Source organism: Pedobacter gandavensis, from assembly GCF_032677645.1.
Classification (GTDB): domain Bacteria; phylum Bacteroidota; class Bacteroidia; order Sphingobacteriales; family Sphingobacteriaceae; genus Pedobacter; species Pedobacter gandavensis_A.
Map to the genome: position 1 here is coordinate 1 of NZ_JAVTSB010000003.1, position 57,524 is coordinate 57,524.

Genomic DNA, 57,524 nt, shown 5'->3' on the forward strand with positions numbered 1-57,524 from the left:
GGGTCCTTGAGGTAAAGTAGTTTTCTTTGGGTCACGGAGCATATTATAGTTCAATGTAACTATATCAGGGCTATCAGTTCCCATGTTCATTCCTGCCATGCTTTTATCATTTGGCATCTGCATACCGGACATTGCATTTTTTTGGTTTTTGTTTTTGGATTTTCCTCACCCGTTACTTCCGGGTACATGACGCTATTCATATCCATAACCTGGTTCTGCATTTTCATGCCTTCCATTTCCACCATGTTACCGTTCATATCCATCATATCATTCATCATCTTCATTCCAGCAAAGTACTTCAACTTTGGCAGCTTCTGAGCAGGGACTTTATCTCCCTTACCCAACCAAAGTGACGCAGAATTAGTACGGTCTTCAGGTGTAACTAAAAACTCATAACTTTTATTTTCTGGAATGGTTACCACCACATCATAAGTTTCAGATACAGCTATAATTAATCTGTCCACTTCTACTGGTTCTACATCGTTTCCATCGGTAGCGACGACGGTGATTTTACCTCCTGCGTAAGTCAACCAGAAATAATCAGATGCCCCACCGTTAGCAATACGAAGTCTTACTTTATCACCTGCTTTAAATTGGGGCTGTTCATTTTGGTTTTTGCCGTTTATCAGAAATCTATCATAGTAGACATCGCTTACATCCATGGCATTCATACGCTTCCATTCATTGGTCAATTTAGTTTTGAAATGACCCGATCTAATCGCCTCTATATAACTTTGGGTCGTCCCTTTTTTAATTGCAAACCAATCGTTGGCGTTTTTCAGGCTTCGGTGTACCTCTTCAGGTTTCATATCCGTCCATTCACTCAATACCACCGGAATAGTTGGGATATCCCATTCTTTCCTTTTGTTCATAATGAATGCGCCATACATACCAATCTGTTCCTGGAGTTCACTATGGCTATGATACCAGTGTGTACCATGCTGAACGATGGGAAATTTATAGATATAGGTAGAATGTGGCTTGATAGGCATTTGGGTTAGGAAAGGAACTCCATCCATCTGATTTGGTAAAAACAAGCCATGCCAGTGCAGAGATGTCTCCTCATTCAGCTTGTTATGTACATAGATCAATGCCGTATCACCCTCAGTAAATGTTAAAGTTGGCATTGGTATCTTTCCATTTACAGCAATTGCTCGTTTTGTTTTCTTTCCGTAGGTTACTGTTGTATCAGCAATGTAAAGATCATAGCGAACAGTACGAGGTGGGACATTACTTGCGATAGTTTTAATTGGCCCTAGATTTACCTTTGCCTTTTTAATGTTTTCTAATGTGGTACTGTTATCCCCCATGTCCATATCACCCATGTCTTCCTCTTTGCCATTCTTTTTGGGAGTATCTTTCATCGGCATTTCCATTTGGTCATGCTTAGGTGTAGTAGTCTTAATTTTTTCTGACACCAGTTTCATCCCACACTTAGGGCAATTACCGGGCTTGGAAGCACGTATTTCGGGGTGCATCGGACAAGTATAAGATACCACTTTTGATGGTTCGTTACTTCCTTGCTTTTGAATTGGCATCTTCATATCACCCATATCTGATGCCTTTGCAGGTTTTTGCTTCTTAGCTGGGGCAGACGCTTTTGGTTTAGCAGCTTTTGTTTTTTGAACCACGAGTTTCATACCACATTTCGGACAGTTTCCAGGCTTATTAGACTGAATTTCCGGGTGCATAGGACAGGTATAAATAGTCTGTACCTGTTTATCAGTTCCATTGTTAGGCATTTTCATTTTCTTGGCATCCTGAGCAGAAGCTATAGAATAAAAGATCAATAAAAAGGCCATTAATATGTTTTTCATTTCCTTGGTGATTAAGGGTTAGTTAAAGATTTTTTTTACTTAAACTATCCTTTGAGTTTTGAACCCAATTGATAATTAGCGATTTCTCCGCTTCGCTCAAAATCGCATTTCTATGGATCAGGGTGTAAGAAGACAAGGGCATACTGCCATCTTTTAAACTGTTCTCTATGGAACGTAATTTACTCTGCTGTCTTCTTGGCGTGTAAGTGCCGAATTCATTAAAATTTAATTCTTCCTTACCAGATAGTATATGATAATTCATCAACCAGTGGAAGGGCTGTACATAAGTATACCAGGGATAATCCGTATTGTTACTATGGCAGTCATAACAGGCTTTCTTCAAGATTCCCTGTACATCACCTGGCATGGCAACCAGTTGGGAAATATCATTTGGCATACCCTGCCCACTTTTGTTGCGAGCAGGGTGTATAAACTGGATAATTATAAGGATTACAAATAACCCAAGAATAATTTTCTTTATGCCGTTCATGGTTGCTATTATTGTAATTCCTCTTTAACAGTACCACATGTTGGCATAGACTGTCCCAAATAAGGATTGCTGATCTCTTTAGACTCACTAATCCAATTTGCGCCTTTGTTCTCATTGTACATTGGACAATGATCAACATATAGCTTCTGCCCTGCCCCAATTCCTTTAACAAGATCATAAATGTCCTGACTTAGGGTTTCAAAATGTTCACGCTGATGCTTAATGTTGCCGACATTTGCGCCAATATGCTCTGCATGTTCCTTGGCATCACCAGCTATCTCATCATATATTTTAACTTTCTCTGCGGTAAGGGAAGATTTATCAAAGCCTGCCAACGCAGTTTCCAACGCCTTACCAGACGATGCCGCATCTTTGTCGTTATCTTTAGCCAGTGCATTCTTTAACTGTAAGTAAGCACTAAGAATGTTGTGGATTGGTGACTCCTGTTTTGTTTTTGAAGTAGTGTCTACAGCGGTTACTGATGTACTGTCAGTACTGGAAGTAGCCTCGTTTTTCTTTGTTTCATTGTTGCAGGCAGCTAAAAAAAGGATGGACGCAGCCATAATCAATATGATATTTTTCATGATGTTTTTTATTAAAATACGAAGTAAAGCCCCAAACAAAAAGCTTGAGGCTAATTATAAAAAGATTACTTAATGGTTTCTACTAATTTGCCACATGTCAGCATGGAACTGCCGTAATACGGATTTTTAATTGCTTTCTCACTGCTTAGCCAGTTTGCCTTTTTCATTGGGCAATATTGCTGGTAAATAGGTTCGGCAGATAACTTCGTAGATTTAGCTAGTGCAATCATTCCGTTAGAAAGACCTGCAAAATGTTCACGTTGACTTTTTAGGTCTTTGCTTTCAGCAATCATACCTGCATGTTCCAACAGAGAAACTTTCATCTCCTTACTGACAGTTTTATCTTCAGTACTATTTAATGCCTTAACCAATTCTGCCGATTTTGAGGCCACAAGATTAGCATTTCCTGCTACAAGTGCGTCCTTGGTTTTATAGTAAAGATTTAGCAGGTCGCCAGCTTGAGTGTGACCAGAGTGGTCTTGCGCATAACTATTATGTACAAGGGATGTTGCTAAAAATGCAACTAAAAGAAATATTCTTTTCATGATGATTTGATTTCAATGATTTATAGAAAATTATAGGCATGGAAGCTCCACTTCCATGCAAAAACTATGAAATCATTTAATCAAATTTGAAAACTTTGAATGCTTATCCGTATATCCCATATGGGAGGATGATAGCTTCTTACAAAATATTTTGTATTGGGTTGATATACAGAGAATGCCAAAGCATCTAACTGACAATAAGTGGGAAGTAAAGTAAAAAAAGTAGCTGGTTGTATGCTGAATGTTATTTTAGAAGGCGATACTTTGTCTTCCTTTAGCAGTTTTGTGACTTCATCCTTACAGCATTCATCTTTATCCTTTTTAGTTTTATGATGATCCGTTAAATCGTGATGAGCTTCCGCTGATCTAGAATGGTCATGATTAGCGTGATCATGATCAGTATGTTGATATGATTCTATAGCATGGTGCTCCTGGTGAGGAGTCGCATTCTGCATAGTGACAGCGCAGGCAAAACCAACCACTGTGTTTAATAAAAACACAACCAGTAAAAACACTGCTTTTAATGGTACGGATAGTTTTCCTTTCATCAATATCAAAATTACGTGATATTTCTCCACTTAGATTTATATTATTTTGTTATAATTTTATATAATTCTGGCAAGCATCATTAATTTGTAGAACAGTTCAATAAAGATATTGTTTAGAATATTATAGTATTACAGAACCTTTGATAAACTCTTTTCGTACCATCCGGTGATGCAAAAACTATTTCAACTTGCAATGAAGCAAACTGAAATAGTTTTGTTAGATTAAAGTGTAAACCTATATAGCCGAGCTATAGCTTGTTGTTGCTGTAAGCCATATTCAAGATAAGCATCACGTGTTTTGTAAAGTGATAAAATTTCATTGTAATACTGGATTACCGAAATCTCACCAAACTGCAAAGCCTTTTCTAATAAAGGTTCAGATTTGAGCTGGTCCAGCAAGCTCTTGTATTCTCCAAGTAAGTAGGTTGCTTCCTCATATTGCTGATAATAAACCTTATTTTCCTGCATGTGTTCCAAACGATGATCGGTCATGCGGTTTTCAGCAACCAATTGTTCCAGTTTTTTTTGCTTAACCGTATTTTTCTTTTCCCATAGTGGTATGCTCAACCCCACATGGATGCCCTGGTATTTCTGACCAAGGATAGATTGGCTGTGATACCCCGCTTCAAAACCCGGCAAGGTCAATGCTTTATATAATGCCGTTTCTTTAGCTACTATCGCCTGCTGTGCCTCATAGATCTTGAGCAATGGGTCACTAGCTTCGATCAAGCTATCCAATATTTCAAAAGACGGAACTGAGGGGATTGAAGGGTATAATTTTGTATTGACCGCTACCACACTTCCTCCTGTATAAGCCACGAATTTTTGTTTCAACTGCTCCCGCTGCTGCTCATTACGTTTTAACTGTGTTTTGGTTTCAAGGAGCAGCAACTTGATTTTATTGAAATCAAGGATATTCCCATCACCCGCACCCATTTTTTTCTGATAAGCAGCGTGTAGTTTCTCAACCGACTTTACACGTTCGTCATAAGTAGAATTAAGCCGATTGAGGTAAACCCATTGCAACCAATCCAGTTTCACATTTAACAGCAATTCCTGTCCTTTTGCTTTGGCGATAAAGTCGGCTTGTTTTACCTTCTCATTTGAAGCTTGTTTACGATAGGTATAACTGCTGGGGAACTCAAAACGTTGGGTAATAGCAAAATCCTGCTGATTACCTGCAGTTGCAGGTGTACCAAAAAGTATTTCATATTCTGCCGTTGGATTTTCAGGATTTAAGCCAGTCCGGAATGCCATTTTGCTTGCTTCGGTTTCAGTCTGATGTACTTTCAGTGTTCTATTCTTCGCTCTTGTAAGATTTAATACAGAGTCCAGGTTTTGCGCTTCTGCATAGTTAAACCCTAAGATCAAAAGCAGTGTATATGTTAAAGTTCTCATCTTATGCTTGATTAAGGTTTGTGGATTTTCTTTTTTTCATCAAGCTATTATAGACGATGGGTACTATAAACAGATTCAATAATGTAGAGCTTAACAGACCACCTAATATGACATTTGCCATCGGACTTTGAATTTCATTACCGGGCTGATCGCTCGCCATTGCCAGTGGAATTAGCGCTAAACCTGCGGTAAGCGCAGTCATCAGGATAGGACTTAAACGGTCTACTGATCCTTTAATCACTATATCCAGATCATAAAAACCATTCTCCTGCTGTAGATGCCTGTAATGAGAAACCAGTAAGATCCCATTTCTAGTAGCGATACCAAACAGCGTGATGAAGCCAATGATCACCGGAATGCTAATGATGCTTCCTGTGAGCCATACACTGATTATACCACCAATGAGCGCCAATGGTAGATTGATCAGAATAATCATAGACAGCGCGGAATCTTTAAACTCATGGTATAGGACAAGAAAAATCGCCAATAAAGCAAATACAGAGGTCAAAACTAAAGTCCTTGAAGCGTCTGCTTCCGCTTCAAACTGCCCGCCATATTCAACCCGGTAGTTTTGCGGTAGCTTTATGGTTTTCATTTTAGCTTGTATCTCTTCAACAGCAGATAATTGATCCCTTCCTGCAACATTCGCTGAAACCACCAATTTACGTTGAGCGTTCTCCCTGTTAATGGTGTTCGGACCTTTTGTTGACACAATTTCTGCGACACTTCCCAAAGCTATTTTAGAACCATCGCCAGCATCAATCAATAGATTTTTCAAGTCCTCTATTCTGCTTCTTGCAGACTCCTCGTACCGCAAAACTAAATCAAAGCGTTTTCCTGCTTCGTAAACATCACCCACTTTTTCACCACCAATGGAAACTTCTACAAAGCGGCTAAAATCTTCCAGGCTGATGCCTTTTGCCGCAAGCAGGTCTCTTTTGGGTTTGATCTGGATTTGGGGAATCTGGATTTGTTGTTCAACGGATATGTCAACCAGTCCGGGAATATTCTCAATTGCCTTTTTGGTTTCATTACCTAACCTGTACAGTTCCGCCAAATCCTGCCCGAATATTTTAATCGCAATATTCGCTCTCGTACCAGACAGCATGTGGTCAATCCGGTGACCGATAGGCTGGCCTGTAGTAATATTTGCACCAGTAATGCCGGCTAATTTCTGCCTTACATCAGCCATAAATTCAGACCGGGATCGTTCTTCCAGAAAGAAGGGTACATCAATTTCAGAAGCGTTAACACCTTGTGCGTGTTCATCCAGTTCAGCACGTCCGGTTCTGCGGGTAGTGCTTTTAACTTCAGGAATACTAAGCATGGCACGTTCAACCTGCTGACCTATCTTGTTGCTTTCTTCCAGTGATATACCGGGCATCGTGACTGCGCTGATTACCAGTGAACCTTCATTAAATTCTGGCAGGAAACTCCGGCCAAAACTACTGAACAGAAATAATGCACCTATGAACAAGCCTACAACTCCGGCAATAAGCCATTTACGGTAAATGATTGCTTTTTGCAAAGCACCAAGATAACCACGGTTCAAATGCCTCACCAGCCAACTTTCCTTTTCCTGCTTTAGCAGCGTTTTATCAGAAGTTAACAAGTAACTGCAAAGTACAGGTGTTAAGGTAATGGCAACAATCAGCGAAGCAAACAAGGCCACCACAAAAGCAATACCCAGTGGTACGAGTAAACGTCCTTCCATTCCTGTTAAAAAGAATAACGGTGTAAAAGCTATGATGATGATGAAAGTAGCATGGATGATAGAAGAACGGATCTCTGTTGAGGCGTTGTAAATCACTGTAAATTTGTTTTCCCGTTGTTCTGCCGGAAGATGTGCATTTTCCTTTAAGCGTTTTAGTACGTTCTCTACGTCAATGATGGCATCATCTACCAAATCACCAATAGCAATAGCCATACCGCCAAGGCTCATGGTATTTATCGTTAAACCCATTAATTTGAGTACCACAATAGCTACCAGTAAGGAAATTGGAATTGCAATGAGGGAAATGGCCGTTGCCCGCCAGTTCATCAGGAAGATGGAAAGAATAATGACCACGAAAATAGAACCTTCAATCAGTGTTTTTTCAATATTACCTATAGAGGCTTCAATAAAGCTGGCCTGACGGAATATTCTCGTATTTACCACCACATCCTTTGGTAAACTGCCCTTTAATTCTTCGATGGTATGATCAATCTTTTCGGTTAGCTCCAGCGTGTTGGTATTGGGCTGTTTCATCACCGTCATGATAACTGAAGGCCTGGCATTTAACGAACCGTCACCCAATTTAACCGCAGAACCGATAGTAACCGTTGCCACATCTGAAATTTTAACTGCTTTACCGTTTATCGTTTTAATTAGCGTATTGCCAATGTCTTCAGGCTTATTGCTACGCAAAATCCCTTTAACCAGGTATTCATTGCCATATTGGTTGATCAGTCCCCCTGACACATTCTGCCCGATCACATTTGTAGCCTTAAAAAGCTCGTTCATCGTGATTCCATAGGCTTTCAGCAGTGCTGGTTTAGCCAAAATCTGGTATTGTTTATAATCACCACCAATCACTACAACCTGCGAGACACCTCCGGTAGCCAGCAGAACTGGACGGATATTCCAGTCAGCAATGCTTCTTAATTCCATGAGGTTAGTTTGTTTGGCTGTAATGCTAATGAGCATGATCTCGCCCATGATGGAAGTATTGGGCGCAAGTACAGGAAGGCTAACGCCCTGTGGGAATTTTCCCGATAAGGTAGCCAGTTTCTCGGCTACGATCTGCCTTGCACGATAAATATCAGTACCCCAGTCAAATTCTACCCAGACAATAGAAATGCCTGCTGAGGCAGAAGATCTAACCCTGCGCACATCTGTTGAGCCATTGACCGTGGATTCAATTGGAAAGCTGACCAGCTGTTCCACTTCTTCTGGTGCCAGTCCATGTGCTTCTGTAATGATCGCTACGGTGGGTGCGGTAAGGTCTGGAAATACATCTACTTCCATTTTTACTGCGGTATAGCTACCCCCGATCAGGAGCATCACCGATGCAAGGAGAACCACAAGGCGGTTACCCAATGCAAATTTTATAATATGATTTAGCATGATCTTCGGGTTAATGTTCGTGACCATGTGCCGGAGCAGAACCCTGACCCGCAGCAAGTTTTAAATAATAGGCACCTTTGGTAACCAGGATATCACCATCCTGCACCCCTTGGGTGACTTGTACCATTTTGCCATTGCTTTGTCCAAGTTGTATGCCCCGTCTTTCAAAATGCTCACCATCCTTTTGTACATAGACAAAGTAATTGCCCTGATCCTCCATAATAGCGGCTTCAGGTATCTGTAATACACTACTGCCTGAACTGGTTAAAAGGTAGGCTTCAACCGGGACACCCGGTAGAAATTCAGGGCGGTTGTCCAAAGAAAAGATAACCAGGATCAGTCCCGATGCGGATACCGAACGCCCATAAGAAAGGAGTTTTCCGTTCAGATTTTCCAATTCATAAAGCTTGTCGTTGATCCTGAAATTGGCAGACTTCACCTGGCTTAATTGTCCTGCATAAGCAGCGGGAACATCGGCGGTAAGCTGAATCTTTTTACTGGCCGATACTATGGCCAACTGTTGACCTGCCTGCACATAATCTCCCTCTTTAACCAGCAGATCAGTTAAAAAACCTGATGTCTGAGATTTAAGGGAAACCCCGTTTCCTGAAAAATTACGGGACAGCTTTTGATAATTCAACTGTTGCTGCTGGTAATTGTTGAACGCATTCTGGTAATCCTTTTCAGAAATGATCTGATCAGGGCGCAAGGTCTTTGCACGCTCGTAATCGGCTTTCGCTTTAGCAAGGTTCAGCTTTGCTTCCTGCACTTCGGTATTCAGGTTATCACCTGTTAAACTTGCCCCGGAGATAGAGAACAAAGTTTGTCCTGAACTCACCTTACTTCCGGTAGTTAGCGGGGCACGAAATTTTAGTACTCCCGCAGCCGTAGCCACGATACTTTCCTGATCACCTACTGCGGCTGTTATCGTCGCAGGCGCTTTAATTACACCAGCGAAACTACCTGTTCCAATTTTGGTTACCCCAAAATCCAGTTTCCAGCTCTGTTCTTTTAAAAAAGTGATCTCATTTGCCGAAGCAGCCGGAGATTGATGTTGTTTTTTAAATTCATCATAACTGGCAAAGACCGTAGCGGAAACTTTAAACTGATGTTTATTTCCGTTGAGATTGATGTCAAATATTAGCTCTCCTTTACCTTGTATTTTGGGGTTAAGGACAATTTTATAAATACCTGGTACAGTAGCGGAATCCAATACTTTCCTGATCCCGGTACTCCCTATGACAAGGCTGGTGGTCACCTTCGCACGTTTAATAGGCTTATAATCTTCAAGAGTGGTTAGGTGAATGGCAAATTTGGAAGCGGAATCCTTAATGAATGGATCGTACTCTGCAAAAATCTCAACCTGACCGTTCAGATCAGTTAAACTAAGCTTAATATTTTCTGCTTCATGAGCGGCATGTTCAGCCTTTTGCTGACAGGCTGTAAACAGTACCGTAGTTATTAATAATAAATATATTCTTTTCATTTTATGGCCTTTTTTGATTTAACAGTTACAGACTATTTGCCTGTAACTGTTAGGGTGTTAATGGGTGTGCGGTTTACTTTCGTCATGCACATGGGTAGTATCAGTTTTTCCCGAGTCTACCTTGAATTCTTCCTGCTTAGTGGTATCTACAGCAGTACTGTCATGTGCCTCATGCACTGATCCATCTTCGTGTTGGTGTGTGCCATCAGCTTTTTTCTCGTTGTTGCATGATACGGCTAATAATCCAATGGCAACAGCCATTGCAAGCATGGTTTTCTTCATGATTGTAAATTGTGATTAAATAAAAAAATAGATATAATTAGGCCATTGCAGGCGGGCCGCGCCTGCTTTTGAAAAGAATGACGTGTTTTGTTGGCTGTTCCTCTGGCGGGGAATAAACCGGGAGTATAAGGTTATACTCCAATAATGAAAAATCTTGTATGCCACTAAATCCTGGAAGGATAATAGATATAGTTTTGCAGAAATCAGCCTTTAATTGATTACCCGATTGTACAGGATTATCCGTTTTACTGTGGTTGATAAAGGAAAGGATTTCATCCAGCCAATCGTTTTGTTTATCCTGCTTAGAAGAACCGGAAGTATTGTGGTGATGGTGATGTTTGCTTCCAGGCTCATGTGAATGCGTTGCAACAACGTCTTCTTCATGATGATGGTGCGGAAACAACTGATGCGCCAGGTGCAAAGAAAATGCACCAATCAGTAAGAACAACAGCAATTGTTTTTTCAACATCATGCTGCAATATTACTAATTAATAACATAATAAAAATGTTTGTTCATTTAATTATAACAAGCACTATACCTCCTTAACAACCTAGCACTCCCTCATGAAGTTGATTATTCGACGCCAATAAAGTTTAAGATAACCAACCTAAGGACTACAGTAATTGCAAATAAAGTATTTTATTTATGTTTATTCGTAAACATTGATATAAAAAACTCCAAGACCCTGTATACAGGGTTCTTGGAGTTTACAGATATTATCTTGCAAGTTTCATAATTGAGAACGCTCCTCTAACAACAATAGCAAAAACCAATGTTCCCACAATTAGATTAGGCAATCTTGATGAAGTTAAATAAACAAGTAGACCCGCAATCATAACCCCAATATTAATTATGACATCATTTGAGGTAAATATCTGGCTTGCTTTAATATGGAGCAGCAGCATTGGGGCCACCAGGACCTAGCTACGGTGGACCTGTATGGTAGCCTGATCACATTTTATCGGAAAAGTTAGCTATGCTTCCAGAAAGTCATCAGTAACCAGTATCGGGCAATTTTCTTCAGGGCTTGCGGGATTACAACAATCCACACATTTTTTAACACCATTGATCAGTTGATTGCGCATGGCAAGCATGTCCATAATCTTAGCATCCAATAGTTGCACCTTTTTATCAATAATGTCACTCACATTATTACAGGTAGCTTCTTTTACTTCGATCATCTCCAGTACCTCTGCGGATTCATTCAGGGTAAAGCCAAAATTCTTTAAACGCTTAATGGTTTGAAGTCTTTCCAGCACTTCATCAGAATACTCTTTATAGTTGTTGTCCCGGCGCTGTTTTCTACCCACAGCAATCAATCCCTGCCTCTCATAAAAGCGGATAGTGTCCCTGGAAAGACCTGTTTTTGCCAACAATTCTCCTATTAACATAAAATGATTCAGTTTTTTCTTGACAGTGGACTGTACTCCACTGTTTATATTTGCTAAGGTAAAATTTATTTATATGATATGACAATAGTAAAATCAATATTGATCTTCCTGCTCGCAGGAATTTGCGAAATCGGCGGCGGCTACCTCGTATGGCTCTGGCTGAAAGAAGATAAACCTTTTTGGTATGGGATTTTAGGCGCTGTGATCCTTACCTTCTATGGTGCGGTGGCCACCTGGCAAACCAATAGCTTTGGGCGCGTTTATGCCGCCTATGGCGGAATCTTCATTGCACTCTCCCTGCTATGGGCCTGGAAGTTTGATGGCTTCAAGCCTGACCGTTATGACATCATCGGGGCGCTAATCGCGCTAATAGGTGTCTGCATCATATTTTACGCACCCCGTTCAATCCAACAATAACATGAAATACATCTTTATCATTCCATTACTGGCCCTTTCGCTGACCGGATGTTGCCAGAGTAAGCAAACAAAGCATAACGACATGAAAAAGAAAACAGCAGCAGCCAATTGCACAGAAAGCTGTACTGACAGTTGCGGTGCGGGAGCTGAAAGAGCCCTTAGCTGCAAACTGACCAGCCCTGAAATGCAGCTACGTAAAACCACCGTGATAGCCAGCCTTAAAAAGCAGGTGATCGAAAAAAAGGAGCTTACAAATGGTTATTCGTATAAATTCAAAGGCACTGACAGCGTAATAAATGAACTGGCAGACTTTGTAAAAACGGAACGCCTTTGCTGTGATTTCTTTGACTTTGAGCTCAAGATCGCTGGTGACGCATCATCCGCCTGGCTAACGGTCACCGGGCCAAAAGGAGTGAAGAACTTTATAGTGACTGAACTGGAGTTCTAACCAGTTCAGTCGTATTATTTGGCCTGCCGTAACATATCTGCAAATTCAATTGGCAAGGGGCTATCTTCAATAGCTTTCGCTGCTTTTTCTATGTTATAGTCAAAACGAATGAATTCTACTGCAACAATATCTTCGCTACCCTGGGACACACTCGGTTCTATCGTCAATAAAACATAACAACCCTTCGGATTCCCGTCCTTAGGCTTGCCCACTGAACCTGTATTGATGATGTGCTTCTTGTTACCCTTTCCATCAATGATCACTCGGTGGTAAGGTTTATGGGAATGGCCGACACATAGTACATCTGCGTTTGCTTCCTCCATTAATTCTAACACATAGGCTTCATTAGTATCGATGAGTACATATTCGTCAATACTCCTGGTGCTGCCGTGAGCAAGCATAATGTTCAGACGTTGCCCATCAATTTTATATTCAAGTTTGATGTGCGCTGGTAAGGTGGACAGGTATTTACGGCCTGGTTCGTCAATTAAATGGTACGCGTATTTCTTGCCAGGTTCTTTCAGACTTGTGGCTGTGGTAATCAAACCATTTACCTTTACATCATGGTTTCCGGCAATACAGGGAACCTTGCGCCGTTGCATTTCAGAAATGATCTCGTTCGGCCAGACATTATAACCAACAAGATCACCTAAGCAATATACGGCATCGATCGGGCGGCTGTCCAGATCTGCCAGCATTTCTTCAAACGCCTGAAGATTTGCATGTATGTCAGAGAATAAAGCAATCTTCATAGGTTAAGCATTTCGTAACATATCAGCATATTCATTAGGAAGCGGACTGTCTTCAACGGCTTTGGCCGCTTTCTCGATGTCATATTCAAACCGGATAAACTCTACTGTGATACTGTCTTTAACAGTCACCGTGCTGTCCGGATTTATGGTTAGGATCACATAACCACCTCTGGGGTCCTTATCCTTTGGTTTTCCTACGGAGCCAATATTGATGGCATGCCTGAAATGATCGTTCCCCTCTGTTCCGGAGTTCAAAATGCAGTGATAAGGCTGGTGAGTATGGCCAAAGCACATGATGTCGGCATCGGCTTGTTCCATGATCCTGATCATACTTTTCTCATCCCGGTCTTCAAACAAGTATTCATTTACTTTGCGGGGGCTTCCATGCACAAACAGAATATTGCGCTTGTCATGGTTTAACTGATATTCTAGGCGGATGTGTGCTGGCAGTGTTCTCAGGTAAGCACGCTGTTCGTCCCTAACTATCTGATTGGTGTAGGAAATGGACACCTTTCCCATTGCTTTTTCATCGTCAGTCTTATAAGCACACCCGCAATCATCACTGCTTCTGCCAATGCCCCAATCGTAATTACCCGCAATGGTTGGTATTCCGCGTCTGCGGATTTCATCGATGACCTCATTGGGCCAAATGTTATAGCCCACCAGGTCACCCAGGCAGCAGATGGCATCTGTGTTGCGTGTTTCCACGTCTTTAAAAAAGGCTTCCAGTGCCGGGAGGTTGGCGTGGATATCGGAAAAAAGGGCAATTTTCATCTTATATTTTACTTAGTGGAACAGGATAATATTTATTTCTCAGCCAGAAGGCAAGATTTACCAATGCAATCAAGGCCGGAACTTCTACCAGTGGGCCAATAACTCCAACAAACGCCTGGCCTGAATTGATGCCAAAAACGCCGATAGCAACGGCTATAGCCAATTCAAAATTGTTACCGGCAGCTGTAAAAGCAATGGAAGCACTTTGCGAATAATCAGCCCCCATCTTCTTACCTGCAAAAAAGCTGACCAGGAACATAATAGCAAAATAGATCACCAACGGAATTGCAATCCGTACCACATCCATCGGGATCTGCACAATCAGTTCACCTTTCAAACTAAACATCACTACGATGGTAAAGAGCAATGCTATCAGGGTGATCGGCGATATAAAGGAAATGTATTTGTTTTGGAACCATTCTTCACCCTTTAGGCGGATCAGCACATAACGGCTGATTATACCGGCTGCAAATGGTAACCCTAAATAAATACCGACACTTTTAGCAATTTCAGCAATAGTGATGTTTACTTCCAGCCCTTTAATTCCAAAAAGAGGGGGCAGCACAGTAATGAACAGGTAGGCATACACGCTGTAAAGTAAGACCTGAAAAATGCTGTTGAGGGCGATCAGCCCAGCGGCATACTCCCGGTTACCATCGGCAAGTTCGTTCCATACCACAACCATTGCAATACAGCGGGCCAGTCCGATCAGGATCAGCCCGATCATGTATTCAGGATAGCCGTGTAAAAAGGTTATGGCAAGTACAAACATCAATATCGGGCCAATGACCCAGTTCAGGAAAAGGGATGTCCCCAGAACTTTTATATTCTTGAATACCTCGCCCATCTTTTCATACTTCACTTTTGCAAGGGGCGGATACATCATCAGGATCAGCCCGATTGCCAGCGGAACGTTTGTCGTTCCGCTGGAAAAGGAGTTGATAAAACCTGATGATGATGGAATAAAAAAACCGATGGATACTCCAATAGCCATAGCAAGGAAAATCCATAAGGTGAGGTAACGGTCTAAAAAGCTTAATTTTTTTCTTTCACTTGCGGGTGCGCAATTATTTGCTGACATATCTAATGACGGTTATGAGGTGATAACCTCGCTTTTTAAGATTTCCTGTATAAAATCAAAGCAATAAGATTTGATCATTTCACTGACCATTCTAAATTTCTCCATAATTTCTTCTTCAGTGCCGGTTGCTTTTGCCGGATCAGGAAAGTTATAATGGAATTTTTTAGCTTTAGTTGGAAAGTATGGACAGCTTTCTTTAGCGTTGTCGCAAACGGTAATTACAAAATCGAAATCAATATTCATGTACTCGTTGATGTTGTTCGATGTATGGGCTGAGATGTCAATCCCATTTTCACGCATTACCTTAATAGCTCGTGGATTAACTCCATGTGTTTCAATTCCTGCGCTGTAAATTTGCGCACTACCATCTGCGAAGTGTCTCAAATACCCTTCTGCAATTTGACTTCGGCAACTATTGCCAGTGCATAGCACCAATACTTTTTTCATTTATAGCTTGTAATTTAATCTTGCCCTGTTATTTTACTTCTGCGTTCTAACAATACCGTATCTCTCCAAACTCCATCCATTTTCCCTATTTTTTCTCTGTAGCCAACTTGCCGGAATCCCAATTTTTCATGTAAGGCTATACTTGACAGATTTTCTGGAAAAATTCCTGCTTGAAGTGTCCAAATATTTTCTTTTTCTGTTTCAATTATTAGCTTTTGGAGTAGTGATTTGCCTACGCCCTGACCCCAAAAATTCTCATGGATATATACGCTGACTTCTGTTACCCCGGCATAAACGCACCTGCCGGAAACTGGGGTTAACGCTGCCCACCCTGCGACGATGTTCTTGATCAGTGCCACATATCTAAAACCGGGAAGATGGGATTTATCCCATTCTTCCCATAATGGTGCATCTGTTTGAAAAGTAGCTTGTTTAGTCGCTATTCCTTGCAGATAGATTAACTTAACATCTTCCCAGTGAGCTGGCATCATTTCAATGATCTCCATATAAACGGTATTAGCAACAGCCTCCACCCGGAGTGCATGAGGAACCAGATGCAAGATTTACCAATTCAATTTTTTGTTTTTCAGCAGGAACACCACATTTGTCCATCGCAAGGCAGGCGGTCGTTTTGGATATCAAAAGGAAGCTCCCCCCGTCATAACCTAAATCATACTTTCCAATGGTTTCTGCCTGATATTCAACTTCGATCTCTAAATCTTCCATCCCTAATACCTTTTCTGAAAGTGAAATAATATTTAGCAGTTTGCATGCTTTAAGGCGATGTTCATAATCATTGGCATCCCACAATTGAAAGTTAGCCACTTTTTCATGGCGAACGGTATCACCACAATCTATAAAATCTTTTGTGATGATTCCTACCTCTGTTACATGGAAATGCTCTGGTACAGAGTTACCATTTTCCAGTTTAAAATTTACGCCTTCAGCCGTAGCAAGGATTTCTTTTATTTCTGATAGTTTCATAATTTATATATTTAAAGTATTATTGCAATTTAACGATTGATTTATGTAAAAAAAGGTTAACAGCAAGCTGTTTCGCCTTTGTATTCAGCAAGGAAGGAACCTATTTGTGCTTCCAGTAATTTCCATGTTTTTGGATTGATACAATAGCAAATGCTGACACCCTCTATTGTTCCCTGTATAATCCCTGCATTCTTCAGCTCTTTTAAGTGCTGCGAAATGGTAGCCTGAGCCAAGCCAAGTTCACCAACCAAATCGCCACAAATGCAGGTGTTAGAGATCAGTATCCTTTGCAGGATAGCGATACGTGCAGGATGAGCCATAGCTTTTAACAAGGTCGCAAGCTGGTTCTGCTCATCGGTAAATATTTCGGTTTTTGTAAGTCCCATAATTTTATATTGTAATATTACGATACATATCAATGCAATCCAAATCTTTTAATAATTTTTTGACAAAAAGATAACTATATTAAATTGTTAAGACATGAACCGAACTTAACACTTCAAACCACGTCCGGAGAAGTTAAAATCTTTATTAAATATCATAACCTACCGTTATTAAATAACAAAAGCCAGGACAAACCCTGGCTTTGTTCTCTTCAGCTGATCACTCCATTCTTCTTATTTGAAATGTAGATTTTCGCATTATCAAAATTTAAGTTTTAATCCTCCGTTAACGACAAAGCCATCAACCGGAGCATAAATATCTCTGAAAATAGGACTGGTAATGCTTCCCGTGTAGATGCTATCAAATTTAGTCTGACGAGTATTTGTGAAATTCTCGAAGTTTACAAAAATCGAGAAACGTTCCCATATCTTTTCAGCCATCAAACCTGCCGTCCAGTAGCTTCTACCTGTAGCACCGTCATTAAGCTTCTGCTTGCTAAAGTAATAAGCCTCGGCACCAATCTTCCATTTATCTTCTATTTCGTACATCAAAACATTATTCAAGCGATGTTTCGAAACTAAGGGATAAGTGCTACTGGTGCTACCTGTATGTTGATTTACATCAGCCAGGGTATAACCAATGAATAATTTAAAATCACCATAAGTAATTTTGGCATTGGTTTCCATCCCTTTAGTGTCCAGATTTCCACTTGGCTGTACATAGGCTAAGTTACCGCCTGTAGTAGCCGCCAACAAAATTGGGTTATTGATGCGGGTATAGAAAAACATCTGGTTAATACTAAAGTCAACATTTCCATCAAACAAAGAAGTACGATAGTTCACGTCATAGTTGACACCGTAAGAGCGTTCTGCTTTGGTATTGGCGACATCAAGCGGTAATACATTTCTGAATTGGATTCGCTCGGCGTCTTCCGTAAATACGGTAGGTGCTTTATAGCCTAACCCTCCACCTAAACGGGTAGAAAAGTGTTCATTGATTTTCCACAATCCGGAGATTTTTGGCAAAAAGAAGAATCCGTATTCATTATGGTAATCACCACGAATGCCCGATTCAATAGTGAACTTTTCCGATAAGTTCCATGTGTTCTGTGCAAATGCACCAATGGTGTTGTAGTTGTAACTTCTAAGCGCATTGTTGCCATTATTGTCTTCCTTAAAATTATCAGTGAGAAAGTTTAACCCCAATACCCAATCTGCTTTTTCGCCTTTACGGCTGTAATTAGCCTCACTATAAGTAGACACCTGCACACCAGAGAAAAGATAATTTGGCAAACCAATACTGCGGTCGTAATAGCTTACCGAGTTACGGAACACTAGTTTATCGGTTTCGCTTAGTTTATGGTCAAGCTCTATCTGCGAACTGTATCGTCCGGTCTTATTCTCTTCAAAATAAGAATGTGCAGCACTTCCGTTGCCTTTAACATATTCCAGATCACCACCGATCCGCTTTTCGGTCGTAGCATTAATTCCCGCAGAAAGCGTGGTTGCTTTATTAAAGTAAAAGAAAAGTTTAGGGTTCAAGGTAAAGCGGTCAAACTTAGGGATCGCAGTCAAGCCAATGTCTGAAGGATCGTAGGCAGTTCCTTTATTATAGGCACCATAAACAGTAATTCCAATCTTATCAAATTTCTGTGCATAAAAACCACTTGCATCCAGCCCGAGTGCTGAGGTTCCGTTCAATATAAAATTAAGCTGTCTTTCTTCTGCAGGTTTTTTAGAAACTAAGTTTACCAAGCCAGCAATTGCACCGCCACCGTATAATGTGGATGATGATCCCTTGATCACTTCCACTTGTTGTAAATCAAGTGGTGCGACCTGAAGTAATCCCAATCCACCCGAAAAACCGGAATATAAGGGAAAACCATCACGGATGATTTGGGTGTATTTTCCATCCAGCCCCTGGATGCGGATGGAGGAGTTTCCACTGGTAGCAGAAGTTTGTTGGGTTTGTATGCCAGTACTTTCTGCTAGCAGCATACGAATGTCACCAGGTTTCATGTTTCCTTTTTCGTCCAGTTCTTCCCCTGCGATGACTTCTACACGGGTAGGAATATTGTCGATTGTACGACTGCTGCGAGTTGCCGATATGGTCACTTCTTCCAGTTCCTCGTCTTCTTCACCCGCTTCTTTAAGTAAAATCTCTTTCGGACTATTCTGCTGTAACGGGAAAATTAAGGTATCAGCGTAGGACTGAAAACCAACGTAGCTATATTGAATGATCTGTTTTCCAGAAGGAATATTGTTTAAAGTGACTAATCCCTTCTGATCAGATACTGCGCCTATATCCGTGTTTAAAACTTTAACTATTGCACCTGACAATGGTTTGTTCTTTTCGGAGTCTTTAACAACGGCCTTAAATGTATTTTGTGCATAGACTGTAATTGTACAGCAAATCATGGCAAATGCCACAATGAATTTCTTCATTTCAGATAAAATAAATTGTAATAGTAATTGAGTTAATAAATGGTCTTGACAGACTAGAATCTTTAGATTAAACTAATTTTGGTGGCTGCCAAATATTAGAAGAAAAACTAGCAAGATAGCTATCGGAATAGAAAAAATTTAACTCAGACATTGCAGGTGAAACCTGAAAAGATGCTATAAAATCTGTCGCTGGAATCACTCCAAAACAAACACTACAAGCAAAAAACGGTGAGCACGGGCAATTTTCTTGATTTTTCTGACCTTCTGGTTTTTTATGATTGTTTCTCTCAATGCAGATCTCATCAGGACAACAATTATCCTCCAGGTTGCAGGGAACACCAGTTAAAAAGAGTACATACAATGAAAAAAGGCAAACGAACCATTTCATGGTTTCAAATATATCAAAATTTTAATTCCATTGTATGCTTTTTTGCCTCAAACGAATTACCCAACCGAAGTCTTTAATCACATTTACTTTAAGTTCTGCACCAATAGTTTTTCACAAGCAATTTCACTTAGAACTTCTGCTGTTCTTTCGTTATAGCTAAGCTCCCTCGTTCCATCAAATGCTTCTATTAATTGAACAGTAAGTATGGTTCCTAGTTTTAAATTTTTACTGTTTAAAAACTTCAAAAAAGCATCAGAAGAGTGAATAACACCAGATAATTGAATAGTTTCTCCAACTTTGCACTCACTTAACTTTCTTTGATCAGGAAAATCTATTTTTCCATTTTTATCAGGGATAGGCGCACCATGAGGGTCAAATTTTGGGAAATCAAGGGCTTCATCCATTTTATCAAATAAGGCATTTGACTTTACATGCTCAACCTGTTCTGCTATCTCATGCACTTCATCCCAGCCAAACCCCATTTTTTCTACAAGATACATTTCAGTAAGACGGTGTTTTCGGATAATTGATGCAGCTTCTTTCTTTCCTGTCACCGTAAGGGTTACTGGCTTATAGGTTATATACCGAACTAGATTTTTATCTGCTAGACTCTTCATCATACTAGTCACAGTCGGCATCTTTATTCCTAAAAACTTACTCAATTCATTTACACCAGTCTCTCCGTTTTCATTAGCCAAAATGAAAAGCGCTTTTAGATAGTTTTCTTCTGTTTGGGAAATCATATAACAAAGTTAAACATAAAATCTTTCTGAATCATCTAGTAAAACAGGATAGTCGAATTAATTTTGTTAGTAATGTCTAACTTTATATATTTGTATGTATAAATATTAAAATTAGACCAATGAAAAAACCTTTACTTGTTACATGTATTCTGATTGGGTTTGTCGCAATTATACAATCCTGTTCTAAGCTGGAACCAACTCCTCCTAAAAATGAGGATTTATTAGATGGGCCTGTTGAAGGATTAAGTTATGAGGAAAGCCGAAGATTTCTATCAGGAGATGTAGCATTTAATGATGAAATTTTTACTCCTGAAAAAGGCTTGGGGACAGTTTTTGTAGCAACAAGTTGTGGAAGTTGCCATGCTGGGGATGGTAAGGGACATCCATTTACCACCCTTACCCGCTTCGGACAAATTGACGAAACAGGAAATAAGTTTCTAAATCAGGGTGGCCCTCAACTACAAAACAGGGCAATACTCGGCTATATTCCAGAACAAATACCCTTCGGAGCTACCTTTTCTAAATTTACACCACCTGCTAACACTGGATTAGGTTTTTTAGAACTTGTTTCTGATGCAGATATCCTGGCAATGGCAGATCCCGATGACAAGGATAAAGATGGAATTTCCGGAATTCCAAATTATGGCAACTTACCACAGTATATAATTCCGTTTGTTAATGCAATTCAAAAAGATGGAAAATATATTCATCGATTTGGCAAAAAGGCTGCTGCTTATAGTCTGTTACATCAAACTGTAAATGCATATAACCAAGATATAGGAATTACTTCAAGTTACGATCCGGTAGATGTTTATACTCATCTTACCATTGATCCAGAGATTTCGACCCAAACCGTAAATGATGTTGTGTTTTATTTGCAAACGCTTAAAGCCCCCATTCAACGTCAACAAAATGACTTAGAGGTAGAAAATGGCCGGGTATTATTTGACAGAATAAATTGTTCAGGTTGTCATAGACCTACTTTGATAACAGGTATATCCAATACAAAAGCGATGTCCAACAAAATTTTTCATCCTTATACTGATCTATTATTGCATGACATGGGGGCAGGACTTGATGACGGCTATACTGAAGGAACCGCAAAAACTTATGAGTGGAGAACACCACCACTTTGGGGCTTAGGTCTTTCTCCAAACTCTCAAGGCGGACAATATCACTTATTACATGACGGGAGGGCAAAAAGTATTGAAGAGGCTATAACGTTACATGGTGGCGAGGCTGCTAACGCCAGAAATAAATATATCCAGCTTTCAGTAGCTGATAAAAATGCACTCATCAAATTTTTAAAGTCACTATAACCATGAAAAGAAAAGATTTTATAAAAAACTGTGGTTTTGCTTGTTTGGGGGGGCTGGGAATCTCAACCCTTTTAGAAAGCTGTAGTTCTTTACAAATTTTATCGGGAGAAATTTCTGATGATGATTTGGTTGTCCCTATATCAGATTTTATAATCAAGTCTAATAAAAAACAATTTAAGAGATATATAATTGTGACCAATGATCTGCTAAAATTTCCTATGTGCATATACCGCTTTAATGAAAATACGTATTCCGCTTTATGGATGGAATGCACTCACTTAGGAGCAGAATTACAAGTATTTGGAGACAAACTGCAATGTCCAGCCCACGGTAGTGAATTTAACAACAAAGGAATCATGCAAAATGGCCCGGCTGATACCAACCTGCGAACATTTGCAATTGTTATCGAAACGAATCAACTAAAAATCTCTCTTAAAGCGATATGAAAAAAGTAATTACTACACTCACAATTATACTAGTTGGCTACTACATAGCAGAAGCTCAAATTGATCCAAAGCTTCTTAAAAGATCAATATTAGACACAGCTAAACAATCCTTAAATATGGATGCGGTTTACGAACGACCATTCATAGCTGTGGGGAAATTACCAGTTTCTTTAGGTGGATATATGGAAGCAAACTGGCAACATTCAGGTACAGATGGTGTTTCCGAGGGACATCAATTTCAGTTTAGAAGAATGACCTTATTTGTTGCTTCCACTATTAGCAAACGCATTAAATTTTTATCTGAAATTGAATTTGAACCAGCCGAAAAGGAAATTGCAATAGAATTTGCCGCCCTCGATCTTGAGCTTCATCCCCTATTGAATTTAAGAGGTGGAATGATTATGAACCCAATAGGTGCCTTCAATCAAAACCATGATGGGCCAAAATGGGAATTTACGGATCGTCCCATTGCTATGACGCAAATGTTGCCTGCCACATGGAGTAATGCTGGATTCGGTATTTATGGGAAACATTATAATACAAATTGGATGTTTGGTTATGAAATTTATTCATCCAGTGGGTTTGATAATTCAATTATTGCCAACAAGGAGAATAAGACCTTTTTACCAGCAGCAAAAGAGAATGCTGAAAGGTTTGAAGAAATGGCAAGTGGTCAACCGTTATTGACTGGAAAAATTGCAGTGCGACATAATAAGATTGGAGAGATTGGATTGTCCTATATGGGTGGCATTTACAACAAATGGTTAGATGACGGGATAGTAATAGACGACAAACGAAGATTAAATGTATTTGCTATTGATTTCAACACTACATTACCAAAACTTAATACTTTTATTACCGCCGAATGGGCTTGGATAAATGTAGGTGTTCCACCTACATATTCGCAACAATTTGGGAATAAACAACAAGGAGGCTATGCCGATATAGTACAGCCCATATTAAAAAGAAATATTCTAGGTTGGCAAAATGCCACAATCAATCTTGCTTGCCGCTTCGAGTATGTTGATTGGAATGTTGGAAAATTTAAAGAAACTGATGGAAATATTGCTGATGAACTATGGAGCATTATGCCTGGCATTAGCTTTAGACCAAGGCCGCAAACTGTTCTAAGGGCAAATTATAGAATTCAAAGTCAAAAAGATCTTTTAGGGAACCCACCGAGCCGAACTGCCGCAATACAATTCGGAGTATCAACCTATTTTTAATTGGGGACTTTGAGAAATGAAATAGCCAAAATCAATTTACATTATTTAACAGGGCGAAGTACGCATACGTGCCAAAAACCATACTTGAATCGAAATGGTATAGAAGAATAAAAAAATAAAAAATAATGTCTAAGAAAATAAGTGACATTTTTAAATTCTTCTTTTTGTTCTCACGATTTGACTTCGCTGACATGTTGTTTTTTCCTACGAGTTTGTTACACCTCTACAGAATTTCAGCAACACGATTTGTTTTCTTGTATTGGGGGACATGGAACTGTCCCATAGCTACAGAACACACAGCAGTCTCCATCTTGAGGTTTTAATCTTGTCTTGCATTTTTCGCATTCATAGAAGTACTGGCAAGAATCTGTCGGCATTATCTCCATTTTTTGATGTTGGCAAACAGGGCAAGTTATGGTAGATTCTAGTATTATTGCTTTAGTTGTCATTGGTTGATTTATTTATGATTTTATAACCTGTTTCTTTCTCTACTGCCGCTTCCAATTGTGCCAAAGAAATCTGCGTAGAATCAAATTTCACAACAGCTTGTCCTTCCCCATAAGAAGTAACAACAGATTGAACGCCTTTTTTGGATTGCAGTGCGCGATTAATATGTCCCTCACACGCCGAACAACTCATTCCGCGTACATGAAGTATGGATTGTTTACTATTGAAATTGTTTTTTGGGCTTTGCTGGATAGGTGCTTTTTGAAAATATGGCAAGTAATACGGAAAAGTAGATAATCCCACGGAAAAAAGTGCCACGATCCAGAGAAGAGTCTTTGATTGCATACCAGTCTTTTTTTTCTCACATCCACAATCATCTTTTGGAGAGGACTTATAAGCCTGATAAAATGCTATGGCCAAGATCAATGCCGTTGCTATAAGCAAATAGGGACGTATCGGTTCTACCCAGCTAAACATGGAGGCCACACTACCAACAGAACTAAACAGCGCTAATAAAGGTACAATACAGCATACGGAAGAAGTAAAAGCCAATAATATGCTCGAACCTAAAAGTTTGATGTTGTTAACTTTGCTCATACTTGTTCTGTGATTAAATTCATTTGATTAATGATATTAAAGAAAGGGTTCAGCAGTTTTAAATGTTCCAATTTCAGAGAATAGAAGATTGTTTGTCCCTCTTTCCGAAATTCGATGATATTACCATCTTTCATTTTCCGTAAGTGTTGGGAAACTGCAGGGATGCTCATTCCTAATATGTCGCTTAGATCACAGGGACATAACTCTTTTTCCTGTTCCAATAAATAGAGAATTTTTAGACGCACCTCGTTTCCAGTTAAAGAGAGAATTCCAGAAAGTTGGGTAAATGAAGTGGCATTGGTTGCGATCTTGCTTCTGCATTGGTTAATTTGCATTGGATTAGCCTTTTCCCGAATACAATTATTTAGGTGTTCCATATTTTCGATGAATATAAGAGCAAAATTAAGTATTTTTAACTATTTAAGCAAATTCTTAAATTTGTATTTGAGAAATCCAAGGTTGCAAACTATTTTAAGAGCTAATTGTAGAAGTCAAAAAGATTCGTTGGGTGCCCCACCGACTAAGACTGCCGCAATACAATTCGGAGTATCAACGTATTTTTAATTTTGTTTTTCAAAGGAGTTTTTTGTTCCCAACTTTAATTTTTTTGTCACTTAGAATTTGATTAGTAACTGACCTTATCTAAAACGTTCACTCCAATCCAAGGCCCAAAACTACAGTGATTGTAGGTCGGCAGCATCAGTGCAATGCTTTTGGAGTTCCTAGCAAATAATATCCGGATCTCTTCAATACGTCTTCAAACTACACGATTTATCCTACCTTCAACAATAGATACAAAAATTTTATTTTTCTCTTGTAATACTGAATTATATTTTTATACATTTGGAAAAAATATTTTTTTGTGAAAATAGTTAACTGGCTTATTGTTATCATCATACTTGTCATGAATTTCGTGCCTTGTAAGGATATGAACAATTCCAGGGCTTCTGTAACGAATAGAATTTCTAAAACTATAGCAGACGACAACCATTCAAAATCTGATCTTGATTCCTGCTCTCCATTTTGTTCTTGCTCCTGCTGCAATACACCTATACCAATCAATCAAGTTGTGCATATAAAAACCATATCCTTAATATTGAAAAAGGAATATGTTGATTTATATTCGGCCAATGCAGCTTCCGTTTCTCTTTCCATTTGGCAACCTCCTCAATTAAGTTAGTTAAATCATCATGTTATTGCTTGCGGCTCATTTCTCATGAAGTGTTTTCGACTATGCATTAATTAGTTTTTTATCTAACATAATTTTAATTCGATGCTGAAAAAAATCATTCAGTTTTCTATACAGAACAAGCTTGTTATTGGACTGTTTACCCTTGCATTAATTGCCTGGGGTATCTATTCCCTTAAACAGCTTCCTATAGATGCGGTACCTGACATTACAAACAATCAGGTGCAAGTTATTACCTTAAGTCCTTCACTGGCCAGCCAGGAAGTAGAACGTTTAATATCCTATCCTGTAGAACAGTCCATGTCTACTATACCTGAAATAGAGCAGGTTCGTTCCATATCAAGGTTCGGATTATCAGTAGTGACCATCGTGTTTCACGATGACGTAGATATTTACTGGGCACGTCAACAGGTTAATGAAAAATTAGCTGAAGCTAAAAATAATATTCCTGGCGGTTTGGGGAATCCTGAGATCTCACCTATATCAACTGGTCTTGGTGAGATCTATCAATACGTGATCCATGCTAAACCAGGGTTTGAGAAAAAATATACTGCACTTGAACTTCGAAGCATTCAGGACTGGATAGTAAGAAAACAACTTTTAGGCACACCGGGTATTGCAGAGGTGAACAGCTTTGGCGGCTTGTTAAAACAGTATGTAATTGCACTGGATCCAGATAAGTTAAGAAGCTTTAACTTAAGTATCAATGATGTCTTCACTTCATTAGAACAGAATAATCAAAACACGGGCGGCGCTTATATTGATAAAAAACCTAATGCATACTTCATTCGAAGTGAAGGATTCGTAGGCAGTATCTCTGATATTAACAAGATAGTAGTTAAAAATAGTGCAAGTGGTATACCGGTCCTAATCAGGGATATTGCAAACGTCCAGATTGGCAATTCTATTCGTTATGGGGCACTTACCCGTGCTACACCTGAGGCACAAGGGGAAGCAGTTGGTGGTATCGTAATGATGCTTAAAGGCGCCAATGCAAATAATGTAGTAAAACAAGTTAAGCTCAAAATCGACAGGATCAGCAAAACACTTCCTGAAGGGGTGGTCGTAGAACCATTCCTTGACCGGAGCGCTTTGGTAGACAGAGCAATCGGCACTGTCGCTAAGAACCTGATTGAAGGTGCGTTAATTGTAATTTTTGTATTAGTACTGTTCCTTGGAAACTTCCGAGCAGGACTAGTCGTTGCCTCAGTGATTCCGCTGGCGATGCTGTTTGCTATTTCCATGATGAACCTGTTTGGGGTATCCGGAAACCTAATGAGCCTGGGTGCAATTGACTTTGGTCTGATCGTTGATGGAGCCGTAATTATTGTAGAGGCCACGATGCACCACCTGGGCATGCGTAAAGCGGGCAGAATGACTCAGGAGGAAATGGATAAAGAAGTATATGAATCTGCTGTAAAAATCAGGTCTGCTGCTGCTTTCGGGGAGATCATCATTTTGATCGTTTACCTCCCTATCCTTGCATTGGTAGGTATTGAAGGTAAAATGTTTGGACCGATGGCCCAAACCGTTTCCTTTGCAATCCTGGGTGCATTTTTACTCTCTATGACTTATGTCCCTATGGTCTCTGCATTATTTTTGAGCAAAAACCCAACCCACAAAAGAAACTTTTCTGATCGCATGATGGATTTCTTCCATAAATACTATCACCCAATGATCAAAGGTGCGTTAAAACGCAGAATGGCTGTAACGATTACCTCTATTGCATTATTGGTTGTCAGTCTATTCGTCTTTAGCCGAATGGGTGGAGAATTTATCCCAAATCTGGAGGAAGGTGATTTTGCCGTTGAGACCAGATTACTAACAGGAAGCTCCCTATCCCAGACGATTGATAAAGTGAACCAGGCATCAGCCATTCTAGTGAAAAAGTTTCCGGAAGTAAAAGAAGTGGTTGGCAAGATTGGCGCTGCTGAGATTCCTACGGATCCGATGCCGATGGAGGCTTGTGACTTGACCATCATCCTAAAAGACAAAAAGGAATGGACAAGTGCTAAGACCCGCGAAGAACTAACTGAAATGATGAGTGACGCCCTCAAAGAAGTGGCGGGTGTGAGCTTTGGCTTCTCCCAGCCCATTCAGTTGCGTTCCAATGAACTTATATCTGGTGTTAGACAAGACATTGGTATTAAAATATTTGGTGATGACTTGACTGCGTTAACGGATTTTTCTAAAAAAATCGGGAGTATTGTTTCTTCGGTCGAAGGTGCCAAAGACTTATACTTGGAGCAAGCCGAAGGTCTTCCCCAGATAGTAGTTAAAATAAACAGAGATCGTATTGCACAATATGGATTAAGTGTAGAGACTGTGAACCAAGCTTTAAATGCAGCATTTGCCGGGCAGTCAGCGGGACTGGTTTACGAGGGAGAACAGCGTTACGACATGGTAGTTCGCCTGTCTCAGGAAAACCGTCAGGGTATTGATGACGTTAAGAATGTATTTGTTACTGCGCCAAATGGCAATCAGGTGCCATTGGAGCAGCTTGCTGATGTAGAGTTTAAAATTGGCCCGAACCAAATCCAGCGTGAGGACACCAAGCGACGTATTATTGTCGGTTTAAATGTACGCGGTCGGGATATTGCCAGTGTGGTTGAAGAAATACAGACTAAAATAGAACAGCAGGTTAAGTTGCCAGCCGGGTATTATATTACCTATGGCGGTCAGTTTGAAAATCTTAGAGAAGCAACCAAAAGATTATCAATAGCAGTGCCCGTAGCTTTGTTACTGATCCTGTTGTTGTTGTATTTTTCTTTTGGTTCTGTTAAACAGTCGTTGCTGATCTTTTCTGCTATCCCGATGGCTGCTATCGGTGGCATCTTCGCTCTGTTAGTAAGAGGAATGCCTTTCAGTATTTCCGCAGGTGTTGGTTTCATTGCTCTTTTTGGGGTAGCGGTACTCAATGGGATTGTATTGATTACTGAATTTAACAGGCTCAAAAAATTAGGAAGATACACCTTAAATGAAATTGTACTGAAAGGAACTGAACTTAGGTTAAGGCCAGTACTAATGACTGCCACTGTGGCTTCCCTTGGATTCCTGCCAATGGCCATTTCAACAGCTGCAGGCGCAGAAGTACAAAAGCCTCTTGCCACAGTCGTGATTGGCGGTCTGCTCACCTCAACAATTTTAACCCTTATTGTATTACCCGTGTTATATACTTATTTTGAAAGCTGGAAGGGCAAAACAAAGTCTATTCCTGCGACTGCAATTGCAATCATCATCAGTTGCCTGTTGTTCTTTAGCCCAACTGCAAAAGCGCAGATACCTGGACAAACTTTAACCATGACCCAGGCGATTGAAACGGCCATTAAAAACAACCAGGCAGTAAAATCTTCAGGATTGCAGATTAACCAGCAACAGGCCTTAAGAGGAAGTTCAACTGACCTGGGCAAAACAAGTTTCGATATCCAATATGGCCAGTTTAACAGCATACGAAAAGACAATAATTTCAGTGTATCCCAAAGTATCCCAAACCCCGGGGTATTCAAAAACCAGAGAGGTCTATACGATGCCCGAATCAAAAGTGCCGAAATTAATCTGGCTGTTACCCAAAAAGAACTGAGTTATCAAGTGAAAAGTGCATATACGCAACTGGCATACTTTGTTGCATTACAGGACTTATATAAAAGCCAGGATTCTGTATACAGTAATTTTGCAAAGGCAGCATCATTGCGCTACAAAGCAGGTGAAACCAATTTATTGGAAAGTACCACTGCCGAAACACAATATAATGAAGTGTTAAACCAGATGAGTAAGAACCGATCGGATATTCTCGCCTACACAGCTGAGCTGCAAAGACTGCTCAATTCACAGGATATTATTGAAATTGCTAAAGACCAGTTTAAGCAAGACGAATACAATAACCTGGCATTAGACAGTGCAATTTCAGCTAATCCTCTGCTTGCGCTGCAAAGACAGCAGATTATTGTCGCAGATAAGGCTCTTGCATTGGAAAAAGCACGTTCAGGTCCTGATTTTACCGTCGGTTATTTTAACCAGTCAATTATCGGAACTCAGAATGTCAACGGAAATGACCAGTATTTTAGTGGCAGTAAAAGGTTTCAAGGCGTTCAGGCCGGCATTTCCCTTCCAATTTTCTTTAAACCTTTTTCATCACGTATCAAAGCAGCAAGAATAGAAAAGCAAGTTGCGGAAAGCCAATTTAACTTATTTGAAACTAATCTTCAGGGGCAGTATAAACAGGCATATCAGGATTTACAGAAAAACGCAAGAAGTATTGACTATTACAAAAAGAGTGCTTTACCCAATGTGAATCTAATTCTAAAGCAATCACAAATCGCTTTTCAAAATGGTGAAATTGGTTATGTAGAATACTTGCAGGCCTTACGTACTTATTCGGAGATCCGGTTTAATTACCTGCAGGCCATCAATCAATACAATCAATCAGTTTACACACTTCAATACCTTATGGGTATATAATCAATAAGAAATGAAAAAGACAATTCATAATATCACACGTATCACTTCAGTACTGCTCTTGGTTATTTTAATCGCCTCTTGTGGTGGAAATAAGAAGGAAACTGAGGCAACAGCAGCCCCGGCAGAAGAAGCCCATGAGGAAAATGAGAATTCAGTGGAGATTACCCAATCACAATATAAAGCAATTGGTGTGACCTTAGGCTCACCTGAATTGAAGTCATTAAGCGGACTTTTAAAAGTTAATGGATACATCGATGTTCCACCTCAGAATTTAGTAAGTATCACCACCCAAATGGGCGGCATAGTAAGGTCGACACCACTTTTGCAAGGCAGTAACGTTAGCAAAGGGCAGGTGATAGCTGTGCTTCAAAACCAGGAATACGTACAGCTTCAGCAAGATTATCTGGAAAGCAAAAGCCAGTTGGAATTAGCCGATTCGGAATACAAACGTCAGCAGACGCTTGCAAGTCAGAACGTAAATTCACAAAAAACCCTGCAACAGGCAAAATCCCAGTATCAGATCATCCAGGGCAGAGAAAATGCATTAAAGCAACGCCTACGCCTGATCAATATCAATCCTGGCAGCTTGTCGCCTACGAATATCAGAAGTGAGATCAATATATATGCACCGATTAGCGGTTATGTGACCAAGGTAAATGTGAATACCGGGAAATTCGTAAACCCTAATGATGTCATGTTTGAAATTGTAGACAATTCAAACCTGCACGTTGAGTTAAAGGTCTTTGAAAAAGATGTGGACAAAGTTAAGCCGGGACAAGGCGTGAGATTTATCTTAGCGAATGATCCCGATACCATTCAACAGCGGGCAGTAGTTCAGCTGGTAGGAAAGGAAATTGCAACAGACAAAACCGTTACTGTACATGCAATTGCCAAAGGAAGCAAAAATTTTATTCCGGGCACTTATTTAAAAGCCTATATCGAGGCCGGTACCACCCAAGCTATGGCCTTACCACTCAGTGCTGTCGTTGATTTCCAGAATAAAAAGTACATTTTCATTGCAAAAGCGGCAGGAAAAGAGGCCGGCCATGCAAAAGAAAAAAATGAAACGGAACATAAGCATGATCCAAAGGAATCAGAGCATGAAAAAGAAGCTGAAGGAGAATCCTTTCACTTTGAGATTCTGGAAGTTACTACTGGCACCAGTGATGGCGGATATATACAGTTGGAATTGCCAAAAGGTATGGATCTTAAAGGAAAGGTTGTTTTAACGGGAGCTTATGATCTGCTATCGAAATTGAAAAATAGCGAAGAACATGAGGGGCATTAGAAAATACTCAAAAAGAACTAAGTAAATAGAATGAAATTATGTGCAGCAAATCTGCGCACATAATTTCTATGTACCCTAATTTAAAAAATGGCTTATGACTTTTAACCCGTTGAAAAGTCGGTATGCGGTACTTTATGCGTTTGCGGTGTTTTTCATAACCGCATCGATATCGCTACGTATTGCTTTTATTTATGTCTCGCTTAAAGATACCGAATTGACTTTAAAAAGCGCCTTAAGTATATTTACGAAAGGTTTGATTTTTGACTTTGGAGTAGTTTTATATTTTGGCCTCTTGTATGCAATTTATCTATTATTACTGCCTCAGAAGTTAAACCGCTCATCTTTTAATAAGGTTATCAGTTATATAATTGTCTTTTTAATGATCTTAATCTCCGTGTTCTCCTTTTTTGCGGAGTTCACCTTTTGGGGAGAGTTTGAAAGTAGGTTTAATTTTATTGCTGTTGACTATCTAATCTATACGCATGAGGTTGTTAATAATATCAATGAATCTTACCCTTTGCCCTACCTAATTTCTGGTGTAGTTACCATTACTATTGCAGTTATGGTTCTACTGATCAGGACCAACAATTTTAGTGACAGTTTCAAATCCAACACAAGGTTCAAATGGCGACTTATCCATTCGCTGATCATGGGTTTATTGATTGCTGTTTATGCATTATACATAAACAATAGCTGGGCGGAAAAAAGTGAAAACCGATACCAGAATGAACTATCTAAGGCGGGAATTTATTCCTTCTTCTCGGCTTTCAAAAACAATGAACTCAATTATGAACAGTTTTATTCACTATTGAGTAATGAGCAGGCTTTTGCCATTACCCGGAGTTTACTTAAGGAGCCAGGCTCCAGATATACAGGTAATTTACAGTCGATTAGAAAAAACATCAAACCGTTAGGCGGTGAACAACAATTACCTAATGTAATCATGGTTGTACTGGAAAGCTTTAGCGCAGATTTTATGGGGAAATTTGGGAATGAACGGAAAATTACCCCAGTATTGGATTCCCTGGCAGATCATAGCTTATTCTTTACGAATATGTATGCCACCGGCACAAGGACAGTACGGGGAATGGAGGCATTAACACTGGCTGTACCCCCAACCCCCGGAAACAGTATAGTCCGGAGGGAAAAGAATAAACAATTGAGCACTATTGGCAGCATTTTTAGAACCAAAGGCTATCAAACAACGTTCTTTTATGGAGGCGACGGTTATTTCGATAACATGAACCAATATTTTGGCAGTAATGGGTTTGACATTGTGGACAGGGGCAGGAAACTCGCAATTGGCGATGATTACAAAACAAGAAGAACGATGATACCCGACAACGAGGTCAATTTTGAAAATGCCTGGGGAATCTGCGATCAAGATTTATTTGGTGCAGTACTTAAGGATGCCGACTCAAAATTTACGGCTAAACAGTCATTTTACAATTTTGTAATGACCACCTCCAACCATAGGCCGTTCACTTATCCTGAAAGAAAGATTGACATTCCCTCTGGTTCTGGCAGAGACGGGGCGGTAAAATACACCGATTTTGCAATTGGTCAATTTTTAAAACAGGCCAAATCAAAGCCATGGTTCTCCAATACCATATTTATTTTTATAGCGGACCATTGTGCAAGTAGTGCCGGTAAGAACGAGATCGATGTAGCGAAATATCATATCCCCGCATTGGTCTATAATATACCGAACAGTAGGCCAACTCGTATAGATAAAATCTGTTCGCAGATAGACCTTTATCCCACTTTATTTTCCTTACTGAATTGGTCATACATCAATAATAATTATGGCAAAAATGTACTGGACAGCACTTATGTTCCCAGGACAATGATTGCAACTTATCAGAAGTTAGGCTTTATGAAAAATGATAGTTTGGTCATTTTAAGTCCCCGCAGGAAAGTTGAATCCGCTTTTTACGACAGATCAACAAACGAGCAAAAGAAGGAAAAGGTTTCTCAGCAACTGATCAATGAGGCGATTGCCTATTACCAGACAGCCTATTATTTATACAGTAAAGGAGGGTTAAAAGAGTAACCTGTCGGCCGCTCAAAGTTTCAACACTAACATCAATCCCATAGCTATGAAAACAGACAAAAAAAATGGAAATCAACCAAAAACCCTACCTATGAAAGACGGGGCTAAAACAGCGAGCACCAAAGTCGGGGCCGCCGATAAATCGGATAATCATGTCGAAGAAAAAGGGCATCAACACGGTGGAGTTTTTGGAAAAAATACCGAGCTAATATTTTCATTGATTTGCGGAGCTGCTCTGGGAGCGGGCTTCGGATTATCTTATGTGGCAGGTATGCCTGAACGGGTCAGTCTTATTCTTTATATAATTGCCTATTTCTTTGGTGGCTTTTTTACGGCAAAAGAAGCAGTTCAAACCATAATGAAAGGCGGGTTTGAGATTGATTTCCTGATGCTGGTTGCTGCAATCGGAGCTGCCATATTGGGTTCATGGATGGAAGGCGCCCTGCTGCTATTCCTTTTCAGTTTGGGACATGCACTGGAGCATTACGCAATGAGTAAAGCACGTAAATCCATTGAGGCGCTGACCAGCCTAGCTCCCCCAACTGCATTGGTGGTTAGGGATGGCAGCCAACAGGAAATCCGTATTGAAGAATTGGTTTTAGGAGATGTCATTGTCATCAAACCCAACAGTAAAATACCGGCGGATGGTGTGGTGATCAAAGGTGAAGGAAGCGTAAACCAGGCACCAATAACCGGGGAAAGTGTACCGGTCGACAAATCGCCTGTTCCTGATCCAAATAAAGATTACATCAATGAAAAAAGCATTAAACCCCAATACCGTGTGTTTGCAGGTACCATAAACGGGGCAGCTGTTCTGGAAGTTAAGGTGATCAAAGAAGCCAAAGATTCAACCATTTCCCGTTTGGTAAAAATGGTCAATGAGGCTGAGAAACAAAAATCTCCAACTCAGTTGTTTACAGATAAATTCGAAAAGTATTTCGTGCCAGTTGTACTGGTACTGGTGGCAGCGCTATGTTTTGCTTTCCTGGTGATCGACGAACCATTTAGCAAAAGCTTTTACCGGGCTATGGCTGTATTGGTGGCCGCTAGTCCTTGTGCGCTTGCCATTTCCACTCCAAGTGCGGTATTAAGCGGTGTCGCCCGTGCTGCCAGAGGTGGGGTATTGATTAAAGGCGGAAGACCACTAGAAGACCTGGGATCTCTGAATGCTATTGCTTTTGATAAAACCGGCACGCTGACTGAAGGAAAACCTCAGCTAACCAACGTGATCCCTTTAAACGGGATTTCTGAGGAGGATTTACTGGTTGTAGCCATTGCAGTAGAGAAACTAAGTGACCATCCCCTTGCGGAGGCTATCGTCAAAGGAGGTCTTGAAAAACTTAAAAAGCAATCTATTCCAGAGGCCAGTAAAGTGAAAGGCATCACAGGACGGGGTGTACAAGCGGAAGTTGGCGGTAAAAAGATACTCATTGGAAATAAGGCATTGTTTGAAAAAGACAATGTACCAGTGGAGATCATCAAACAAGTGGAAGACCTCGAAAAAGGTGGTCACACATCTATGCTGGTCAAACAGGATAAGGATTTCATAGGTATTCTATCTCTTATGGATGTACCCCGTAAAGAGGCGAAAAATGTGCTGAAAGAACTTTCTGCGTTAGGTATTAAAAAAATGATCATGCTAACTGGTGATAACCAGCAGGTGGCTGAAGCCGTTGCTAAACAGATCGGCATCACTGATGCGATGGGTAACCTCATGCCAGAGGATAAAGTTAAAGCCGTCCAAAAACTGGATAAGTCGGAAAAAATGGTAGCTATGGTTGGAGATGGTGTTAATGATGCTCCGGCAATGGCCAAGAGTACGGTAGGTATTGCAATGGGAGCTGCCGGGTCTGATGTCGCTTTAGAAACCGCAGATATTGCCCTAATGGGAGACAAACTGGAAAGTCTGCCTTTTGCAATAGGTTTAAGCCGCAAGGCAAAGGGTATCATCAAGCAAAACCTTTGGATTAGTTTGGGTGTAGTGGCAGTTTTGATACCGCTTACGATTCTGGGGGTGACCTCTATCGGGCCCGCAGTGATGGCACATGAAGGTTCCACCTTAGTAGTCGTTGTAAATGCACTTCGCCTCCTTGCATATAAAAACAACCAAAAAAAAACCAGTAAGTCTGGAAGAGAGAAGAAAGCTTAAAGACAGTGTTATTCCCTAAAGCCGTATGGCTGGCCATCGTTTTCCGTGCGTAAGACGGTGGTCAATTGGGAATAAAGGATCTATTTTAGCAACGCTATAAAGATGAAGAATCCAAAAGTTTAACCTGATTATCCAATGAGAATACTGGACACCTATTTTCCCGTTGTGGTGACGGTTGCGGTTTTTTCTGCCCTGCTAATCGGATTTATCCTTGCAGACCATCACATTTTAAGCGACATCGTAGAAGTTGACGAAAATATCCTTTTTTGGGCAAACGACAACCATAACCAATTTATTGCTAAGCTCATGCTACAATCAGGGAACTTCCATTTATTAATTCCCTTTTATGGTTTCCTGGTATTCATGACGCTTTTTCATGATAAGATGAAATTTATGCAGGTACTAGTTTTTATCGTGTTGTATGTTGTGGTTTGCAATGGAATGATCTTCACGGTCAACTTATTGTTTGCACACCTACGTCCATTATATATGGAGACTATGGCTGGTTCCATGCAAATAAAAGCCGTCGGCATTGGGAAACAATTTGGTTGTCTTCCTATGTCTTCAAGCTTAGCGGGAATTGCCTATTTCAGCTGTCTTTATTTCAAGAGACATTACTGGCCGCTCAAAGCAATGGTAGTCGCCTGGGCGATTATCAACTTGTATACTAATCTACATAGTGGTTGGAACTACCCACATGAAATCCTTATTGGGTTAGTAATCAGTCTGGTTATCGCTCATTTTACATTTAAATTATACCTGTATTACTTAAGAAGGGGAAAATTAACATGGTAGGCCGTCTAAGGAAAATAGCCAATTACATCAACCAAGTGGATGCACATCACAAGTTGTATACGTCAATAGGAGTTGCAGTTCTGTTTTTTGTAGCTACTACAGGTAAATTTAAAGATCCAATTCATTACATGCTGGCTTGGCTAGCATATGTTATGAGTACATTAATATTGGCATGGATCACCATTCTAAGCTCCCATCCTGCTGATGTAAAGAATGAGGCTCATGCTCAGGATTCCAGCCGGACAGTGATTTTTTTCTTTGTAATCGCAGTGGCTTTCGCCAGTCTATTGGCTGTGCTTTTACTCTTGGAAAATGCCTCATCTCAAACCGAAAAGGAATTTTCTGGAACCGCCCTAATCCCTCTTGCTTGCGTTGCAGGCTCTTGGTGGCTCCTACACACCGTATTTACACTTCGCTACGCCCATCTTTATTATTGCGATTTAGACCATCATAAGGGCGGAAAAAACATAAAACCGGAAGGCTTAATATTTCCAGATGAAGAAGAACCCGACTATATGGATTTCACTTACTTCTCTTTTGTTATTGGAATGACCTTTCAGGTTTCAGATGTGCAGATTACTTCTAGAAAAATAAGACGGCTTGCCTGGATGCACGGCATTTTAGCCTTTGCCTTTAACACGTTTATTGTCGCATTAACAATTAATATTATTGCAGGCCTTACACAGAAATAAATCAAAATATTGACACAAATAGAAAATAATTATGACCTGGACACTAGAAAATTTCCCGCTGGAAATGCAGGATCTTAAGCCAATTATTAGGGAAAAAGCAATTGAGATTGCAAACCAGCTAAAGAAGGAAAGAACTGTTAATGAGCTGGCCATTGTTGAAGAAGCTATTAAGCAGGCAGAAGAGTGGTTTTTAAATCTTGAAGGATGACCTATGGATTTAATTGGAAAAATGGATTTGGAAAACGAATTAAGCATTGTTTTACGACTTCTGATCGCCCTTCTTCTTGGTGCATGGATTGGCCTTGACCGGGAAAAACACGGAAGTAGCGCTGGTATACGGACCTATGCTGCAGTTTGTTTGGGCGCGACCTTGTTTACAGCAATTGGCCAGCATTTAAATGATACGGCTGCTGTCTCCAGGATAATAGCTAATGTAATTGTTGGCATTGGCTTTTTGGGCGCAGGCATTATTTATAAAAATGATAAAAGGAACCAGTCTCAGGGGTTGACCACTGCTGCTACAATTTGGTGTACCGCCGCGATCGGTGTCGCAGTTGGGTTAAATATGCTCATTATCGCATTTGTTTCATCGGCAGCGATTTTCTTTTTACTAATTCTTCACCATCAGCAATGGTATTTAAAATGGAAAAAGAAAATGCAGGAATATCATAAGAATGAAGACTTAGACGATTGAGGGATGAAGTCGAATGCATATAAAAATAAACGGAATAAATCGGTGAAAAATACAATAAATATGCCCAGACCTTCACTTAAACCTAAAACAAAAAAGAAAAAAAAGACTATTAGGCCAGGGCTTTATTCGATGATTTTTTTCTGGATACTAGCAATTTTACTCGGAGCTGCTATTATCATGAAAATGATCCACTTTTTTAATACCCATTGGCAGTAATAAAATCAGATTAAGCAATCTTAAAAATGAAAAAACACATTACATATACTATTTCAATTCTTTTGATGTTTTTGACTACAAGTTTATTTAGTCAATCTCCTCCGGTAGTTTTTATATCAATATCTGACACATCAGGTAAAAAGAAAGCAGATCAACAACAAAATTTTAAAAACCCTGTTCGTGTATCGTCAATTATCATTCCTTCGGTTGCGCTAGCTTATGGATTTGTAAAGCTGGGAAACAATGCACTGACCAATTTGGATGTTGAGGCTAAACATGAATTTTACAGCGAACATCCTCACAAGCAATTTATAGTCGACAACTACCTTCAGTTTGCACCAGGAGCAGCAGTGTTTGCACTTAATGGATTAGGCCTTAAAGGTAAAAATAGCCTCTTAGATCAAAGCGGGGTTTATTTATTGTCCAATATCATCTTAAATGCGACTACCCAAAGCTTTAAGGGGATCACCGCTGTAACCAGGCCAGATGGAACTCCGAGAGCATTTCCCTCCGGCCATGCTGCGGAGGCATTTGCCTCGGCTGAATTTCTTCGCAGAGAATATGGGGATCAGTCGGTCTGGTACACAGTCTCAGGCTATACCGCAGCTGCGACAGTAGGAATTTTGAGAATGTACAACAATAGGCACTGGTTTAGTGATGTGGTGGCGGGAGCTGGACTTGGCGTACTGTCAACCCAGGCCTCTTACTGGTTATACCCCAAAATCAAAAGAATGTTCTCCAATAAACCTAAAAATAATGCACTAATTATGCCAGCTTACAGATCAGGTACTTTCGGACTTGGGATGGTGAAAACATTTTAATCAATTAGGTGATATGACATGTCAATCTAAACTCAGCGTCGTTAGACAAGCTCCTCCAAAATTGAAAGGAGGTAGAACACCTAAAAAACATGAACAAAAGAAAAGAAAAAAAATGCGATCACTTTAATGGATTTTATATTTTATATTTTCTTTCTACTAATCATGTCGGTCGTTGTCTTTGGTGCCTACATACACATTTCAATTTATTACCTGAAATAGATAGTCAACTTCAGCGTAATACCCAGGCGAAAGCACAATTAAAACTTTATCAGGATGTTTTAGTCTGGTATAATGATGCTATAGAAATCAGACAACATCAGCAAAAACCAGCACAACTCCTGGATGATCTTGATCTAATTGTAAGTGAGGTTAATGAACACAATCGCAAATGGGTCGGTATTCCAAAGATTAAATTTCTGGTAAAATTTGATGCAGGTGCATTTAATGCCGCTCTAGACATGATTTACGAAACCGAAATCCTGATTGCGTCTGATTTTCATACCGCATTTAATTATGCGCTAAACAAATGGCAAAGTCTCTTCCTGGGATTGAACTTTACGATATTTTCGGTAAATAATTAAATGAATGTGAGAAATATTTTTTACACAAAAAAGAAGGCTAGATAGCCTCCTTAAAACTTTATCTTTATGCGATGGTGAACGTCCAGATAATTGAATTCCAGTTTTTCCTAAAGCGACCTGCCATGCGATTTGTTCTGTTCGTTTGTGTTTTCCGCAGAATTTATCCCATGCCCAATATCTTGAACCAATGGTTTTACATATTGATCAGCGAAAAGTCCAGCGTTCTTTAGAACGCTTTCAGGGATGTTAGTATTTAAGATTTTAACTCCACCCTTTAGTTCTTTGAATATGTGTTTTGCAATAGTATTTGTCACACTCTCGGGGCCAGTTGGATGAGATAATACTTGTTGAAGTGGCACATTGTAGGTTTGGACACTCCATGAGTAATCATTGGGTTTGCCAAATACAATACCTTTTTCCATATCCTTTGCCACCTTCTTCTGGATTTTTTCCAACTCTTTTTTACCTAAGTAATCATTAAGTAGGTCGTCAATGTGGTGTTCAAGGGTCATAGGTATAGAAAATGCCTCCATGTAATCATCTTTAGGATAATGTTTATCAGGAAGTGCTTTAGCATATTGCTCTGCCTGACGTATAAGTTCTCGTCCCTCTTTATTGTCTCCATCGTAATAGGTCGGGCCTCCGCGACCATCGTTTTTTGCGGTTCCAACACGTTTGCCTTCGATGTATAGACTCGCCTGGAAAGCCAGTGTTTCTTCGCTAAAGGATTCGTAATACTTGATATTTTTTAGTTCAATGTTCATAGTGCTATTGTTTTAAGATTTTCTTTATTAGGTTAAATTTTAAGCACAGCAATGCACCCTGGTCCGTAGGAACCAGGGTACATTGCTGTTAGTTATCTGCTTTTAAGATTCTTACACTTAGTGGTTAAATCAGATTAAACTGTTCGCGAAAAGAACAGTAGCCGTTTTTAGGTTTATGGGTGCGTATACCTGAGCGTATGCCAACAACTTTTTCAAAACGGTTTAGTGAAAAAGAAGTGGCAGGGATACTGAATTTGCGCTTGCGATAAGTAATCTGTATTAGATCGTCTTTGACCTTGAAAAAAGCGTCTTTCCCCGACTTCCACAATGCGACTTTACAATCTGTGACCCTGCCTGTAAGTTCAGCATCAAATAGCGTATGCACCTTTGCGTTGACAAAGTGTTGTTTCAGAAAAGATATCTGATCCGCACTGGCCAACAATCCTAAAGAAGCAAATGCAACACTGCCTGGAATCTTTAGCCAATCTGGTCTTTGTTGGCAGAAACAAAGAATATCAGTTGCTGAATGGCTTAAAAATAAATGCCTGACCTGTGCGGGTAATCCCTCATACACCAACCACATTCCAGTAGAAACAGGTACAAGGTGCTTCTCGTCCGACCAAAATTCTATCGCAGCATCCCGTTGATTATCCTGATAGGTAAAAAGGATAGCGCCATCCTGAACAGTAATGCGGCTCACAAAAAAAGCCAATATCTCCAGGTTAATAGAAAGCGGGCACGGATCGGCTAACAAACCCATTAGCGAGATGAGGTGCGCCCGTATCCTCGACTATATTGTGAACCTGTCTCATAGTCTTTATGCTCGCCCACGGTCATTTCCTTTTCTCTTTTAGGTATTCCTACCATACTATCAGCCAGGGCCTGATTATAGCCTTTGGTGTATTCTTCCTTTTGGCCGTCCTTATTCCCGGCAAGGTTGCGAATACCGCGGAGCAGTAAATAAGAAATACCGCCATCCATTAATACCGAAAGTATCAATGCCTTTCTGTCTGACCTGATCCCCTTGCTGTCGGTCGCGCTGTGCTGGATGCGAGTGCCTTCGTCCAATTCTATTACATCTCCGCGTTGGAATGCTTTCTGCTGTTCCTCTGACATCACTTGCCCGTTGACTTTTATAGGAGCTTCAACCTGCTCAGGATGGTAGGAGACAAATTCTCTGGTTTGCTTGTCGTATTCGATAATCAGCATCGCCAGTTTTTTATCGGCCTGCTCATAAACTTTCTGTATCGATTGTAGCTTACCGTCCAGAAGCACCCTGGCTTCTTCCTCGCTAAGCAATGGATGTGGTTTGACCTCCTTATAGATGGGGTGCAGGTTCAGCGTGACGGTACCATCAGGGTTGCGATTAAGGGATAGTTTGGCATCCAGTTGTCGGATTTCAAAACCATCCATCTTTAAATGAAACATGCTGCGCATGTCTGTTCTTCGTCCCGCCAGTAAGGCGTCGACATCTTCACTGCTTAGATTCAACTTACCTTCCTGGTAAAGTCCGAGCTTTTCGAGTTCTTTAATAGGCAACTCATTTTCCTTGATAAATGTTTCCATAATTAACAGATTGAAATTTTGTGATGATTTAGCGTCTTGCCACATTAGCAATTGCTGTGTCAGCTTCCTGAAAAATGGAAGTATCAGTCCCATCAATTGTGCGGGTTTTGTCCTGAGATTGCTGTTTTACCTGAAGCAAAGAACCATACAGCATATCATTTTTAGAAAGCACAAAGTTGTGTCCTGTGTTCAAGTCCTCCATGCGTAGACGACCCTGTTTCAGATGACCATTTACTTTGTAAATTGTATTATTATAAGCAATTTCGTCGCCTGATGACAGATATTTAGAGTTTGTCTGATTTCTTGATGCCTTCGACTCAGGTATATTTTGCAACTCAGTTTTAACTTCCCTTTTTTGTTCTAAACCTGTGAGGTAATTGAGAATTTTCTCAGCGTCAGCGGCAGCGGTATGTATTTCAAAGGGTGTGTCCTGCAAGACCTTAATCCAACTATCCACATAAGCGGTGTGCTGTCTGGGATCATGTCCAATCCGCAATTCCTGACCGATCAGCAGAGAAGCGATTTCTGCACGTAATTCCTCACGGGCATATGCTTCGGAGCCAAACTGATTCATTATACTGCGATCCAACCTGTCCTTATGTCCAGTCCAATGGCCCAGTTCATGAAGAGCCGTTGCATAATACTTGTCTGGAGCATCAAACTGCTCTTTCAGCGGCATAGTGATCTGATCCTTGAACGGACTGTAAAATGCATCGTCTCCGGCCCGATGGATGATGTTGGCGCCAGTACTCGCAATCAGTTTTTCCGCTCGTTCTAATGGATTCCAACCTAACTCTTGGATGTCTTGTTTTTGTAGGTTGGGAATCCCATTTACCTGCGCGGCATTGAATACCCAGGCGGTGGTAATGATTGGACGATCCAGTTTTATAGAAATCTTGATGGGTTTACCATCATCGTTCAACATAGGTTTACCACTTTCATCCCTTTTGGCAACTAAATCAGTTGTTTTAACAAACTGGATCAGAGAAGCCTTTTCACCTTTCTTAACACTCCACTGGTTGGCTGATGCCTGGTTAAAAGTTATCCATCGAGGATCTTCATAACCGTTAAGCAACAAGGAAAAGGTATTAATACCTTTATAGCGGTTTCCGGTGACGGCATTGTAAGGGAGCTCAAAAGATGGAAGATTATCGCTGTTCCAAGGTTTTTGCCAGGGAGCAGTTCCGGCTTTCAGCTGTTCAATGAGTTTTTCGGCCACCTGTATGTGCATGGCCTTAATCTTATCATTCGCCATCTTCTCCTACCTCCTGAGGGTCATTTTCTTCTGGCAGTTCGTCTGCATAGTCTACGCCATAAATGGCCGCTTCTGCGGCTGTAAGGCCAATAGCCTGGCCAGCTGCAAGTGTATTTAATTTATCTTGCAGGGTTCTTAAATGTTGTTCCATAAGTAATTAATTGATGGTTTGGGCTAGCTGTTCGGGCAGTAACAGTGACCTTAAAAAATGTAATGGGTTGATGTATTTGTCCTTAAACCTAATGCTGAAATGCAGGTGTTCTCCGGTCACCCGGCCTGTTGCTCCGGTGACACCTATGACCTGACCTGCTTTTGCAGGCTCGCCTGGTATGACCAAGATCTGGGAAAGGTGCCCGTAAATACTTTGAAAGTCTCCATGAGAAATTCTCACATATTTGCCCAGGATTGGATTAAAACCTGTATCCATTACAGTTCCGTCCAAAATATTTAGTACCGGATCACAACGGGCAGCAAAGTCAATGCCTCTATGCAGGTCATACTTATTAGTCACCGGATGTACGCGGTATCCAAAACCAGAGGTCACACGTAAATTTATTAACGGTAAGCTACTACGACATTGGTCACTGATTTGTGCTATAGCTACAGCTGAATGAGTCAGTAAAAAATGGACAACGACATGCAACACGAATATTCGAGGGTTCATCGGCTACGAGAAGATTGAATTTCGATTTCATCTGCTAGCCCACGTTTGATGAAATCCTCCAAGGTAACAAGGGAATTTTTGCCAACTTCCTCAAAGCCGATGGCCCACCGAAGTGCTTCTTCAATTGCTCCTGTTTGTCCAATATTTTGCAGTCTGTAAATATCCAGTAGTATCCTTACATCTTTGGGGTCTAGTTCGAGCAATTTTGTCTGTATAGTTGCCAAAACCATTTCTTTTGGTTGTAAGGAAAGTAGGGCGTTAGTACTATAAACCCCAATATTATTGTAAGGAAATTGTACATGCACTTCATCATTTTTGAGGTTGATTTGAGCAATTAACCCGACCTGACCTTGCATACGCATTGGATCATCAGTTAATGGATGTACCATTACTGATTTGTTCAAAAGTTCTTCCATTTCTAAATTTTTTAGCGCCTGTGAATAGGACGTTGTTCAACCTCAACCTGATTATTGTTGACTAAGCCCAATTTATCTTGAAGTAAATTCTGGCTATGGGCTCTAACTGCATTATTTGTAGTTGACATTTCAAGTGCAGTTTTGTGGTTTATTGGCAAGATTGACTGTGCCTTCAAACTGATTTCTAAAAGCGTTTTAAAATCTTCCTTTGACAGTTTTTGCAAATTTGAAATTGCATTTGTGCTTATTTCATCAGATTTTTTCAAGACAAATAAGGCGTTACTGCTATATAGTGCCTGTTGTCCTTTTTCAAAGCTTATGTAAACATTGTCTCCCTCAATATCTATATCTGTTATCATACTAATCTGACCCTGCTTGCCTGCCGGGTCGTTTAGTAATGGATGCACCTGCGCATAAGTGCCAAGAAGTTGTTCCATAAAATATAGTTGTTAGGTGATTAATTTGTTAAAGGTTTGCTTCATTATTCCTTTAGGCTGAGGTACACCAACTGATGTCTGAGCAATTCTGAACTGTTTTACAACCTGCTGCACTTCCTCATTAATCTTTTGAAAGTTCTGCCGGAGTATTTCCTCTTTTTTGCCTTTGAAATCGTAATAGATTGGCAAGGACCGATAGCTTTGTTCTTCTTTTTTGATGGACTCTACATCCAGATTTACCCGACAGTTTACTGCCGAGGGCTGGTATTTCCCTGTATAGGTTTCAACGGCATCTGACGCGATCAAACCCACCATTTCGCCAGCTCGCAGGTTCGCAATCTTGCCAGCAGGGATCAGCGGTTCAAGTTTTTCACTCAGGGAAACAGAGACTTTCGTCCGGTCGATACTCAGACTTTCACCTTCCTGTTTTACCTTGCCAAATAGTCGTTCCAACCAATCTAACGTATCCTTGTTCTGTACAGATCCAGATAGCACATTACCGACCACAGAAGTGATAGTAGCAGCAGTTTCTTTACCATATTGCTGCTGAAATTGTTGAAGGCTTTGGATTCCGAGTACAGATGCAACCAAATTACTTCTTGCTTGACTTAAAACCTGCTCAATTCGAAAAATATAGAGACTTGGGGCCTCATCTATGACAAGTCCAACGGGTAAATTGCCTTTAGTGTTTACCAGTTTAGTAACCCTATTTAGCACAAGGGAATAGCAGGCTGAATTAGTACTTTGTGTCAAAGGATCGTTGGCGAGCACCAAAATTGAAGGGTTTTTTGGATCACTTATTTTTAGCTCGAAATCATCCCCGCTGAATACCCAAAAAGTTTCTTTCGTAGCCAATCTGCTGATAAAGATTTTAAGTGTACCTACTTGTCCTTCTAACTGATCGAAAGCTTTGGCCTGATAAGCACTTTTAAATGGGGAAAGTAGTGGTACCAGTTCCGGTTCAGAAAAAAGTGCGCTGAAAATGTCATCATAGGAAAGGTTTAAAAAAGAAAGCACATGCGGAGGGCTTGAATACCGACCATTTTCGTAGCTGCTGAAAAAATAAATGCATGCGGCCAGAAAATTGATAGCGGATTGTGTAAAGAACTGGTCACTGCCTCCCGAACGGTCACCTTTTTTCATGGCCTCAACTAAGGCTTCCGCTGTTTCAGAGGCATCGGCAAGTGTATTGAGGTATTTTCTTTTCCAGGGGTTTACTCGTTCGCTTTTTTCAACTTCATTTAGATTGATAACGTGGAATTTATAATCAAGGCATTTTCCTTTTTGTTTGGCCAATAAATAATGGTGATAGGCAACCTTGGCTAAATCAGGGTATTTTATATCATAAATGCATAAAGTGAAAGATTTAGCGATGAATTGCTTTATTATTGGGATAATAACAGAAAAAGTTTTACCCCCACCAGGAACTGATATTAAAAGCAAGCTTCTGAATAAATTTGCCAGCGGAATGAATCCTTTATGTACCTTCTTTTTGTAATAGAACAACATTGGTATATTCACCGAATACGGTGTCTCAATCGGTTTGATGGGTTGCATAAAGGATTCTCCCTCAATGTTCCATTTATCTGTACCGAGTTTTGAACTGATGATCTTCGATACATTATCCATAGCGATATGGATCAGTAAGGTTCCGAAAATTGCGGTGACGATGTACAGCAGATCAGACCAGCCAGCACCCATCCAAATGGCCGGTGTATGTTTTCCCTGAAACAAGATTCCCGAAAAGAAAACGATAAGACCAGCTACAAGTGGATAAACAATATGATTTTTGGGATTGAGGTCTTTGTTTTTTCTGCTGAGCGTACCTACTGAAACCAGGCAAATCAAAAGTAGAGTAAATAGTTTGCTGTAAATGAGCTGGTGGTAAAATGGTAATCTGGCAAGCCTGATTACAAAAAAGCGTAGGTTAAATTTGTCCGTATAATCCTGTGTTAAAAATTTACTGGCGTAAAAAAACAGGAAAACTTCGATCAAGACGGACAAATAGATACCAAATTGCAGGAACTTGTAAAGGCTCTGCTGTTCCTTGGTTTCTTCCATATATCAAGTTTTGTTTTTAATGGATAAAGGGAGCTCAATGGAGACTCCCATTATTTGGACATTTTATAAACTGTCTGCTTTCAGAATATCACTGTATTTCATTTCTAGGGTAAGCACCCTCCCGGAAATCTGTTTTTCAGTCAGTTCAATATTTAGCAACTTATTACCCGGAAAGGTTACCTTTTTCAGGACATAGATATTTCGGTATTGCTTCTTAAATATGCTGTTTGGATACAGTTGCCATACAGGCTTGATTTCTACAGATTGTAGGTTTGTTGCTTTTGTGATCTTTTTATCTTCGATTTTGAAGCGCTGTTCGTCCACATCGTAAGGCAAGTTGCTATTGTTAAAATAGGTGATATCAAGAAATATGTGATCACCTGCGGCATATACATGGTTCAGTTTGGCCTTTAAACCGAAAGCCTTTGCCTTTCGCACAGACTTACCAGATGGTTTCTGTAGAATCTGAATGGCAAAATCCTGCATCTGCCTGGTTGTTAGTGAAATTCCAGGGACGTCCAGCGGCTGGGTATGTTCCGGTAATATATTCACTTGTGTGGGGACGATAAGTGATTGGTCATCCACATAGCGCAGGTTATATTGAGCAATAAAACTTTCGCCAACAATGGTTACTACACCAGGCCCATCTAAGGGCATCTTGACATCTGGAATTATCTTTAAGCGCAATACATTCTTTAAAGGCAGATCGCCCGCAACTGCGTGGGTGGATATGTCAACATATTGAAGGGGTTCGGGAGAAATAAAGTGCAATGAAATATCCCGACTGATCAGAATATCTGGTAGATCTTTGCGGTATATTCCTGCTGGGATTTGTGCATAAAGCCCCTGGGCCACCCATAAGATGGCCAATAAAAAAAAGATTAATTTTTTCATAAAAAATACGGGTTAATACTTGTTCTGAGTGTTTTTGAGTTCTTGCGGGTCAATAAGATAGACCTGGGTGTTATATTTCAGTTTGGCTTTATTGCTACGGATCAGTTTGCTAACCGCCGTTGTAGTAGATTGAAACATTTTTTGAAGCATGCTCATCACTAGCTGGTTATTGTTTTCAGCTTGCTGTTGAATCGTCATACCCTGACTGGCATCGCTACCAAGTACTTTTGAAAATTCACGGAATGCAGATGCGGGGACATAAAGCCCAGGCAGGCCGTCATTATCGTAGATGTCAAGTCGGACAGGTAGTATATTGTTATTTTGAAAAATGGAGCTAATTGATAGGTTTACCCGTTGACCGCTAAAACCTGTTATCTGGGCATATAGGTATGTACCTTTTTTAACTAAAAACCGACCTGCGGTCATATCATCTAACAGGCGGATACGTAGACGCGAACCTGCGTAGCCAGTGATGTCCTGATCTACTATGGCACGGATAAAACTATCTTCTCCATTAGCTGAAATGGTATTGAAAAGTGCCGTGGACGCCGAAGTTTTAGAAACGCTGAGTTTTTTTTGATTTTTAAGCTCCCGTTCAGCAAGGGCCATCGCTTTTTCTCTGGCTTGTTCTGATTTGTAATCGGGGTCGTTTGCTTTGCCCATGCTGTCGATCAGTGACATTTGTTCCCGAAAAATTTTCATGGGGTCAGTTTGTCCCTTATTACCAGGCACCTCTGATGTGGTAGGTGCCGATTGTTGCTGCTTTAATTTGGAAAGTGCGGTTGCCAAGTCCCGGTCTGTATCGTAAGTTTTTGGTGGCTGTGTTTTAGGGACTGCGTTCGGAAAGGTTGAATGTGATGTGCGTGGTTCGGCGGCTGTGTTACCATATTTCCTTTTCATTTCCCGGTCGATGGAATCCAACATCCTTTTTTCCATTTGATTGTACAGGTCTGGAACTTTTTGCCCGTTGGTTTGTTCGTCTGCGATCCCACCGACTGCTGTGTAACCATCTGCATCCTTGTATTGCTTACGGTAAGCGTCCAGCTTATCTTCAATACCTTTGTTTTTAACCTCTTCGGAAACATCCACCACTGTTTCCTGTAGCGTATTTCCATTTTGTCGTACGGGTGCATCTTTTCCAAAGCTGCTTTTCCATGCGTAAAAAAATAAGCATAGGAAAGGAAGTAGGATCAGTGGTAGCACGTATCGCGGTTGCTTGAAATTGATCTTCATAATTAGGGTGTTGGTTTAATATTTAGCTCATTATGGATGATTTCCAACTGCTGAATTGCATCTTTGACAAAAAGGCTATCGGCAGCAGTCAGCTTTTCTTTGTGCAGTACTGTGTTGATCTGATTTTGCAGATCAAGCACTTTCTGAAATGCCTGCCCGGCACCTATGATCTGTCCGAACCCCTGGGCTACATTGGTGCCTGAGCTGGAAAGCGATGGCAATGACTTGGGTTCTTTTACCCTCATAACCGTAAAGGCGAATACGCCTGAAAACAGTATAGACGCCAGCATGAGGGCAAATATTTGCGTTGGGTATCTGGAGCTGACGAGTTTCCAAAGAGCCGACAAGCGGAGAAAGTACCCTCCGAACTCTTTTCTGAGCTCGTATAAAAGATTTGGGCGGGGTTTAAAATGAGTTTTTCTGTACATTTTCAATGTCTTTATTTTCCAATGTTTTCCAACGGGTAATAAGTACCGCATGGGGATTGTTATCAGAGCGGATTTTCAGGTCTTTTAGATAACCTTCAGTGACTAGCGAACGAATAATCGTGGAGCTGCGACGGTCTATCTTCTGGCGACCGTAGTAACGGAAATACTTAAGCCCCTCATCAATAAAAATTGAATCGGTCTGAAGTGTCAACACAGCACTGGAGGAGAGAATTGAATTGAAAAATCCTTTTTCTTTAAGGTTGTTATACTGAAGTGCACCACTTTCATCGACCAGGTACATCGCTCTTTTCATCTGATATTCGATATACTTATCATCAGGCGTAAGCGAAAAGAAAAGACTATGGAAAAGGTTGACGTGCGAACGATATTCCGCAGCGCGGTTCATTTGAAGATCAGTTTGCCTGGCTAGCAGCGGAACGCTGTTTGCATCTAGCACGTAGACGCTTCTTCGAGCGTCTGCAACCTGTTTGTAAGCAAACAGGGAAACGATCAGGACGATGACAACGGCCAGGATAAAACTTCCTGCGGACAAAAATGTGGCAAGGCGTACTTTGGCTTCGATATTTTTTACAATCATTATTTCATCATTTTGCTTAAGATTCTGGACATATTTGAAGCACCTCGACCCATCGTGGAAGCAGCAGAGCTTATCCCGGATGTAGACACGATCCATGTACTAATGCTGGGAACTGCTAACATGGTAAGACCTCCAATCAAAAAGGTTACGATTACCATCCCGAAAGAGAGCAGGCCATTTCCGGCAAGCCACCCAAGTTTTTCCAAGCGGTCGGCAGAGGTGCCGACAAGCTCTTTGTAGCGGCTTATCTCCGCTTCCATAGCATAATGCTGGAATAAAGAAGCGACGTACAGAACCAGAAAACCGATACCTGTATAAAGATTAACCGAAATGAACCTTGCAACCCATGTAGTAAAACTGTCCCTGAATGCAGGAAGGATGCTGATTGCGACTGAGAATGGCCCCAGTATAATCAGTATCGTAGAAAAGATAATCTGGATAATGAAGATGAGATATACACAGATCCGAAGTATCCATAAAGCCAATGTTTCCAGAATGGAAGTGGCAAGGAGTTGCAGACCGACTTGCATACGGTTACGTAACTCTACTATTGGGTTCCATACCTCAGCAAAACCTTCCTTAACCGTAGACTTCACCGATTCCCAGGCATTCTGGTACCAGGTGTCTGCCTCCTGTTTGGCTGTTTCGGTTTGGGCCTGCACAGTGAGCAGATTATCTGCTACCTGTACCATCAGCTGGGCTCTTTCCAGTCGTAAGTTATTCACTTCTGTTTGGCTGCTATTAAACATAATCTCAGTCTTATTTGCAATTATATCTGTGGGAAAGGAGACCACTCTGGTAAAAGGAGACCACCAAAGAATTACCATGACCAGGCCGAATGGACGAAGCAGTGGCATAATTTCCATTTTTTTATCACCCGACATCATTTCATATGACTTAACGGCAAAAAAAATGAGCATGAAAATGGCCGATAGTGCCTGTGCATCTGCAATAAATGCATCATAGTGCGTCCACAGTGTATTTTTCATTTCCTTTAAAAAATGCATCATACCTTCTTCGTAGACCCCGTTGCCTTGCAAAAAATTGAAAGTTTTTTTAAAGGAGTCTGGCACATTTCCGGAACCTGATTGCATAAAAAAACCGGCAGTGCCGGTCAGTAAATTGGTTATGTTCATCATGTTAGAGTTTGGATTTCCTTAAAATTTCATCAGCGATTTGCTGATCGGTTCTGAAACCTTGCCTTTCTACAATGGGCTGGTCCCTGGACTTCATTTTGTTTGTAGATTCACTAAGAGCTAGGAATTTTCTGGCGTACTGTTTTTTTGCCTCCCAGGAAGTATTTAACCGACGATATTCCAAAAGCAGCCTGTGGTAGGTCAGTAGCCTTGAACCACGGTCAAGTGTTGTAGTCATTGCACCGTCCAGGCGTTCCTTAATTCCTGAGGACTCTTCGCGATACCACTCGTAAACGCCGTTGCGAACCAGGTAGTCAATTTCTTTTGCGGGAATTCCAGACATCAAATTTGCATCTTGTTCGTTTAAAAGAGGTTCAAATTCATGACGGTAGTATAGCATCCACAATGGATCGGCAGTAGAAAAAACAGCTGAATAGTTTACCGCTTCGGTTATTGCAGTATTTCTTAAAGTATCAGCATGCAGTTTATAGGCGTTTTCGGTATTTTGCATGGCCGCGGCAAAAGCCAGACGCTGAGTTTGTGGTCCGACAGGTCCCAATGGACGGAGGTCTTTTTTAGGGTAGTTCGGGTGCCACGCCCAGGTAAGCCAGTAGTTTGGATTAAGTCCTAAAAAGCCGCTAGTTGGGGTAAATTTCTTCCTGTCCCATTGTTTGAAAACCATACGTTCTTGCTGGTTAACAATAGACTGGTCTCGAATGATACGCTGGGCTCCTGCAGAAGCGGCCATCCCCAAAATAAGTATGGCTAGAATATAATGTTTCATCGTTTATTGTTTTAAAATTTGATAATTACGGATGATATCATTGGCCATCCGAGTATCTTGATTTATAAAATCTCTATAAGGATTAGCCGTTTTTAACACCCCGTTCATTTTTGCCCAATACATAGATCTACCCATACTATAACATAGTGCCCTCATGACTTTTAATTCCAGGATGACCTTACGTAGTAAAGCATCTCGTTTCTCGTAGTCCATCAACACATTGCCGCCTTCTTTTAAAATAAAATCAGATACTTCGCTAACCAGGTTAATTCCACGGGATTTCAGTTGCCTTGCAACATCCTCGGCAAACAGCAATAAATAGGGCTCGCTGCCTGCAATAGAGATCATGGTATTGCTTTCCTTAATAATCTCTGTACTGATTCGAGCAATCTGTGTGGCGGCTATACCGCTTCTCAATGCTTGATTGACCTGGGTAAGTGAATTATAAATCAAGTTCTGCACCATCACCACTGAAGAGATATTCAGATTTATGTCATCCAAACGATTGTTAATGGTGCTTAGATAATTGTTATGGGTATTTTCTGCTGCCAAACGCACGCTGCCGTTCTCATTAACAATCGCAAAATGACCGCGGTCGAAAACTAATTTTTGCGCATTTGAACTTTCTGTACAAACGAGCAGCAAAAAACCTGCGATAAATAGTTGGCACCTCATGGCGTTGTTGCTTTAAAAATAGAGGCATTACGTAATATATTATCAACAAGCTGTTTATCTTGCTCAATAAAATTGGCAAAGGGGTTCAACGAGCGTTTTCGGTTAGCATGGAACATGGCCGTGGCCAAACCTTTACTAGCCCCTTCTATCAAGCGGAGTTCAGTTAATGCATGTGAAAAAAGAATTTTGCGGTCGCTTGCTTTCATCTGGTTGATGTCGCCGATACTTAGGGCCAGACCAATAATATAATTCACCAACATTCTCGCTCTGTCTGCAAGGTCTTTTTCGGTCTGGAACGCTAGTGAAATCAGAATAGGATTATCACTAGCCAGCTGGTAGATTATATTTTGCTGTCGGATGATCTCTGAAACAACTGGGCTGGCTTCCAGTCCGATCTGTGCGGCATCAATAGCCAGTCCCACAGTTTGAAAACGGCTTTGTAATTCCCTGTACTTCGTCTTAAGTTTGCTCATTTGTGTTTTATTTACCTCTTCGTTTGCAGAAGTAACTGCCTGTTTATTTTTAGCTTCTTCCTGTCTGCTATTTTCGCTTTTACTTTCGGCTACCAACTGGTGAATTAGTTCTACATTGAGCTGGCAAAAAGCATGTTGTAGTATCCCGAAAAGCAGGAAGATTAGGATAATCATTCCTTTCATTTTTTTAGGTATTTAGCGTTTCTGATGATATCATTAGCAATCCTTACATCAATATTTATATAACCGGAATAAGGATTAAGAGAATTAAGAATACCGCGCTGTTTCGCCCAAAACATCGTGCGATGCATTCCATAAGCAACACCCCGTAAGATCATCAGTTCGGTCCTGATGCGGTTTAATAATTTTGCTCTTTCGCCAGAATCCATCAGGTTGTTTATGCCACCCTGCAATACAAAGGAGCTGACTTCCGCAGCCAATGCCGTTCCCCTTCGTTTGAACTCGCGAGCACCACCTTCAGCAAAGAGCAGCAGAACCGGGTTACTATGCGCAATTGAAATAGCCTTGTTTACATCGGAAACAATATCCATGCTGATGTCGGCAATATCCTGAATGGCCAACAAGGATCGTACGGCGGCAGATACCTCACTTAACCCTCGGTAGATTTGTTGCTGCAAATCATTTACGATGACCAGCTGGCCAGTTACTGCCAATTGACCACGTTGGATCAATGTAAGGTTATCATTCGTTCTATTGAGCTGCCCGTTGATAATTCCTGAGTGTGCAGCCATAGCACCCGCCGTGGTTGGGTCCACATAAATCTGGGCAAAAACAGGACAGGCTGTAATAAAAAGTCCTGCAATTAGAAGTGATCGTTTCATACAAAATCGGGTTTAAAATATTCAGTTGAACTTGGGATGGGTATACCATCCTTATTAATCTGGCGGATAAAGGCATCCAAAGGCAATCCGCTTTTTTCCATATCGGAGACAAAAGCTTCCAATCCGCTTTGATAAGTCCCGTAGGTGCGGGTATAGATTTCCACCGCACTTTTTTCCGGTTTTTCGGTAGTATAGGCCAAATACTGAAAAATAGAGACCTCCACGCCGTACACTTCCCCCGAAGCACCCCTTCGGATATATACCTCTTTAAAGCGCCCCCTGTTATCGGTGTTGCCCAGTTTATTAATGGTAAATATCTTCTTTTGCTCAATTTCAGTAATGGCCAGGAGTTTGCCGATCTCCTTGTAATTCTCTTTGAACTTGCTCTGGTCTAGCAGGCAAATGGTATCCGAATTGTTCAGTATACTATCCTTGACCACTGCATTGCCGATAATATCCCCCAATTCCTGGGTGACCACGATGGCCTCGCCCCAAAATTTACGGACAGTCTTATAGAGGTACAAAATGTACCCTGCCATTAAAGGTGAGGCGATTGCCTTCCACGCCTCTTCAATTATGAGGGCCTTTCGCTGATCCTTACGATGTCTCATCTTCTGGATGAACACATCCATAATGATCAGTGTCACTATGGGAAACAGAATACGGTTCTCCTTAATGGCATCAATTTCAAAGACAATGAACCGCTCGGAAAAAAGGGATGCGTCGGCAGGCTCGTTGAGGATACTTTCAAACTCTCCGCCACGGTAAAATTTCTTTAACACGTACCTGAACTCGTCCAGGTCGAACGCAATCATTTCCTCGATTTTGATCTCCGGTATTTTCCCGAGTGCGAACTCATAAAAACTATTAAAATCAAGAGCGGTAATTCCCGTCCGTTCATGTCTGATACTGCCCAGTTTCTTTTCCTCGTTTACTGCGGAAAAATATTTTTGATTGAAAGCAGCCTTAAACGGAGTCGTATCAGGATCATCTGCCAGCAGGACTTCATCTAAATCACTGATTTCTAGGTTAAGCAGATTATCATCGATCACATCGAAGTCCATATCAAAAAGAGGGTTCTCCTTCATGCTTTCAAAGACACGTTTGCGTATGCTGAAAAGCTGTTTATGGGATAGGCCGGGATACCCCGGATTAAAATATCGGCTATAGTAGGCGGAGATTACATTGGAAATGACATCACGCTCAACCGAGCTTATGGTCCCTTCGGCACCCTTCCACAACAGGCTGACCAGGGTAATCAGAAAATCCTTTTTTTCTATATTGTATTCACTTTCAGCAATGGCAAAGGGGTTCATCGTAATCGGCTTGCTGTCCGACCAGGTAATGTACTTGCCCCGGAAATAATCGCACATCCCGGAATAGGAATGCCCGGTATCCACGATCACCACATCCATGTTATAGAGCATATACTGCTCAATCAAGGCGTTCATAAAAAAACTCTTCCCGCTGCCTGATGGGCCGAGCACAAATTTATTTCGGTTATTGATCCGGTTGGTGCGCATGGGCAGGTCTGCGGGGTCTATTCCCACGGGAATACCTTGGCGGTCGGTAAAGCGAACTAGGAAGTCCGAGGGTTCATCTTTTAACAGAGATTCCTTAAAAAAGAAGCAGAGGGCAGCATCGGCGGTTGTCAAAAACCAGTCGTATTTTTTTAGTTCTACACCATTGCCTGGTAAAGCGCAGCGGAAAAGTTCTAACTGATTATAGGCGTTTCGTGATGGGATAATTCCCTGCTGAAAAAGCGCTGCATCAATATAATTAACAGCCTTCCTGATTTGTTCTTCCTCTGCACATACGATCATGGAATAATGGGCATTGACGAGCATTTGATTTTCTCTTGCTACATCAACCAGCAACATATCTATATCCTCAACGCAGATGAGGTTGGCCGGATCGGGAACGCCTGAATGGCGTTTACGTTTCAGCTCTAGTTTATTGAGTGTTAGCTGTTGTGGTGGTATCTCTAACAATTGGTTATAAATGATAACACGATATCCAGGAACCTGATGTAAAAAAGAAAGGTTATCTACCGGAAAATCCCGCATTCCTTTGTTATCCTGCTTTTCGGTGTAGGGGCCTAACTTTTCCGGTAGATCCACCGAATCGGTATTGACCATGCTGATACAACGGATGGCCAGATTACCCAAATTCAATTGTTCATCCCCACAACGCATATTATTAAGAGTGGTATGGGGCGAGGCAAACTCCATGCTAAGCACCTTACTTATGTATCGGTTGATTTCAACCTCATTCAAAAAGCTTGGGTTGAATCCGGCATTGGCCAGCAGATCTGAAATTTTAATCACGTTCTGAAAGAAATCTGCCAATACTTTTTTATCATAAGTATAGAAAGCACCGCGTTTAACCTGATTGGTAATAATCAGGTAGGATTTAATGTCTGTATATTCTCGTCCTTCAAAATGTGCGTGATACTTCTGTTGTAAAAACTCGCTCTCATTTACACCCTTATATTTCCTGCGGATGAAAACATCCTGCTTTTGTATTATATGTCCTTCGCCTAGAATCTTAATGATGTTTAGCAATACACTTTGATAAGCATTGTAAGCATCAGGGTCGGCGCCGTATTGCAGCACCGGGTTACTAATGTGCAGGATCATGGAGAAATCACCATTCTCGCCGTACAATAGCTGTAAGCCATTATAGGTATCGATCCCAGCAAAAGGAATTTTAAATCCTGTTTTTCTTTCTCGCTGCATAGTTTAGTTTTAAGTGGACTGGATGGATAAAAATCCCTGTGTTTCGGGTTTTGGAGTGGAGGCCGTCTTTCTGTCGAAAAAAGGTATAGGTGAGCCCAGCTGAGATCAGGGCAATGGTCAAAAAACCACCTAAGTACATACTGGTGAGGGCTCCAATAAGGCCTCCGATTATCAGACCTCCAACTAAGGAACCTATTCCCCAATAAATGAATTTTCCTTTGAACCCCCGATAAATAAGGGGCTTTTGAAGCCCCTTATAGATTGCATACTTGGCGATCATTATACGCCGAAAAATGCTTTGATTACCACCGATACGAGTACCAGGAATAAACAGGAACCGCCCCAGGACATAAGTTCCTTGTTGATGTCCTGATCCCCCGCGTTCCATTTGATGTACACGCGAACCCCACCGATCAATCCGACTACCGCACCGATAGCCAAAATCAGCGTAGATACTGGATCTACGTAACTTGTCAGCGAAGAAGTGGCGGCGTTTATACCAATGGAACCTCCGCCTTGAGCAAACGAAGATTGAGCTGCAAATAATGAAAATGCAGCGATTGCAAACAGTTTTTTGTTTTTTACTGTCATGAATTGAGAAATTAAATGGTGAATGAAAAATTGAAAAGGATGTTTAATGCACCCCGAACAGGGCTTTGAGGGCTGCCCCGATGATAGAAAGGAAGAGGCAGGAAAAGAACCAACCCATCACTTGGGCGTCTATATGATGTTTGCCGGATTGCCAATTGGCATATACCCGAAGACCGCCCAGTATGCCACTGATGGCACCGAGGACAAGTACTAAGTCAGAAAGGCTGAAATACCAACGATGCATTTCTCCACTGACCTCATAAAATTCACTGATACCTGGCGGTGACTGGGCCGTTGCCAAAAAAGGCAGGGCAAAAAAAAAGACAACCGGAGTTGTCTTTAAAAGTGGATACTTGAATTTCATCGTTGCCTTAATAAGGTATGGCTTTGGTGTACTCGATGACCTCGGACTGGGCCAGGGCGAAAAGTTGTTGAAGTCTTACTCCTCCAGTGCTAATAAGAGGACCAGAAGATATAACCTGCCTGCT

62 protein-coding genes (1 of these 62 running past the window's edge) are annotated in these 57,524 nt (G+C 40.8%); 17 read left to right on the plus strand and 45 right to left on the minus strand.

Annotated features, from left to right (window positions below):
• Positions 1-86: 86 nt before the first annotated feature.
• The 11 genes from R2Q66_RS05710 to R2Q66_RS05760 form a co-directional block, all read right to left on the minus strand.
• On the minus strand, positions 87-1,817 hold the full coding sequence (locus R2Q66_RS05710) for a multicopper oxidase domain-containing protein (protein ID WP_316747044.1): 1,731 nt from the start codon (positions 1,815-1,817) through the stop codon (positions 87-89).
• Positions 1,818-1,839: 22 nt separating this feature from the next.
• Positions 1,840-2,307: a heme-binding domain-containing protein gene (locus R2Q66_RS05715; protein WP_316747045.1), complete on the minus strand. Its 468-nt coding sequence runs from the start codon at positions 2,305-2,307 to the stop codon at positions 1,840-1,842.
• Positions 2,308-2,315: 8 nt separating this feature from the next.
• Complete coding sequence (locus R2Q66_RS05720; RefSeq protein ID WP_316747046.1) at positions 2,316-2,891, minus strand: DUF3347 domain-containing protein; 576 nt, start codon at positions 2,889-2,891, stop codon at positions 2,316-2,318.
• A gap of 65 nt (positions 2,892-2,956) precedes the next feature.
• Positions 2,957-3,436, minus strand: a complete 480-nt coding sequence (locus R2Q66_RS05725) for a DUF3347 domain-containing protein (RefSeq protein ID WP_316747047.1) — start codon at positions 3,434-3,436, stop codon at positions 2,957-2,959.
• An 80-nt stretch (positions 3,437-3,516) separates the two neighbouring features.
• A complete protein-coding gene (locus tag R2Q66_RS05730; RefSeq protein ID WP_316747048.1) occupies positions 3,517-3,984 on the minus strand; it encodes an HYC_CC_PP family protein in 468 nt (155 codons plus the stop codon).
• A gap of 222 nt (positions 3,985-4,206) precedes the next feature.
• A complete protein-coding gene (locus R2Q66_RS05735) occupies positions 4,207-5,382 on the minus strand; it encodes a TolC family protein (protein ID WP_316747049.1) in 1,176 nt (391 codons plus the stop codon).
• A 1-nt stretch (position 5,383) separates the two neighbouring features.
• The gene (locus tag R2Q66_RS05740) at positions 5,384-8,488 is read right to left on the minus strand and encodes an efflux RND transporter permease subunit (protein ID WP_316747050.1); all 3,105 of its coding nucleotides are present in this window, start codon (positions 8,486-8,488) and stop codon (positions 5,384-5,386) included.
• Positions 8,489-8,498: 10 nt separating this feature from the next.
• A complete protein-coding gene (locus tag R2Q66_RS05745; protein ID WP_316747051.1) occupies positions 8,499-9,974 on the minus strand; it encodes an efflux RND transporter periplasmic adaptor subunit in 1,476 nt (491 codons plus the stop codon).
• Positions 9,975-10,031: 57 nt separating this feature from the next.
• Entirely contained in the window at positions 10,032-10,235 is a 204-nt protein-coding gene (locus R2Q66_RS05750; protein WP_316747052.1) for a hypothetical protein, read from the minus strand.
• 58 nt (positions 10,236-10,293) lie between these two features.
• Positions 10,294-10,728, minus strand: coding sequence for a hypothetical protein (locus R2Q66_RS05755; protein ID WP_316747053.1), 435 nt, complete (start codon positions 10,726-10,728; stop codon positions 10,294-10,296).
• Between the two features lie 503 nt (positions 10,729-11,231).
• Positions 11,232-11,648, minus strand: a complete 417-nt coding sequence (locus tag R2Q66_RS05760) for a MerR family transcriptional regulator (RefSeq protein WP_316747054.1) — start codon at positions 11,646-11,648, stop codon at positions 11,232-11,234.
• A 78-nt stretch (positions 11,649-11,726) separates the two neighbouring features.
• Between R2Q66_RS05760 and R2Q66_RS05765 the strand changes: the two genes are divergently transcribed.
• On the plus strand, positions 11,727-12,065 hold the full coding sequence (locus R2Q66_RS05765) for a YnfA family protein (protein ID WP_316747056.1): 339 nt from the start codon (positions 11,727-11,729) through the stop codon (positions 12,063-12,065).
• A 1-nt stretch (position 12,066) separates the two neighbouring features.
• Positions 12,067-12,513, plus strand: coding sequence for a hypothetical protein (locus R2Q66_RS05770; RefSeq protein WP_316747057.1), 447 nt, complete (start codon positions 12,067-12,069; stop codon positions 12,511-12,513).
• 14 nt (positions 12,514-12,527) lie between these two features.
• Here R2Q66_RS05770 and R2Q66_RS05775 read toward each other — a convergent pair whose 3' ends face one another.
• The 10 genes from R2Q66_RS05775 to R2Q66_RS05820 form a co-directional block, all read right to left on the minus strand.
• On the minus strand, positions 12,528-13,265 hold the full coding sequence (locus R2Q66_RS05775; protein ID WP_316747058.1) for a metallophosphoesterase family protein: 738 nt from the start codon (positions 13,263-13,265) through the stop codon (positions 12,528-12,530).
• A 3-nt stretch (positions 13,266-13,268) separates the two neighbouring features.
• Entirely contained in the window at positions 13,269-14,039 is a 771-nt protein-coding gene (locus R2Q66_RS05780; RefSeq protein WP_316747059.1) for a metallophosphoesterase family protein, read from the minus strand.
• Position 14,040: 1 nt separating this feature from the next.
• Entirely contained in the window at positions 14,041-15,120 is a 1,080-nt protein-coding gene (arsB, locus tag R2Q66_RS05785; RefSeq protein ID WP_316747060.1) for an ACR3 family arsenite efflux transporter, read from the minus strand.
• A 12-nt stretch (positions 15,121-15,132) separates the two neighbouring features.
• Entirely contained in the window at positions 15,133-15,567 is a 435-nt protein-coding gene (locus R2Q66_RS05790; protein WP_316747061.1) for an arsenate reductase ArsC, read from the minus strand.
• A gap of 14 nt (positions 15,568-15,581) precedes the next feature.
• Entirely contained in the window at positions 15,582-16,073 is a 492-nt protein-coding gene (locus R2Q66_RS05795) for an N-acetyltransferase family protein (RefSeq protein WP_316747062.1), read from the minus strand.
• Positions 16,074-16,083: 10 nt separating this feature from the next.
• A complete protein-coding gene (locus tag R2Q66_RS05800) occupies positions 16,084-16,551 on the minus strand; it encodes a DUF6428 family protein (RefSeq protein WP_316747063.1) in 468 nt (155 codons plus the stop codon).
• A gap of 56 nt (positions 16,552-16,607) precedes the next feature.
• On the minus strand, positions 16,608-16,937 hold the full coding sequence (locus tag R2Q66_RS05805) for a metalloregulator ArsR/SmtB family transcription factor (protein ID WP_316747064.1): 330 nt from the start codon (positions 16,935-16,937) through the stop codon (positions 16,608-16,610).
• Between the two features lie 258 nt (positions 16,938-17,195).
• A complete protein-coding gene (locus R2Q66_RS05810; protein ID WP_316747065.1) occupies positions 17,196-19,379 on the minus strand; it encodes a TonB-dependent receptor domain-containing protein in 2,184 nt (727 codons plus the stop codon).
• A 67-nt stretch (positions 19,380-19,446) separates the two neighbouring features.
• On the minus strand, positions 19,447-19,767 hold the full coding sequence (locus R2Q66_RS05815) for a hypothetical protein (RefSeq protein ID WP_316747066.1): 321 nt from the start codon (positions 19,765-19,767) through the stop codon (positions 19,447-19,449).
• Positions 19,768-19,850: 83 nt separating this feature from the next.
• Positions 19,851-20,510 carry a metal-dependent transcriptional regulator gene (locus tag R2Q66_RS05820; protein WP_316747067.1) on the minus strand — a complete coding sequence of 220 codons (660 nt, stop codon included), beginning with the start codon at positions 20,508-20,510 and terminating at the stop codon, positions 19,851-19,853.
• Between the two features lie 119 nt (positions 20,511-20,629).
• Between R2Q66_RS05820 and R2Q66_RS05825 the strand changes: the two genes are divergently transcribed.
• From R2Q66_RS05825 to R2Q66_RS05835, 3 genes are read left to right on the plus strand one after another with little or no spacing between them, the layout of a single operon-like run.
• The gene (locus R2Q66_RS05825) at positions 20,630-21,829 is read left to right on the plus strand and encodes a di-heme oxidoredictase family protein (RefSeq protein ID WP_316747068.1); all 1,200 of its coding nucleotides are present in this window, start codon (positions 20,630-20,632) and stop codon (positions 21,827-21,829) included.
• A 2-nt stretch (positions 21,830-21,831) separates the two neighbouring features.
• The gene (locus tag R2Q66_RS05830; RefSeq protein WP_316747069.1) at positions 21,832-22,275 is read left to right on the plus strand and encodes a Rieske (2Fe-2S) protein; all 444 of its coding nucleotides are present in this window, start codon (positions 21,832-21,834) and stop codon (positions 22,273-22,275) included.
• The gene (locus tag R2Q66_RS05835) at positions 22,272-23,501 is read left to right on the plus strand and encodes a hypothetical protein (RefSeq protein WP_316747070.1); all 1,230 of its coding nucleotides are present in this window, start codon (positions 22,272-22,274) and stop codon (positions 23,499-23,501) included. The genes R2Q66_RS05830 and R2Q66_RS05835 overlap by 4 nt, the downstream gene beginning before the upstream one ends.
• A gap of 233 nt (positions 23,502-23,734) precedes the next feature.
• Here R2Q66_RS05835 and R2Q66_RS05840 read toward each other — a convergent pair whose 3' ends face one another.
• From R2Q66_RS05840 to R2Q66_RS05850, 3 genes are read right to left on the minus strand one after another with little or no spacing between them, the layout of a single operon-like run.
• The gene (locus R2Q66_RS05840) at positions 23,735-23,950 is read right to left on the minus strand and encodes a GDCCVxC domain-containing (seleno)protein (protein ID WP_073233006.1); all 216 of its coding nucleotides are present in this window, start codon (positions 23,948-23,950) and stop codon (positions 23,735-23,737) included.
• The gene (gene merTP, locus R2Q66_RS05845) at positions 23,940-24,545 is read right to left on the minus strand and encodes a mercuric transport protein MerTP (protein ID WP_316747071.1); all 606 of its coding nucleotides are present in this window, start codon (positions 24,543-24,545) and stop codon (positions 23,940-23,942) included. Before merTP ends, R2Q66_RS05840 begins: the two co-directional genes overlap by 11 nt.
• A complete protein-coding gene (locus R2Q66_RS05850; protein ID WP_316747072.1) occupies positions 24,542-24,922 on the minus strand; it encodes a metalloregulator ArsR/SmtB family transcription factor in 381 nt (126 codons plus the stop codon). The genes merTP and R2Q66_RS05850 overlap by 4 nt, the downstream gene beginning before the upstream one ends.
• Positions 24,923-25,407: 485 nt before the next feature.
• On the opposite strand from R2Q66_RS05850, the gene R2Q66_RS23895 reads away from it, so the two are divergent.
• The 11 genes from R2Q66_RS23895 (at position 25,408) to R2Q66_RS05900 (ending at position 39,481) form a co-directional block, all read left to right on the plus strand.
• A complete protein-coding gene (locus R2Q66_RS23895; RefSeq protein WP_410479382.1) occupies positions 25,408-25,725 on the plus strand; it encodes a DUF6660 family protein in 318 nt (105 codons plus the stop codon).
• A 93-nt stretch (positions 25,726-25,818) separates the two neighbouring features.
• On the plus strand, positions 25,819-30,192 hold the full coding sequence (locus R2Q66_RS05855) for a CusA/CzcA family heavy metal efflux RND transporter (protein ID WP_316747073.1): 4,374 nt from the start codon (positions 25,819-25,821) through the stop codon (positions 30,190-30,192).
• A 10-nt stretch (positions 30,193-30,202) separates the two neighbouring features.
• Positions 30,203-31,480, plus strand: a complete 1,278-nt coding sequence (locus tag R2Q66_RS05860; protein WP_316747074.1) for an efflux RND transporter periplasmic adaptor subunit — start codon at positions 30,203-30,205, stop codon at positions 31,478-31,480.
• Between the two features lie 94 nt (positions 31,481-31,574).
• The gene (locus R2Q66_RS05865; RefSeq protein WP_316747076.1) at positions 31,575-33,533 is read left to right on the plus strand and encodes an LTA synthase family protein; all 1,959 of its coding nucleotides are present in this window, start codon (positions 31,575-31,577) and stop codon (positions 33,531-33,533) included.
• A 46-nt stretch (positions 33,534-33,579) separates the two neighbouring features.
• On the plus strand, positions 33,580-35,682 hold the full coding sequence (locus R2Q66_RS05870; protein WP_316747077.1) for a heavy metal translocating P-type ATPase: 2,103 nt from the start codon (positions 33,580-33,582) through the stop codon (positions 35,680-35,682).
• Positions 35,683-35,817: 135 nt separating this feature from the next.
• Positions 35,818-36,477 (plus strand): hypothetical protein, encoded by a 660-nt coding sequence (locus R2Q66_RS05875; RefSeq protein ID WP_316747078.1) that lies wholly within the window; start codon positions 35,818-35,820, stop codon positions 36,475-36,477.
• Entirely contained in the window at positions 36,471-37,169 is a 699-nt protein-coding gene (locus tag R2Q66_RS05880) for a DUF1345 domain-containing protein (protein WP_316747079.1), read from the plus strand. Before R2Q66_RS05875 ends, R2Q66_RS05880 begins: the two co-directional genes overlap by 7 nt.
• A gap of 31 nt (positions 37,170-37,200) precedes the next feature.
• On the plus strand, positions 37,201-37,377 hold the full coding sequence (locus R2Q66_RS05885; RefSeq protein WP_316747080.1) for a hypothetical protein: 177 nt from the start codon (positions 37,201-37,203) through the stop codon (positions 37,375-37,377).
• A 3-nt stretch (positions 37,378-37,380) separates the two neighbouring features.
• Complete coding sequence (locus tag R2Q66_RS05890) at positions 37,381-37,863, plus strand: MgtC/SapB family protein (protein ID WP_316747081.1); 483 nt, start codon at positions 37,381-37,383, stop codon at positions 37,861-37,863.
• Positions 37,864-38,105: 242 nt separating this feature from the next.
• Entirely contained in the window at positions 38,106-38,900 is a 795-nt protein-coding gene (locus tag R2Q66_RS05895; protein ID WP_316747082.1) for a phosphatase PAP2 family protein, read from the plus strand.
• Between the two features lie 89 nt (positions 38,901-38,989).
• Positions 38,990-39,481, plus strand: coding sequence for a hypothetical protein (locus tag R2Q66_RS05900; protein ID WP_316747083.1), 492 nt, complete (start codon positions 38,990-38,992; stop codon positions 39,479-39,481).
• A gap of 107 nt (positions 39,482-39,588) precedes the next feature.
• Here the strand turns inward: R2Q66_RS05900 and R2Q66_RS05905 are convergent, their stop codons facing one another.
• The 21 genes from R2Q66_RS05905 to R2Q66_RS06005 all read right to left on the minus strand — a co-directional run bounded on the left by R2Q66_RS05905 (position 39,589) and on the right by R2Q66_RS06005 (position 57,400).
• On the minus strand, positions 39,589-40,245 hold the full coding sequence (locus R2Q66_RS05905; protein ID WP_316747084.1) for a hypothetical protein: 657 nt from the start codon (positions 40,243-40,245) through the stop codon (positions 39,589-39,591).
• Between the two features lie 124 nt (positions 40,246-40,369).
• Positions 40,370-40,957: a hypothetical protein gene (locus R2Q66_RS05910; protein WP_316747085.1), complete on the minus strand. Its 588-nt coding sequence runs from the start codon at positions 40,955-40,957 to the stop codon at positions 40,370-40,372.
• Positions 40,958-41,004: 47 nt separating this feature from the next.
• Complete coding sequence (locus tag R2Q66_RS05915; protein WP_316747086.1) at positions 41,005-41,811, minus strand: DUF4099 domain-containing protein; 807 nt, start codon at positions 41,809-41,811, stop codon at positions 41,005-41,007.
• Positions 41,812-41,839: 28 nt separating this feature from the next.
• Positions 41,840-43,042, minus strand: coding sequence for an ArdC family protein (locus R2Q66_RS05920; protein WP_316747087.1), 1,203 nt, complete (start codon positions 43,040-43,042; stop codon positions 41,840-41,842).
• Positions 43,043-43,055: 13 nt separating this feature from the next.
• Positions 43,056-43,217 (minus strand): hypothetical protein, encoded by a 162-nt coding sequence (locus tag R2Q66_RS05925; protein WP_316747088.1) that lies wholly within the window; start codon positions 43,215-43,217, stop codon positions 43,056-43,058.
• A gap of 6 nt (positions 43,218-43,223) precedes the next feature.
• A complete protein-coding gene (locus R2Q66_RS05930; protein ID WP_316747089.1) occupies positions 43,224-43,610 on the minus strand; it encodes a M23 family metallopeptidase in 387 nt (128 codons plus the stop codon).
• 116 nt (positions 43,611-43,726) lie between these two features.
• Positions 43,727-44,146, minus strand: coding sequence for a hypothetical protein (locus R2Q66_RS05935; protein WP_316747090.1), 420 nt, complete (start codon positions 44,144-44,146; stop codon positions 43,727-43,729).
• An 11-nt stretch (positions 44,147-44,157) separates the two neighbouring features.
• Positions 44,158-44,583, minus strand: a complete 426-nt coding sequence (locus tag R2Q66_RS05940) for a hypothetical protein (RefSeq protein WP_316747091.1) — start codon at positions 44,581-44,583, stop codon at positions 44,158-44,160.
• 12 nt (positions 44,584-44,595) lie between these two features.
• The gene (locus tag R2Q66_RS05945) at positions 44,596-46,644 is read right to left on the minus strand and encodes a TraM recognition domain-containing protein (protein ID WP_316747093.1); all 2,049 of its coding nucleotides are present in this window, start codon (positions 46,642-46,644) and stop codon (positions 44,596-44,598) included.
• A gap of 63 nt (positions 46,645-46,707) precedes the next feature.
• Positions 46,708-47,538 (minus strand): conjugative transposon protein TraN, encoded by an 831-nt coding sequence (gene traN, locus R2Q66_RS05950; protein ID WP_316747094.1) that lies wholly within the window; start codon positions 47,536-47,538, stop codon positions 46,708-46,710.
• Positions 47,539-47,550: 12 nt separating this feature from the next.
• Positions 47,551-48,771, minus strand: a complete 1,221-nt coding sequence (gene traM, locus R2Q66_RS05955; protein WP_316747095.1) for a conjugative transposon protein TraM — start codon at positions 48,769-48,771, stop codon at positions 47,551-47,553.
• Positions 48,772-48,773: 2 nt separating this feature from the next.
• Positions 48,774-49,061 (minus strand): hypothetical protein, encoded by a 288-nt coding sequence (locus tag R2Q66_RS05960; protein ID WP_068402256.1) that lies wholly within the window; start codon positions 49,059-49,061, stop codon positions 48,774-48,776.
• 115 nt (positions 49,062-49,176) lie between these two features.
• A complete protein-coding gene (gene traK / locus R2Q66_RS05965; RefSeq protein ID WP_198163532.1) occupies positions 49,177-49,797 on the minus strand; it encodes a conjugative transposon protein TraK in 621 nt (206 codons plus the stop codon).
• Complete coding sequence (locus tag R2Q66_RS05970) at positions 49,797-50,936, minus strand: plasmid transfer protein (RefSeq protein WP_232324604.1); 1,140 nt, start codon at positions 50,934-50,936, stop codon at positions 49,797-49,799. The genes traK and R2Q66_RS05970 overlap by 1 nt, the downstream gene beginning before the upstream one ends.
• Before the next feature lies 1 nt (position 50,937).
• Positions 50,938-51,717, minus strand: coding sequence for a hypothetical protein (locus R2Q66_RS05975; protein WP_073233018.1), 780 nt, complete (start codon positions 51,715-51,717; stop codon positions 50,938-50,940).
• A gap of 3 nt (positions 51,718-51,720) precedes the next feature.
• Positions 51,721-52,392, minus strand: a complete 672-nt coding sequence (locus R2Q66_RS05980) for a hypothetical protein (RefSeq protein WP_316747096.1) — start codon at positions 52,390-52,392, stop codon at positions 51,721-51,723.
• Entirely contained in the window at positions 52,389-53,039 is a 651-nt protein-coding gene (locus tag R2Q66_RS05985; RefSeq protein WP_316747097.1) for a hypothetical protein, read from the minus strand. The genes R2Q66_RS05980 and R2Q66_RS05985 overlap by 4 nt, the downstream gene beginning before the upstream one ends.
• A gap of 5 nt (positions 53,040-53,044) precedes the next feature.
• Positions 53,045-53,707: a hypothetical protein gene (locus R2Q66_RS05990; protein WP_316747098.1), complete on the minus strand. Its 663-nt coding sequence runs from the start codon at positions 53,705-53,707 to the stop codon at positions 53,045-53,047.
• Positions 53,704-56,445 (minus strand): TraG family conjugative transposon ATPase, encoded by a 2,742-nt coding sequence (locus R2Q66_RS05995; RefSeq protein ID WP_316747099.1) that lies wholly within the window; start codon positions 56,443-56,445, stop codon positions 53,704-53,706. The genes R2Q66_RS05990 and R2Q66_RS05995 overlap by 4 nt, the downstream gene beginning before the upstream one ends.
• Before the next feature lie 279 nt (positions 56,446-56,724).
• Entirely contained in the window at positions 56,725-57,036 is a 312-nt protein-coding gene (locus R2Q66_RS06000; protein ID WP_316747100.1) for a DUF4134 domain-containing protein, read from the minus strand.
• A gap of 43 nt (positions 57,037-57,079) precedes the next feature.
• Positions 57,080-57,400: a DUF4134 domain-containing protein gene (locus R2Q66_RS06005; protein ID WP_068402273.1), complete on the minus strand. Its 321-nt coding sequence runs from the start codon at positions 57,398-57,400 to the stop codon at positions 57,080-57,082.
• Here R2Q66_RS06005 and R2Q66_RS06010 point away from each other — a divergent pair.
• Positions 57,390-57,524, plus strand: partial view of a hypothetical protein gene (locus R2Q66_RS06010; protein WP_316747101.1) — the 5' portion only. It continues 105 nt past the right edge of the window; 135 of the gene's 240 nt are visible here — the first part of the coding sequence; it begins with the start codon at positions 57,390-57,392; its stop codon lies beyond the right edge, outside the window. The genes R2Q66_RS06005 and R2Q66_RS06010 overlap by 11 nt on opposite strands.

Bases quoted from the DNA above. Each gene is read 5' to 3' on its own strand.
- R2Q66_RS05710 (WP_316747044.1), bottom strand. From the start codon at position 1,817: ATGAAAAACATATTAATGGCCTTTTTATTGATCTTTTATTCTATAGCT.
- R2Q66_RS05715 (WP_316747045.1), bottom strand. From the start codon at position 2,307: ATGAACGGCATAAAGAAAATTATTCTTGGGTTATTTGTAATCCTTATA.
- R2Q66_RS05720 (WP_316747046.1), bottom strand. From the start codon at position 2,891: ATGAAAAATATCATATTGATTATGGCTGCGTCCATCCTTTTTTTAGCT.
- R2Q66_RS05725 (WP_316747047.1), bottom strand. From the start codon at position 3,436: ATGAAAAGAATATTTCTTTTAGTTGCATTTTTAGCAACATCCCTTGTA.
- R2Q66_RS05730 (WP_316747048.1), bottom strand. From the start codon at position 3,984: ATGAAAGGAAAACTATCCGTACCATTAAAAGCAGTGTTTTTACTGGTT.
- R2Q66_RS05735 (WP_316747049.1), bottom strand. From the start codon at position 5,382: ATGAGAACTTTAACATATACACTGCTTTTGATCTTAGGGTTTAACTAT.
- R2Q66_RS05740 (WP_316747050.1), bottom strand. From the start codon at position 8,488: ATGCTAAATCATATTATAAAATTTGCATTGGGTAACCGCCTTGTGGTT.
- R2Q66_RS05745 (WP_316747051.1), bottom strand. From the start codon at position 9,974: ATGAAAAGAATATATTTATTATTAATAACTACGGTACTGTTTACAGCC.
- R2Q66_RS05750 (WP_316747052.1), bottom strand. From the start codon at position 10,235: ATGGCTGTTGCCATTGGATTATTAGCCGTATCATGCAACAACGAGAAA.
- R2Q66_RS05755 (WP_316747053.1), bottom strand. From the start codon at position 10,728: ATGATGTTGAAAAAACAATTGCTGTTGTTCTTACTGATTGGTGCATTT.
- R2Q66_RS05760 (WP_316747054.1), bottom strand. From the start codon at position 11,648: ATGTTAATAGGAGAATTGTTGGCAAAAACAGGTCTTTCCAGGGACACT.
- R2Q66_RS05765 (WP_316747056.1), top strand. From the start codon at position 11,727: ATGACAATAGTAAAATCAATATTGATCTTCCTGCTCGCAGGAATTTGC.
- R2Q66_RS05770 (WP_316747057.1), top strand. From the start codon at position 12,067: ATGAAATACATCTTTATCATTCCATTACTGGCCCTTTCGCTGACCGGA.
- R2Q66_RS05775 (WP_316747058.1), bottom strand. From the start codon at position 13,265: ATGAAGATTGCTTTATTCTCTGACATACATGCAAATCTTCAGGCGTTT.
- R2Q66_RS05780 (WP_316747059.1), bottom strand. From the start codon at position 14,039: ATGAAAATTGCCCTTTTTTCCGATATCCACGCCAACCTCCCGGCACTG.
- arsB (WP_316747060.1), bottom strand. From the start codon at position 15,120: ATGTCAGCAAATAATTGCGCACCCGCAAGTGAAAGAAAAAAATTAAGC.
- R2Q66_RS05790 (WP_316747061.1), bottom strand. From the start codon at position 15,567: ATGAAAAAAGTATTGGTGCTATGCACTGGCAATAGTTGCCGAAGTCAA.
- R2Q66_RS05795 (WP_316747062.1), bottom strand. From the start codon at position 16,073: ATGGAGATCATTGAAATGATGCCAGCTCACTGGGAAGATGTTAAGTTA.
- R2Q66_RS05800 (WP_316747063.1), bottom strand. From the start codon at position 16,551: ATGAAACTATCAGAAATAAAAGAAATCCTTGCTACGGCTGAAGGCGTA.
- R2Q66_RS05805 (WP_316747064.1), bottom strand. From the start codon at position 16,937: ATGGGACTTACAAAAACCGAAATATTTACCGATGAGCAGAACCAGCTT.
- R2Q66_RS05810 (WP_316747065.1), bottom strand. From the start codon at position 19,379: ATGAAGAAATTCATTGTGGCATTTGCCATGATTTGCTGTACAATTACA.
- R2Q66_RS05815 (WP_316747066.1), bottom strand. From the start codon at position 19,767: ATGAAATGGTTCGTTTGCCTTTTTTCATTGTATGTACTCTTTTTAACT.
- R2Q66_RS05820 (WP_316747067.1), bottom strand. From the start codon at position 20,510: ATGATTTCCCAAACAGAAGAAAACTATCTAAAAGCGCTTTTCATTTTG.
- R2Q66_RS05825 (WP_316747068.1), top strand. From the start codon at position 20,630: ATGAAAAAACCTTTACTTGTTACATGTATTCTGATTGGGTTTGTCGCA.
- R2Q66_RS05830 (WP_316747069.1), top strand. From the start codon at position 21,832: ATGAAAAGAAAAGATTTTATAAAAAACTGTGGTTTTGCTTGTTTGGGG.
- R2Q66_RS05835 (WP_316747070.1), top strand. From the start codon at position 22,272: ATGAAAAAAGTAATTACTACACTCACAATTATACTAGTTGGCTACTAC.
- R2Q66_RS05840 (WP_073233006.1), bottom strand. From the start codon at position 23,950: ATGACAACTAAAGCAATAATACTAGAATCTACCATAACTTGCCCTGTT.
- merTP (WP_316747071.1), bottom strand. From the start codon at position 24,545: ATGAGCAAAGTTAACAACATCAAACTTTTAGGTTCGAGCATATTATTG.
- R2Q66_RS05850 (WP_316747072.1), bottom strand. From the start codon at position 24,922: ATGGAACACCTAAATAATTGTATTCGGGAAAAGGCTAATCCAATGCAA.
- R2Q66_RS05855 (WP_316747073.1), top strand. From the start codon at position 25,819: ATGCTGAAAAAAATCATTCAGTTTTCTATACAGAACAAGCTTGTTATT.
- R2Q66_RS05860 (WP_316747074.1), top strand. From the start codon at position 30,203: ATGAAAAAGACAATTCATAATATCACACGTATCACTTCAGTACTGCTC.
- R2Q66_RS05865 (WP_316747076.1), top strand. From the start codon at position 31,575: ATGACTTTTAACCCGTTGAAAAGTCGGTATGCGGTACTTTATGCGTTT.
- R2Q66_RS05870 (WP_316747077.1), top strand. From the start codon at position 33,580: ATGAAAACAGACAAAAAAAATGGAAATCAACCAAAAACCCTACCTATG.
- R2Q66_RS05875 (WP_316747078.1), top strand. From the start codon at position 35,818: ATGAGAATACTGGACACCTATTTTCCCGTTGTGGTGACGGTTGCGGTT.
- R2Q66_RS05880 (WP_316747079.1), top strand. From the start codon at position 36,471: ATGGTAGGCCGTCTAAGGAAAATAGCCAATTACATCAACCAAGTGGAT.
- R2Q66_RS05885 (WP_316747080.1), top strand. From the start codon at position 37,201: ATGACCTGGACACTAGAAAATTTCCCGCTGGAAATGCAGGATCTTAAG.
- R2Q66_RS05890 (WP_316747081.1), top strand. From the start codon at position 37,381: ATGGATTTAATTGGAAAAATGGATTTGGAAAACGAATTAAGCATTGTT.
- R2Q66_RS05895 (WP_316747082.1), top strand. From the start codon at position 38,106: ATGAAAAAACACATTACATATACTATTTCAATTCTTTTGATGTTTTTG.
- R2Q66_RS05900 (WP_316747083.1), top strand. From the start codon at position 38,990: ATGAACAAAAGAAAAGAAAAAAAATGCGATCACTTTAATGGATTTTAT.
- R2Q66_RS05905 (WP_316747084.1), bottom strand. From the start codon at position 40,245: ATGAACATTGAACTAAAAAATATCAAGTATTACGAATCCTTTAGCGAA.
- R2Q66_RS05915 (WP_316747086.1), bottom strand. From the start codon at position 41,811: ATGGAAACATTTATCAAGGAAAATGAGTTGCCTATTAAAGAACTCGAA.
- R2Q66_RS05920 (WP_316747087.1), bottom strand. From the start codon at position 43,042: ATGCACATACAGGTGGCCGAAAAACTCATTGAACAGCTGAAAGCCGGA.
- R2Q66_RS05925 (WP_316747088.1), bottom strand. From the start codon at position 43,217: ATGGAACAACATTTAAGAACCCTGCAAGATAAATTAAATACACTTGCA.
- R2Q66_RS05935 (WP_316747090.1), bottom strand. From the start codon at position 44,146: ATGGAAGAACTTTTGAACAAATCAGTAATGGTACATCCATTAACTGAT.
- R2Q66_RS05940 (WP_316747091.1), bottom strand. From the start codon at position 44,583: ATGGAACAACTTCTTGGCACTTATGCGCAGGTGCATCCATTACTAAAC.
- R2Q66_RS05945 (WP_316747093.1), bottom strand. From the start codon at position 46,644: ATGGAAGAAACCAAGGAACAGCAGAGCCTTTACAAGTTCCTGCAATTT.
- traN (WP_316747094.1), bottom strand. From the start codon at position 47,538: ATGAAAAAATTAATCTTTTTTTTATTGGCCATCTTATGGGTGGCCCAG.
- traM (WP_316747095.1), bottom strand. From the start codon at position 48,771: ATGAAGATCAATTTCAAGCAACCGCGATACGTGCTACCACTGATCCTA.
- R2Q66_RS05960 (WP_068402256.1), bottom strand. From the start codon at position 49,061: ATGCTGGCGTCTATACTGTTTTCAGGCGTATTCGCCTTTACGGTTATG.
- traK (WP_198163532.1), bottom strand. From the start codon at position 49,797: ATGATTGTAAAAAATATCGAAGCCAAAGTACGCCTTGCCACATTTTTG.
- R2Q66_RS05970 (WP_232324604.1), bottom strand. From the start codon at position 50,936: ATGATGAACATAACCAATTTACTGACCGGCACTGCCGGTTTTTTTATG.
- R2Q66_RS05975 (WP_073233018.1), bottom strand. From the start codon at position 51,717: ATGAAACATTATATTCTAGCCATACTTATTTTGGGGATGGCCGCTTCT.
- R2Q66_RS05980 (WP_316747096.1), bottom strand. From the start codon at position 52,392: ATGAGGTGCCAACTATTTATCGCAGGTTTTTTGCTGCTCGTTTGTACA.
- R2Q66_RS05985 (WP_316747097.1), bottom strand. From the start codon at position 53,039: ATGATTATCCTAATCTTCCTGCTTTTCGGGATACTACAACATGCTTTT.
- R2Q66_RS05990 (WP_316747098.1), bottom strand. From the start codon at position 53,707: ATGAAACGATCACTTCTAATTGCAGGACTTTTTATTACAGCCTGTCCT.
- R2Q66_RS05995 (WP_316747099.1), bottom strand. From the start codon at position 56,445: ATGCAGCGAGAAAGAAAAACAGGATTTAAAATTCCTTTTGCTGGGATC.
- R2Q66_RS06000 (WP_316747100.1), bottom strand. From the start codon at position 57,036: ATGACAGTAAAAAACAAAAAACTGTTTGCAATCGCTGCATTTTCATTA.
- R2Q66_RS06005 (WP_068402273.1), bottom strand. From the start codon at position 57,400: ATGAAATTCAAGTATCCACTTTTAAAGACAACTCCGGTTGTCTTTTTT.